We start from the raw sequence: 57,059 nt of genomic DNA on the forward strand, positions 1-57,059 counted from the left end.
AACACACAAACAAACACCACTTCAATAAATAAAACGGTGTCAACAAACTTGGCACACTATTGAGTTCTCAAACAACGAACACCCCACCAACTACCCCCAACCCAACGGCCAGGATCACTACAATGAGACCACCCAAACCCCCACAAAAACCGCGGAAATCCAGGAAAACTACGCCCCCCAACACCCTCTGAAACAACCAGAACTCGTTGCGGCGACAAGAGAAAACAATACACCCCACACCACCCCACACCAAATCGGGCACACCCACCACCCCAGCCGGCCGCGCAGCGTCTCGCTTCCGCGTGATCTCGCGGAATCTGCCCGCGTGACCACCCGCGTTCACCCAGCCAGGCTTGCGTTTGTGGTCCAAATGTGACGCGGGTTACTTTGCAGAAGTTATCCGGCCCGGCGCTGAGCCCCAGGCACACAGAAGGGCGGCCCGGAAACCCGGACCGCCCTTCTTGTGCGCTGAAGCCTCAGCACCAGTTTTCACACCAGCCAGGTCAGACCCCGGCGTCGGAGCGCTTCCGCGAGATCTCGTAGAGCGCGATGCCCACGGCCATGGACGCGTTCAGCGATTCCATGGCTGAGTCGATCGGGATGGAGACAATCTGATCGCAGTTCTCTGCCACCAGGCGGGAGAGGCCCTTGCCCTCGGCACCCACGACCACAATCAGCGGCTCGGAGGCCAGCTCCAGGCCGGGGAGGTCAACATCGCCGCCACCGTCAAGGCCCACCACGTAGTAGCCCATCTGCTTGGCGTGCTTGATCACGGAGGTCATGTTGCTTGCACGCGTCACGGGGATACGGGCTGCCGCGCCGGCGGAGGTCTTCCACGCGGTGGCGGTCACGCCGGCCGCGCGACGCTCGGGCACCATCAGCGCCTGCGAGCCAAAGGCGGAGGCCGAGCGGATGATCGCGCCCAGGTTGCGGGGATCGGTGATGCCATCCAGCGCAATGACCAGCGGCGGGTGGGCCACGTGGCCCTTCTTGTAATCCGTCACCAGGCTGGTGAGGGTCTCATCTGCATCCGGGTACTCATACGGCGGCACCTGCAGCACCACGCCCTGGTGCACGGACTCATCCGTCATGCGATCAAGCTCGGTGCGGGACTGCTCCATCAGCGGAATGCGGCGCTCCGCAGAGATCTTCAGGATGTCGCGGACGCGATCATCCGTCTCCAGGCGCAGGGCCAGGTGAAGTGCCTTGGCGGGGATGCCGGCGCGCAGCGCCTCTAGCACCGAGTTGCGTCCGGAGACGTACTCCTCAGCGCGACGGTTGCGACCGCTGGGGCGGCGCGACTGGGCGCCGGTGGCACCCGGACCGCCGGCACGCTTGGCCTCGGAGCGCTCCTTGAGCGTCTTGTTCTTGTGGGCCTTGTGATAGACGCGATCCTCCGCCTTGGGCGTGGGACCTCTGCCTTCCAGAGCTTTGCGGCCAAGCCCGCCCGAGCCCTTGAGGGGGCCCTTCTTGTTCCTGGGTGCCTTGTTGGGGGCGGACATGCCTGACCTCTCGTTGGTAAAACGCTGCGCCGGTGGACGCCACTTCATTCTACCGAGCCGAGGCAAACCGAGAGTAGGGCTTGTGAGCAGTCGCACGACAGGAAGCTGTCATAGTGCGTTCAGATGGCAAGATTCCTGCCCGACGGCGTGGGGTGCCCGGCCGCGCCGGGCGCGGGTCTGCGACGGTCTGGGCGGACCAGGGGCGGACCTGGGGCGGACCAAAGGAGCTCGCCGCTTCAGCACCGAGTTAATCGCGCTTGAGCGACCAACTCACGCCGTCCGCTCCGTCCGCCACATCGATGCCTGCCACAGCCAACTCATCGCGCAGGGCATCGGAGGCGGCCCAGTCCTTGGCGGCACGTGCGGCGGCCCGCGCCTCGAGTCGCCCGCGAACCAGCACGTCCAGCGCCGCATCAGCCGCGGAACCGGACGCCGCCGGCGCACCCGACCCGGCGTCGTCGAGCCCCAGAAGTGAGGTCATCAGCCGAACCTGCGCCAAAGCAGTGGCGCCCGCCTGCGCATCCCCCGCGTCCAGTGCCACGTTGCCCGCGCGCACCGTCTCATGCAACGAGGCCAAAGCCTGAGGCACGTTCAGGTCCTCATCCATCGCGGCGGCGAAGGCGCTGGGCACCTCAGCAGCGGGCACCTCAGCAGCCGGAACCTCAGCGGCGGGCACCTCTGCGGCGGGCTCGGCTCCACGTGCAGCGACTACCGCCGCGGCACGCTCCACAAAACGATCGATCCTCTCCACCGCCGCGCGAGCCTCCTCAAGGGAGGACGGCGAGTAGTCCAGCTGCGAGCGGTAGTGGGCCTGGCCCAGGTAGTAACGCACCACGCGCGCCGGCGCCATGGAGAGCATTTGCGCGGGAGAGATGGTGTTGCCGATGGACTTGGACATCTTGTCGCCCTCGTAGGTCACCATGCCGTTGTGCATCCACAGCGTCGCGAAGGCGTCCCCGGCTGCCGCAGACTGCGCCAGCTCGTTCTCGTGATGCGGGAAGCGCAGGTCAAGGCCGCCGCCATGGATATCAAACGCGGAGCCAAGGTACTTGCCAGCCATCGCGGAGCATTCCAGGTGCCAGCCGGGCCGGCCGCGGCCCCAGGGGCTGGGCCACGAAGCCGTCTCCGGCTCCCCCGCCTTGAACCCCTTCCACAGCGCGAAGTCGCGTGCATCTCGCTTGCCTCGCGGATCCGCATCCGTCGCGGCCTGCATGTCATCCACCCGCTGGTGCGTCAGGGCGCCATACTCCGGGAAGGAGCGCACATCGAAGTACACATCCCCTGAATCATCCGCGGACGGGTAGGCGTGGCCGGCATCAATCAGGCGCTGGATCAGCGCGTGCATCTCCGTGATGTGGCCGGTGGCGCGCGGCTCGTAGGTGGGAGTCAGCACGCCCAGCTGCGCATAAGCGTCTTGGAAGGCCCGCTCAAAGCGATAAGAGAGGGCAAACCACGGTTCGGCGGCGCGGTAATCCGGACCAAGCGAAGCGGGATTCGAATAAGACAGAGCCGATTTCTCAAGGATCTTGTCGTCAATGTCGGTGACGTTGCGCACCACCGTGACGTTGAGCCCACGGTGTTCCAACCAGCGGCGCACCAGGTCAAAGGCCACCGCCGAGCGGACGTGGCCCACGTGCGGCATGCCCTGCGTGGTGGCGCCGCAGTAGTACAGACTGGCCTGCCCTGGTACCAGCGGCTCAAAGTCGCGGACGGTCTGGGTACGGGTGTCATAGAAGCGCACGTTCACGCGCCCCAGGCTAGTGCACTGCGCCGCTGTGGCGCCCCATGCCGTGACGTCACCTTTCGGCCGGGACCAGGAGCGCGACGGCGCGCGCCGAGATTCCCTGCCCGGCCCCCTCGAACCCGAGGCCGTCGCTCGTGGTGGCAATGACGGAGACCGGGGCCCCCACCACGGCGCTGAGCACGCGGTCCGCCTCCTCGCGTCTCCCAGCGAACTTGGGCCTGTTTCCCACGAACTGGATGGAAATATTGCCGATCTCGAATCCGGCCTGCCGCACCACCTGGCAAGCTGCGCCCAGGAGTGTGGCCCCGGAGGCGCCCGCGTATTCCGGCCGGTCGGTGCCAAAGTGCGTTCCCAGGTCACCCACGCCGGCGGCGGAGAACAGGGCGTCGCAGGCTGCGTGCGCCACCGCGTCCCCATCGGAGTGCCCGGAGAGCCCCCGCTCCCCCGGGAAGTGAAGGCCCGCAAGCCACAGCTCCTGGGCGGGGTCATCCGAGAAGGCATGGACGTCGATGCCAAGACCCACCCGGGGCAGCACCGCCCGTGGAACGGGCACGGCTTGCTCCTGCAGCCAGCGCTCCGCCCAGGCAATGTCCGCGGGGTGGGTGATCTTCAGCGCCTGCTCCTCCCCCTCCACGACCTGGACTATGGAGCCGTTGCGCTCCATCAGCGCCGCGTCATCTGTGGCACCGGAGTCACCCGCTGCGGCGTGTGCACGGCGCAGCAGTGCGGCATCAAAACCCTGCGGGGTTTGCACGGCGCGCAACCGCGAGCGGTCCGGGGTGGAGGTGACGCGCTCCTGCCGATCCACCTGCTTCAGTGTGTCCACCACTGCCAGCCCTGGAACGGCGGCCACCGCGCCGTTGGACAACGCCGACTGGACCCGCTGGTACTGAGCCTTACTGGTCAGGGCCCGAGCGGCGTCGTGCACCAAAACCCTGCGCGCCTGTCCGATCTGTGCCAGGCCGGCCGCGACCGACTCCTGTCTTGTCTGCCCGCCCTCCACGGCGAGCACCTCCACGCCCTCGCGGCGGGCTGCCTCGATGCTCGCGTCCAGGCGCCCGTCCCCCGGCGGGGTCACCACCACCACTCGGGACGCAAGCTCGGGATCCACCGCGACCCGCAGCGCGTGCGCCAGGATGGATTCGCCGGCCACCTTGGCCAGCGCCTTGGGGACTCCGGCGCCCAAGCGGGTGCCGGATCCGGCGGCCACAACGATGATGGCGGTGCGTTCTGCGTGGTTCTGGGTCACGCGGTCAGCCTATCTGGCCGGCCCCGCCCACCACCCGGAACACAACGATGGCCCGCACCCCTCATCGGGATACGGGCCACCATCAGGACCGAGCCGCTCATGCGGCGGGCGGTGCCGGGACTACTTGGTCTCCAGGACCTCGTCCAGCACGGCCTCCGCCTCGGTCTCATCAAGCTTCTTGGCCAGGGCCAGCTCTGAGATGAGGATCTGGCGCGCCTTGGCCAGCATGCGCTTCTCTCCAGCGGAGAGCCCACGATCATGCTCGCGGCGCCACAGGTCACGAACAACCTCTGCCACCTTGTTCACATCACCCGAGGCCAACTTCTCCAAGTTTGCCTTGTAGCGACGCGACCAGTTGGTGGGCTCTTCAACGTGCTCGGCACGCAGGACCTCAAAAACGTGATCAAGGCCCTCCTGGCCCACCACGTCCCTGACGCCAACCAAATCAACGTTCTCTGCGGGAACCTCGATGGTCAGGTCGCCCTGAGCCACGCGCAGCTTCAGGTACATTTTTTCTTCGCCGCGGATGGTGCGCATCTTGATCTCTTCGATCATTGCTGCACCATGGTGGGGGTAGACCACCGTCTCGCCAACCTCAAAAACCATGTGGATAATCCCCTTTCCAGGGTTCCCAGTTTATCACGAATGGACGCACCAGACGAGGCCCACACCACAGCCCCACCGAACATCACGCTGTTAGCTCGGCATCGCGTGGATCAACAACCGGTCCTACTCACTCGATTGGGCGACTAGACTCGCCTTAATGGGGTCCACTCGCACCCGCGCGGACCCGCGTACCCCGTTGCCCACCCTCTCGAGGAGCGATCCAAGTGAAGAACCCCGCGAAGAACCGCATCCGCCTCGCGGCCTCCGCCGCTGCGTTGGCCGTGCTGGCTCTCGGCGCGACCGGCTGCGGTGCCATCAACGATCAGGCCACCACCATCCACTACGACGCCTCTGACGGCGTCTCCGTGTGGAGCGATGCCCTGCAGGGCCGCAACCTGCTGCTCGTCACCAACGGCGCCGACCAGCAGGCCCGATTCATCGGCCAGGTCTCCAACCCCACTACGAAGAAGGCGACCTTCACGATTGCCTTTAACGGCAAGAACATCTCCCTTCCCGTGGAGCCGCAGTCCTCCGTGAACCTGCAGGACGCCAAGTACGCCGAGCAGTTCACGGTGCCGGGCATGGACGAGGGCAAGAACAAGACCACGAATCCGGGCCTTGCCGTCACCACGAGCATGACCCCGGGTGATGACACGGCGCAGGACATCGATGTTCCCGTCGTGAACGGCACGCTCAAGGACTACGCCGCCTTTGTCCCGGGCGGCTCCGACAAGGACGCGCGCAAGCACCTGGAGCCGGCAACGGCAGAGGGCGCAGAGCACTGATCTGACCGCGAGCCTGTAGCTCACAGCAACGCCGCAGGGGCGGCACCATCGTGAAGATGGTGCCGCCCCTGCGGCGTTGCTGGCGGACCTTACCGTGAGGGCCAGGCCCTCACGGTCTCAGCCCTCAGCCCTCAGCCCTCAGCCCTCAGCCCTCAAACTTGTACCCGAGCCCGCGCACCGTCACCAGGTGCGTGGGGCGGGCGGGGTCCACCTCGATCTTGGAGCGCAGTCGCTTCACGTGCACATCCAGCGTCTTGGTGTCCCCGACATAGTCGGAGCCCCACACGCGATCAATCAGCTGGCCGCGGGTCATGACCCGGCCCGCGTTGCGCAGCAGCATCTCCAGCAGCTCAAATTCCTTGAGGGGAAGCGAGACTCGTTCCCCCGCCACGGTGACGACGTGGCGCTCCACGTCCATGCGCACCGGCCCTGCCTCCACGGTCGCGGACACCAGTTCCTCCGGTTCACCCTGCCTGCGCAGCACGGCACGGATGCGCGCCACCAGCTCGCGGGCCGAGTACGGCTTGGTCACGTAGTCATCCGCGCCAAGCTCCAGGCCCACGACCTTGTCGATCTCAGAGTCCTTGGCCGTCAGCATGATCACCGGGACGTTGGACCGCTGGCGCAGCTGCCGGCAGACCTCGGTGCCGGGAAGCCCCGGCAGCATCAGGTCCAACAGCACAAGGTCCGCCCCGTGCAGGTCAAACTCCCGCACCGCGTCCTCGCCGTCGTCCACGACCTGAACGTCGAAACCCTCGCGTTCCAGGAGGAACTGCAGGGGATCGCTCAACGATTCCTCGTCCTCCACCACCAGGATGCGTGTCAACGTTTCTCACTTTCCCCGACGGGCTCGCCGTCGGACCTTGCTTGGAGCGCATCGACGCGCTCACCCTGCTCCTCGCTTTCGGGGAGCCGGACAGTAAAGGTGGAACCCTGACCTGGCTGCGACCAGAGCGTGACTTCGCCTCCGTGATTGGAGACCACGTGCTTCACGATGCTCAGGCCAAGCCCGGTGCCGCCGGTGGACCGCGAACGCGCCGTGTCCACCCGGTAGAAGCGCTCAAAAACGCGCTCCTGCTCATCCACGGGGATGCCCGGGCCCTGATCGGTGACAGAGACGGACACAAGCCCGTCCCGTTCCCTGATCCCGACGCCCACCGTGGTGCCCTCTGGCGAATACCGCAGTGCGTTATCGATGAGGTTACGGAAGGCGGTCATCAGCAGGTCCGGATCGCCAAAAACAAAGGCATGCGTGTCTCCGCCCACCCCGATCTTGACGCCGCGTTCCTGCGCCAAGAGTGCGGTGCGGTCCACCGCCTCGCTCAGGATCTCGCGCAGGTCCACCACGGTGCCCTTGAGCACCACGTCGGTCCCCTGCAGGCGGGAGAGCTCAATGATGTCCTGGACCAGCTCAGCCAGGCGCCGAGCCTCCTTGTCCATGCGGCCGGCAAAACGCCGCACCGCGACCGGGTCATCCGCTGCGCTGTCGATGGCCTCTGCCAGGAGTGAGACGGCACCGACCGGCGTCTTGAGCTCATGGGACACGTTGGCAACGAAGTCGTTGCGCATTGCTGCCGTGCGGGTGAACTCGGTGCGGTCATCAGCGATGACCAGCGTGTGTTCTCCGCCCAGCGGCGCCACGCGCACGTGGACCACAATGGAACCCTGTCCAAGCGGGCCGCGAGGCAGGTCGAATTCGCCTTCCTCGATGACGCCCTCGGCGCGCACACGGCGCACCAGGTCCACCAGCTCCTGGTGAACCAGGGAGTGCCCACGCACCAGGCCGTAGGCGTAAGAGGAAGGGTTGGCGCGAACCACGCCGTCCACGTCATCCACCAAGACAAAGGCGCGCCCAATCACGGAGAGCACGTCCGCCGCGCCGGCCGGAAGCTCCGGCTCAACGTCAGGCAGGGCCATGACCCGCCCGCGGCGGGTCATGCGGTACGCAAGCAGACCGACCACGCCCAAGGCGAGGCCGACCAAACCAGCCAGCAAAGCGGTGATCATTTGGGGGTCCACCCTGCAAGACTAACCAGGCAATCAAGGGGGCATCCGCCCCTGAACCCTTCCCCGCGTCGTCGTTCACCTGATGTTCACCCGCCTCCTTCCTTTGCTTCACCTGCCCCTGTGAGAGTGGACGCACACGGGTTGTGCCCTGCTATCTTGGGCGCTACCAACACCGTCACGAAAGGACGCTTGCGTGCGCAAGGTATTTCAGGCCGAGCTGCAGTCCATCGGCGAGGAACTCGTCGAAATGACCCAGCTGGTCGGTATTGCGATGGAACAGGCCTGGGCCTCGTTCACCAACGTCGACACCGAGCTGGCGCAAGAGGTCATTGCGGCCGACGCCCGTATCGATTTCAAGCAGAACCAACTGGATGAGCGTGCCATCGACGTGCTGGCCCTTCAGGGTCCCGTCGCCTCGGACCTGCGCATGATCGTGGGATCACTGCGCATGTCCGCCTCGCTGGAACGCATGGGAGATCTGGCCCGCCACATCGCCCAGCTGACCCGCCTGCGCTACCCGGAGCCGGTGGTTCCGGAGGTCATCATGTCCACGTTCTCGGAGATGGCACGCCTGGACATCGCGATCGCCAAGGACCTGGGCGAGCTGCTGGAGACGCGCGATCCTGAGGTGGCTCGTCGCATCATCGAGTCCAACCGCCAGATCGACGACCTGCACGCGTCCGTGTTCCGCGTCGTCGCCAGCCCCGACTGGACCGGGTCCGCCCCGACCACGGCTGACACCACGCTCACGAGCCGCTACCTGGAGCGCTTTGGCGATCACGGCGTCTCCGTGGCCCGCAAGGTGACCTACCTCGTCACCGGCGAGTGGGAGCCGGGACTGGCCGGCGAAACGCCGGTCGTCTAACAGGCAAACGCCACGGCTCACGCAAGCGAGCCAACCAACGGCGAAGGCCCGCACCCTCCAGGGGTGCGGGCCTTCGCTGTGTTTCGGTGCAGCGACTAGTGGGACTTGCCCTGGTTCGCCACGGCGGCCGCATTGGCGGCGGCTGCCTCGGGATCAAGGTAGGTGCCACCCGGGTTGAGGGGCTTGAAGTTCTCATCCAGCTGGTAGACGAGCGGGATGCCCGTGGGGATGTTCAACGCCGCGATGTCGTCATCAGAGATGCCGTCCAGGTGCTTCACCAGCGCGCGCAGCGAGTTGCCGTGGGCGGCGACCAGGACGGTTTTGCCCTGGGTCAGGTCCTCCTTGATGGAGCCCTCCCAGTACGGAAGCATGCGCTCCAGCACGTCCTTGAGGCACTCGGTGCGCGGGGCGTCATCCCCCAGCGCCTCGTAGCGCTCGTCGCCCGCCTGGGAGAACTCGTTGTCATCCGCCAGGGGCGGCGGGGCGATGTCGTAGGAGCGGCGCCACGTCATGAACTGCTCTTCGCCGAACTCCTGGCGCACCTGCGCCTTGTCCTTGCCCTGCAGCGCGCCGTAGTGGCGCTCGTTCAGGCGCCAGCTGCGATCCACGGGGATCCAGGAGCGGCCGGCCTCCTCCAGCGCCAGGTTGGCGGTGAGGATGGCGCGGGAGAGCAGCGAGGTGTGCAGGACATCCGGCTTGAGCCCGGATTCCTTGAGCATGGCACCGCCGTTGCGGGCCTCCTCGCGGCCCTTCTCCGTGAGGGTCACGTCGACCCAGCCGGTGAACAGGTTCTTCTCGTTCCATTCGCTCTGGCCGTGGCGGAGCAAGATGAGGGTGTGCGTCATGCCTGCCATCCTATCCAGCGGGCCGCTCCGGGTGGCGGAGGTGACCTGCTGCCCGACGCTCGCGGCTGGGTACGGCGCGCCGCTTAGACTGGGTGCGTGGTCCAGAAGGCGCGCGATTTCGCATCTCATGGCGCGCACGGCCCGCAAGGGAACGTGACGCGTGGGACCACTCACACCCAAAGAATGCGCCGTGTTGATCGCTGGATGAGCGGGACGCGGGCCGGGCTTCTGCGCCACGGCGAGCCGCTCGTCGTGGACCTCGGCTTTGGCGCCTCTCCCTCCACCACGGTGGAGATGTTCACCAGGCTGCGCAGCCTCAACCCCGCGCTGCGGGTGCACGGGCTGGAGATTGAGCCAGAGCGCGTGGAGCGCGCGCGGGCGGCGCAGCGGGACGGGCTCAGCTTTGGCCTGGGCGGCTTTGAGCTGGACGTGTCTCCCGCGCCCACCGCGGTGCGCCTCTTCAATGTGCTGCGCCAGTACCGCGAGGAGGACGTGGAACAGATCTGGTCGTTGCTCACCTCGCGCCTGGCTCCCGGGGGGTTTGTGGTGGAGGGGACGTGTGATGAGCTGGGCCGCCGCGCCACGTGGGTCACGCTGGAGCGCGGGGGCCCTGTGGCCTTGACGCTCTCCACCCACCTGGCCACCCTCGGAGCGCCGTCGGACCTCGCGGAGCGCCTGCCCAAGGCGCTGATCCACCGCAATGTGCCGGGAGAGCGCATCCACGCCTTCTTCCAGGCCGCGGACGCCGCCTGGGCGCAGTCAACCGCCGTGGCGCCCTTCGGGCTGCGTCAACGATGGCGATTCATGGCGGCGCGGCTCAAGGAAGGCGGTTGGAACCTGCTCGACGACGCTCACCGCTGGCGACTGGGAGAGGTCACCGTCGCGTGGGGTGACGTGGCACCGGGACGCTAGGCAGCGTCGTCGGGCTGTTTCCAGCACGTCAACTCAGCGCGGACCGCTCCGCATATCCCCCTGCCTGATATAGTCCATTCGATGGATCAGATCAGCGGAACATCCGAATTACCCCCGTCAATTCACGGTAAGACTCGCGTCTCTCGAGGCGCCTTGTGGCGCACCTGGACGTGGGTCGCCTGGTTTCTCGCGCTCTTTATCCCGTTTCACTCTGTCTTTTTTGATGCAGGGTGGGAGTCACTGGTGCTCTGGGTATTCTCACCGATCCTGGTGCCGGGCTTCGCCCTGCTCAACTTGCTGCCGCGGTTCGTTCTGCGCCGTCGCGGTCACATGAACACTCCGCTGCCCATAGCGACGATCTTGCCGGTGCACTGGGCTCTGGTCTTCACTGCTGTGTTGAGCCTCGGCGGGACCACCGATGCCGGGGACCTGCCGTCAGGCCTTTCCTTGCTCGTCGGCCAGCCCCTGTGGCCTGACGTCGAGGAGAGCATCACCCTGGTGTGCGCAATCGGCGCCCTATCGATGTGGCTGGCCATGGTGATTCTGAGCTTCATCCTGAAACCGTCCACGCGATGGCGGGGCAGGGTCCTTGCCCCCGCCCTTGCTTGGAGCACGGCAGTCTCGCTCATCGTCGCCGCGCCGTTCGTCGCCGCCACTCTCACGTCCTACGTCCCTGACGGCTCGGGGATTCCACTTCGAGACGCCAAGGCGCGCTCTGCGTTGGAGGAGTCAGAGCTGGCTAGCAAGCGAGGGATCGACACCCACCAAGAGCTGGTTCGCGTGCGCCAAAAGCTCGCGCCCAACGAAAGCGACATGGACCCCCTGTACCCGGAAGGGACTTACGGGTCCGATTCCAACGATTCATACCGCATATCGCAGAGCTTTACCTCGCCCACCCCCCTCCATACCGACGAACCAGGCTTCGCAGCCATGCTCCACGAACTGGGGTACAGCCCGGAGGGCTACTACTGGCAAAACGCTAGTGGTCAGCGACTCCGCGCAACGAATGCCGACGATGGCCGCACGAACATCGAGATCATGTCCCCTTGGTGGTGGGGAGATTCGGAGATCGCTAGTGATGCCACACTGGCTCTCAGGAAATCGGGGCAAGTCGGCGCGACTGCGCCATAGTCCCTAGCGGGCCGGTGAGCTATGCGTCGCCGTGCGGCTCAGGACCAGCTGCTGCCCTTGCCGGAGACGGCCGGGCGTACGTCCGCCAGGTAGACGCCTGCGGCCACGGCCGCGGCCAGCGTGAAGATGCCCACGCCGGCGGAACCGCCAAAGGCCCACACGGCCTGGAAGGCGAACCAGAAGGAGAAGAAGGTCACCACGGCGGCAACGCCGGTGATGGCCACCCAGGCCTTCTTGGTGAGCTTGCCCATGGACTGGAAGTTCGCGGCCGGGCGGCGCACGCAATCCAGGAACGCCCAAATGCACAGCCCAGCGACGAAGAGCGTGACGGCAACAAAGATCCACGAACCGATGGCATAGGCAATGAGCATGAGATTCAGTGTACGGATCAGCCCTGTGAGGCGGCAGCGCCACGCAGGCCGCGCTGCAGATCAGCCCATAGGTCCTCCACGTGTTCAATCCCGATGCTCAGGCGCACCAGCTCCTGCGGCACCTGCGCCGGCTCGCCCGGATGGCGCTGGCGGCGCTCCGCGAGTGACTCCACCCCGCCCAGGCTGGTGGCCGCTGTGAAGAGCTCCAGCGAGTCCACAAAGGCCTGCGCCGCCCCCTGCCCACCGGCCAGTTCCACGGAGATGATGGCCCCAAAGCCGCTCATCTGCGCCGCGGCTCGGTCATGATGTGGGTCGCTGGGCAGCCCGGGATACCGCACCCTGCTCAGCGCCGGCTCCTCGCTGAGCCGCCGCGCCAACTCCCCAGCGCTGGCCTCCGCGCGGTCCAGGCGCAGCGCCATGGTGCGCAGCCCGCGCAAGGCCAGCCACGCGTCAAACGCTCCCGGCACCGAGCCGGCCAGCGTGCGTCGCCTCGCCAGGGCGTCGCGCAGTGCCTGGTTCTTGACCACCACCAGGCCCATCAGCACGTCCGAGTGGCCGGCGATGAACTTCGTAGCCGAGTGCACCACCACGTCAGCACCCACCTCCAGGGGGCGCTGACGCAGCGGGGTGCTAAACGTGTTGTCCACGACCACGGTGACACCGGCGGCCTGGGCCGCCGGACGGATGGCGGGCAGATCCGCCACATCCAAGAGCGGGTTACTGGGGGACTCCAGCCAGATCAGATCCGCCCCCTCCAGCGCGCCGATCACGGCAGCCGTGTCTGCGGAATCCACCTCCCGCAGGCTCAACGCCCCGTCCGCGGCCAGCTCGCGGGCCAGGCTCGCCGTGCCGTTGTAGGCGGTGCGGGGGATCACGGCCACGCCTCCGATGGGAACCAGCGAGAAGGCGGCGGACACCGCGGCCATGCCAGAGGCGTACGCCAGGCCGGGGACGGGGCTGGATTCCAGGGCTCCGATGGCCGCCTCCAGCGGCTCCCAGGTGGGGTTGGAGTAGCGCGCATACACGCGCTCACCCGGGGCAGGCTCCCCAGCGCCCACGAACGTAGAGGTGAGGACGACGGGCGGGTTCAGCGCCGCGCCCGTGGTCCGCTCCGGGCGGCCAAGCGCCACCACGGCGGTGCTGGGGTCTAACTGATCGGGGTGCGAAGAAGTCATGCCACCACCCTAGAACCGCCGTCTACCCACAGGCCCGAGCGTGACGTGGGTGCGGCCCGTTAGTCTTAAAGGGTGAGTTCCAGTCCCGCCTTCCTTCCGACCGCCCCCACCTCCGGCCGCGGGTTTTTTGTGACCTTTGAAGGCGGCGATGGCTCCGGCAAATCCACGCAAACCTCCCGCCTGACCTCCTCGCTGGTTTCCGCCGGACGCCGCGTGGTGCGCACCAGGGAACCGGGCGGCACCCCCATGGCAGAGACCCTGCGCGGCCTGGTCCTGGATCACGGGCACGGGCCGGTGGATGCCAGGACAGAGGCCCTGCTGTACTCCACCGCGCGCGCCTCACACGTGGCGCAGGTGATCCGCCCCGCCCTGCAGCGCGGCGACGTGGTGGTCTGCGACCGCTTTGTTGATTCCTCCCTGGCCTATCAGGGCGTGGGCCGCGGGCTTGGACTGGAGGCGGTTGCGGAGCTGAATCGCTTTGCCTCCGGCGGATTGGTCCCAGATCTGACCGTTCTTCTGGACGTGAGCGCGGAGGTGGGCCGCTCCCGCAGGCGCAACGGCCCTGGCCAAGAGGACCGGCTTGAATCCGAGCCAGATGATTTTCACGAGAGCATCCGCCAGGCCTTCCTGAGCCTGGCCGCCGCCTCCCCGGAGCGCTACGTGGTGCTGGACGCGGGGCGGCCGCAGGAGGATCTGGCCCAAGAAATCCTGGAGCTGGTTCTGCGCCGCAGCGGCGGCGACGCGTGAGCGTCTGGCAAGACCTGCCTGGGCAGGCGGAGGTGGTCGCCACCCTGTCCCGGACCGCGCAGGAGGGAAACCCGACCCACGCCTGGCTGTTCACCGGCCCGCCCGGCTCAGGCCGCTCCAACGCCGCCCGGGCCTTCGCCGCCGCCCTGCAGTGCCAGCGCCCGGAGCCAGAGCAGCGCGGATGCGGAGAGTGTGAAGCCTGCCGTTCCGTCCTAGCCGGCACCCATCCGGACGTGTCCATGGTGACCACGGAGGCCGTCACCTACGCCATCGCCGAGGTGCGCCAACTCATCGGCAAGGCCCAGGACCGCCCAGCCACGGGGCGCTGGCGCATCATCATCACCGAGGACGCGGACCGCATGACGGAGCGCACCACCAACGTGCTGCTCAAAGCCATCGAGGAACCCCCGCCCCACACAGTCTGGATCCTCAGCGCCCCGTCCCCCGCGGACGTGTTGGTCACGATCCGCTCGCGCTGCCGCGCGGTCTCTCTCAGAGTGCCCGACGTCGCTTCTGTCACCGAGCTGCTGGTGCGTCGCGACGGTCTGACGGAGGCTCAGGCGGCCTTCGCCGCCCGGGTGTCCCAGGGCCACATCGGCGTGGCACGGCGGCTGGCGCGCGACGAGGGCGCCAGGCGCCGACGCGAGGAGATTGTGTCCCTGCCGTTGCAGTTGCGCTCGCTCGCCGATGCCATGTCCGCCGCCACCCGCTTCATTGAGGTGACCACCAGCGAGGCGGAATCCAGCGCGGAGGAAAGGACCACGGCGGACGAGGCCAGGCTGCGCACCCAGTTGGGGCTGGGCCCGGAAGAGATCATTCCCCCACAGCTACGCAGCCACTTCAAGCAGCTGGCAGAGGACTCCAAGCGCCGCGCCCGCCGCGGGACCACTGACTCCCTTGACCGCGCCCTGATTGACCTGAGCACGTTCTTCCGCGACACCCTCACCCTGCAACTGGGAACGCAGCAGGAACTCGTGAACGCCCACCTTGGCCAGCCCCTGCACCGATACTCCGCGGGCACCGGCGCCACACATTCCCTGGCCTGCATCGACGCCATAGCCCTGGCGCGGCGCCGGCTCGCAGGCAACGTCTCCCCCGCCATGGCGGTGGAGGCACTCATGACCTCCCTCATCGCATCCCCGCCCGGCAGGAGCCAGCAGTGACCCCGCGCAGCACGTACCAGCCCACCCAACCCACGGCATCGCGCTCCCCGCGCCGCGGCCTGGCGTTGACCGCGCTAGTGGCCTCCGCCGCACTGGTGCTCAGCGCGTGCTCGCCGGGCTCTGAAGCCGCCCCCACCAGCGGCGGGCAGGGCTCAGCGTCAGCCAGCCCCGCGTCGTCGGCCCCCGCACCGGAGCACGCGGACCAAGGCAAGGTGCCCCCGGGACTGGAAAAGATCTACTCGCAGCAGCCCCGGTGGACCGCGTGCGAGGAGACGGAGTGCGCCACCATCAAGGTGCCCCTGGACTACTCCAAGCCCACCGGCGAGACCATTGACCTGGCGCTGGCACGCACCACGGGCGGGCAGAAGAAGGGCTCGCTAGTGCTCAACCCTGGCGGCCCCGGCGGCTCCGGCATCGACATGGTGCAGCGCAGCGCCTCCGTGCTCATCTCCGACTCCGTGCGGGATCAGTACCAGATTGTGGGCTTTGACCCCCGCGGTGTGGGCAAATCCTCCGCCGTGAAATGCCTCTCCGATGCGGAGATGGACAAGGAACGCGAGACCGCCGTGGTGCCCACCAACGATGCGGGCATTGAGCGCTCCGTGGCCCAGGCCCGCACGTACGGCACCGAGTGCCATAAGAACTCCCCCGCCGGGCTGTTGTCCCATGTGGATACCACCTCCTCCGCGCGGGACCTGGACGTGGTGCGCCAGATTCTGGGGCGCGACAAGCTTGATTACCTTGGCTTCTCCTACGGAACCAAGCTGGGGGCCACGTACATGAGCCTGTTCCCCCAGAACGCCGGGCGCATGGTGTTGGACGGCGCTGTTGATCCCTCGCTGGGCGGGGAGGAAGTGGCGCTCCAGCAGGCCAAGGCCTTTGAGAAGTCCCTGGATAAGTACCTCCAGAACTGCCTGGATTCCGACTCCTGTCCGTTCAAGGGGGACGCGGCCCAAGCCCGCACCGCCCTCACTGACTTTGTGGCCTCAGCAGATACCCGCCCGCTCAAGGCCGCTGACGGCCGCCGCGTCCCGGCCGCGGACATCGTCTCCGCGCTGATGATGCCCATGTATGAGCCACAGTTTGAGCCCATGCTCAACTCCGCCCTGGCTCAGGCCATGGGTGATGAGAACCCCACCGAGCTCTTGGCCATGGCGGATCTCTCCGCCGAGCGCGGCGCGGATGGCGCCTACGCCAACAACATGCAGGCCGCGTTCACCGCCATCAACTGTGCCGACTACTCCCGCGGCTCAGACCGGGTATCCAGCATCATGGCCTCCGCGAGGACCATGGAGAAGGCCGCCCCGTTCTTTGGCCGCTACATGGCCTACGACGATGGCTGCGCCACGTGGCCCGTTCCTCAGGTGAAGCAGGCGGACACCTTCCAGGTATCCCAGGACGTGGCACCCGCCCTGGTCGTGGGCACCACCGGGGATCCGGCCACGCCCTATGCCTGGGCCCAGTCGCTGAACAAGCAACTGCCCGGCTCCGTGTTGCTGACCTACAAGGGCTGGGGGCACACCGCCTACGGCCGCTCCAACGACTGCGTGGCCAACGCGGTGGATGACTACCTGCTCCAGGACAAGCTCCCGGCCTCTGGGGCCAGTTGCTAGGCGCCGGCACACCCACCCGGCTAGTGCGTGCGGGTGCCGGAGCCCTCGTTTTGACCTCCGCGCCCGCCAACACGTAAGATTTTCACTTGTTGGCCGCGAGGCCAATGCAGGTGCCCTTTGAGGGCGCCGGCCTCCTTAGCTCAGTCGGTAGAGCGTTTCACTCGTAATGAAAAGGTCGCCAGTTCGATTCTGGCAGGGGGCTCAACTAAAAAGGCCCGGAACCGCATGGTTCCGGGCCTTTTCTGTGCCTGGCGCAGGTACAGACCTGACGCCAAGCGCAGGTTTTCGCTTAGGCGAAGTCCGCGGTGGCCGGGTCAGCGGCGATGCGCCCCTCGGGGCCACGATCCAGCCCATCCACCAGCGCCATGTCCGCGTCGGAGAGCGTGACGCCAACGGACTCGAAGTTCTCCACGATGCGTGAGGAGGTCACGGACTTGGGGATCACGACGGACCCGCGCTGCAGGTGCCAGGCCAGCACCACCTGCGCCGGGGTGGCGTCCACGCGCTGGGCGATCTCTGCCAGCACCGGCTCGTCAAGCAGGCCCGTGCCGTTACCGAGCGGGGACCAGGACTGGTGCAGGATTCCCTTGTCAGCGCAGTAGGCGCGCAGCTCGTTCTGGGGGAAGTACGGGTGGGTCTCGATCTGCAGCATGGCCGGGACCACGCCCGTGGCCTCGATCAGCTCGTCCAGCGCCTCCGCGGTGAAGTTGCAAACGCCGATGGTGCGCACGCGGCCTCGCTTCTGCAGCTCAACCAGGGCCTTCCAGGTGTCCACGTAGGTGCCGCGCTGGGGCTGCAGCCAGTGAATCAGGTAGCAATCCAGGGTCTCCAGGCCCAGCTTGTCCATGGAGACCTCAAAGGCGGCCAGCGTCTTCTCAAAGCCCTGCTCGGAGTTCCACACCTTGGTGGTCACAAAAATCTCATCCAGCGGCACGTTCGTGGCGGCCAGGGCGCGGCCCACGCCCGCCTCGTTGCCGTAGATGGCAGCGGTGTCGATGTGGCGGTAGCCGGCGTTCAGGGCCTGGCCCACCACGTCCTCTGCCACGTCATCCTTGACCTGCCATACGCCGTAGCCCAGCTGCGGGATGGTGTGGCCATCGTTGAAAGTCAGTTCGGGGGATGTCAATGCACTCATTCCCCCATCCTTACACCGCGTGGCGGTTCAGCGCGACGCTTCAAGCGCTTCGCGAACACGCTGCTCCACGATGCCGATACGCCGGGTGACGGTAGCCACCACGGCGTCCTGCTCTGTGGAGTAGCGCGCCATCGCGGCGGCCTGCGCGGCGGTGGCCGCCTCGTTAGCCGCGCGAGAGAGCGCCCTGTGCGCCGGCTCCAAAGCCCCAGGGACGTCATCCCCCTCCACCGGCGCCAGGCGCTGGCAGGCGACGCAGGCCTCCCTGACGGAGGGAATCAAGGCTCCAAGCCGGTCCGCCTGCGGCAACAATTGTGCGTAGAGCGCATTCGATTCGGCGCCCTCGAGGACCTGATGGAAGCGATCCACTGCCCGGCGAAAGCGATCATGATCCGCCCGCCACAGGGCATGGCCAAGTTCGCGGTCGTCCGCCTTCCCGGCGCGCAACTGTGAAAACAGGCCCATGGGAACCAGCCTACCGGTGCACAACGGGATGCTGCGCGGCGGGGGCGGGCCCTAGCCTGGCCCCGCCCCCGGCCAACTCACGCCAGGCGGAAACGCAAGGTCCGCACACTAAACGGGGTCAGGCCAAGCCGCACCGCGCCGTCGGGCGCTGGCAGCTCTGGCCCCGCCGCGTCCTCCAACAGGCTGACCTCCACCGCGCTGGCGAAGGGCACGTCAAGGCGCACTTGAGCGGCCGCGTGATGCCCGCCGGCCTCGTGCACGCGCACAATCAGGTCTCCGGAGCGGTCCTCGGACGGCTTCACCGCGTCCAGGAGCACGCCCTCACCCTCCACGGTGACCAGCGGCTGCACGGCGCGCGCCCCGGTGAAGGAGCGCTGGCGCGCATTGAGGCTGTGGCCAAGCCGGGTGGCGGCCAGTTCGGTGGAGCCGAGCTGCAGCGCGTACTCATGCGTGTGCACGCCGTGATCCGTGTCCGGGTCGGGGTAGCGCGGCGCGCGCAGCACTGACAGGCGCAGCGTGGTGATCATGCCGGTCTCATCGGTGACGTCCCTGGTCACGTCAAAGCCGTGACTGGATTCGTTGGCAAGCGCCACCCCGCCGTCGCGATCCCCGATCAGCACCCACCGCTGGGTGGAGGTCTCAAACTTGGCATTCTCCCAGGAGGTATTGGTGTGGGTGACGCGGCGGTGGAAGCCAAATTGCGTCTCAGCTACGGCGTCCTGAGCCCACACTGAGAGCGGGAAGGCCAGCTTGAGGAACTGCTCCGTCTGCTTCCACTCCGTCTCCTGCGCCACCCGCAGGGTGCGCTCCCCCGGCGCCAGACTCAGCCGCTGGCTCAGCGTGGAATCGCCAAAGGTCCGCGTCAGGAACAGGGTTGCCACGCCATCACTCACCTCGTGGCGCAGTTCGGCGACCTCTGCCAGATCCTGGACGGAGTCGCGGTAGAAGCGATCCACGTCCCAGGCGTCCCACTGATTCGGGAAGTCCTCGTGCAGCTGGAAGAGGTTTCCTGGCCGGCCGGGAACGCTGTAGTCCCGGCCCGTGGACAGGTCCACGGCGTGCAGCAACAGGCCCTGCCGATCAAAGGTGAATTCGGCCTGGGCGTTGCTGAGCACGACGGCGTCCGCGGACTCCCGCACGGTGGCGTCAGCGGCGTCGTCGGGCGCTGTCTCACCGGTGCGCTGCGGCGCAACCGCGATGCCGCCCGGGAGCGCTCCGCGCTCCTCGAAGGAGGACGGGTTGGCGCTCAGCGCCAGCGAGCCCTCTCCGGCCAGGACCGCGAGGGACGCCTCGATGAGGCGCTCCAGACGCGAGATGACGTCCGCGTAGGTGCCGATGGCCTCGCGGTGCACCCAGGCGATGGACGTGCCCGGGAGGATGTCGTGGAACTGGTGCGTGAGCACAATGCGCCAGAGTTCCTGCAGCTCGTCATAGGGGTACTCAGCTCCCGTGCGCAGCCACGCGGCGGTGGCCCACCACTCGGCCTCCACCAGCAGGTGCTCCGAGCGCCGGTTGCCCTGCTTGGTCTTGTGCTGGCTGGTGGTGACGGCCCGGTGCAGCTCCAGGTACAGCTCCCCCACCCAGACCGGCGGGTGCGGCATCTCTGCCTTGGCGCGGTCAAAGAAGACGTCCGGGGACTCCCACTGAACGTGGGGGCTTCCGTCCAGATTGGACAGGCGGGCGGCGCGCGCGATCATCTCGCGGGTGGTCCCGCCGCCGCCATCTCCCCAACCCACCGGGGCAATGGAGCCACTGGCCTTGCGGTGCTCGCGGAACTGCCGGTCCGCCTTGTCCAGCTCGTCGCCGCTGAGCTCCGCGTTGTAGGTGTCCATGGGCGGGAAGTGCGTGAACACGCGGGAACCGTCAATCCCCTCCCAGTCAAAGCTGTGATGCGGGAAGGTGTTGACCTGATTCCAGGAGATTTTCTGGGTAAAGAACCACTCAAACCCGGCGCGACGAATCAGCTGAGGCAGGGCCGGTGAATAGCCAAAGGAATCCGGGAGCCACACCCCGCGAGAGCGCTTGCCAAACTCCTTCTCGAAGAAGAGCTGGCCCTGCAAGAACTGGCGCACCATGGACTCACCGGAGGGCATGACGGTGTCGGATTCCACCCACATGCCGCCCAACGGCTCAAAGCGGCCCTCTGCCACGGCGGCCTTGAGACGCTCCCACACCGCGGGGTAATTCTCCTTGACCCACGCGTACTGCTGGGCGCTAGACATGCCGTAGCGGAACTCGGGATAACGCTCAAGCAGGTCCGTCATGGAAGAGACCGTGCGCCCGGCCTTGCGCTTGGTCTCACGCAACGGCCAGAGCCAAGCCGAGTCGATGTGGGAGTGACCAATCGCGGAGATGCGGTGCGCAGAGTCCGGACCACGGGCGTCGAGCACCGGATGCAACACCGCGCGCGCCGCAGCCGCGGTACCGGGAATGTCCCGCAGATCCAGCGCCGTCATGGCGTCATCAAGGGCCTGCAACACCAGGCCCTTGCGCTGACCCTGGGGCAAATGCGGGAGCTGATGCATCAGCAGGTCCACATCCTGGGCCAGCTCCCACACCTCGCGGCGAATCACGCGCAATTCAAGGGCGTGCACGGTGTAGATGGGATTGCTATCCGCGGTTTCGCGGTCCCCCTGCTGGGTGGGAATGAACGGCTGGTCGCCCAGAATGACGGGGTTCGAGGCCGCCTCGAGGTAGAACTCGATCTCCTCGCCGCCCTGCGCGGATTCCGTGACCGGGACCCAGTGGTTGCGGGGATTCACGGCCTTGACCGGGGTCAGGTCCGGGCGCATGACCAGCGCCTCGCACTGGAAGCCCGGGCGGTTGCCCTCAAAGCCCAGGTCCATGAGGGCCTCCACCGGCTGGCCGGCCCAGTCCTGCGGGATGGTGGCGCGCACATGGAACCAGGTGGTGGCCCACGGCGGGCCCCACTGCGTGCCGGCCGTGAAGGGCTGATAGTCCAACCCGGGGCCCTCAGAGACGGGGACGGGTTCCCCGGGGAGCTCGTACGCCTCGATGCTGAAGTTGACGCGGGCCCCGTAGCACTCCGGCAGAATGCGCTCAAAGAAGACGCGGCGGGCCCGCCCCATGGTCAGCGATGTCTCGTCGTGCACGCGGCTCCCTCTCGTTGACAAGCAGTGGCGCCCAGTTTGCACCCCAATTAGTCAAATCTACAGGGTTGACGATCAAATCTCACGGCGTTTGGGCGGACCGGGCGTGGCCTCGCGGTGGCCTCGCGGTGGTCTCAGGCCGTCAAAACGATCTTGCCGCGGTGTTCCCCGGAATCAAAGTACTCATGCGCCTCACGCGCTCGCATCAAAGGGAAGGTGCGGTCCACCTCCACGGTGATACTGCCCGCCTCCACCAAGGGCCACAGACGCTGACCCACGGAGGCCACGATCGCCGCCTTCTGCTCCTCAGGGCGGGACCTGAGAGTGGTGGCATGCACGGAGGCACGCTTGGTCAGGAGGGCGCCCAAGTCCAGCTCCGCCCGGGCGCCTCCCACCAGGCCGATGATGACGAGCCGCCCGCCCGTAGCCAGGGAGCGCACATTGGCGTCCAAGTATTTTGCTCCCACCACGTCCAGGATCACATCTGCGCCGTGCCCCTCGGTCAGGGCGGCCACCCGTTCTGGGAAGTCCTCGCGGGTGTAATCCACGGTGTGGGTGGCTCCATGCGCCGTGGCCCACGCGAGCTTGGCCTCAGAGGAGCCGGTGGCGATGGTCCGTGCCCCCAGCTCTCGCAGGTACTGCAGGGCCAGGCTGCCGATCCCGCCCGAGCCCCCGTGGACCAAAACCCAATCCCCAGCGTGCACCTGCACGGTGTGGGACAGGTTCGCCACCACCGTGCACGCCGTCTCCATGAGCGCGCCTGCCTGGGCCATGTCCAGCCCGTCAGGGACATGCAACACCTGAGATACCGGCACCGCGACATACTCGGCGTAGCCGCCTCCCGTGAGCAGCGCGCACACGGCGGTTCCCTCCGGCCACGCGGCCTCACTCACCCCGCGACCGTAGCCAGCGATGGTGCCCGCCACCTCAAGCCCAGGGATCTCGCTGGCGCCGGGCGGCGGGGCGTAGTAGCCGCGGCGCTGCTGCACATCGGCGCGATTCAGGCCTGCGGCCTCCACCCGAATCAGGACCTGCCCCGGCCCCGGCTCCGGCAGCGGACGCCGCTCCACCTCGATGACTTCAGGGCCACCGGCGCCAACAAAGACGGCGGCGGCCATGGACTGGGGCAGGGTGGCGGCTGGAAGCAGTCTCATACCCTCACCGTGCCACCGCCGGGGGTGTCCGGGCCAGTGTTTGCGACAGTGCGTCGCCGCTGGTCTGCCGGGAGGGTCGGCGCTGTTCTGCCCGGGGCCACGCCGATGTTCCGTCACCACTCCAGCGCCCGACGACGTTCGGTTGCGACCGCGGTCGCGCCGGGTGGCCTGAGGCCCCGTGCGCATCCACTAGACTGTTCCGGCAGGGAAGGTTGTCCGAGCGGCCTAAGGAGCTGGTCTTGAAAACCAGTGTTGGGTAACCCCCAACCAAGGGTTCAAATCCCTTACCTTCCGCGTAGAACAAGGGAAGCGCCCGCCTCACGGCGGGCGCTTCTTGCGTTCACGAGGGCCTGAAAACCCGGATCACTGTCCATTCACTGTCCTCTTGCGCGGGAACGCTCCTTGCGCAGCACGTCCGCGCGGGCCTCCGCTGCGGCCTCCCCCACGCCGGGCAACAGGTGCGTGTATGTGTCCACCGTGAGCTTGATCGTGGAGTGGCGAAGCACCTTGGACACGATCGCTATATCGACGCCAGCGGCCAACATCATGGATGCCGCACCGTGGCGCAGGTCGTGCAGCTTCACCCGACGCACCGCCCTGCGCTCACCACCCGGGGTGTCGGGGTCTTTAGCCACAGTTACGCCGCCCTGCAGCTCGACGAAGCGGTGAGAGATCCACGTTGGCCGGTAGGGGTTGCCGTCCTCACGGGCGAACACAAGCCCGTGGTCAAGGTAGGCGTCTCCCCAGTCCGCGCGTTCCTCTCCCTGCGCCAGCTGTTGGGAGAGCAGCACCGCCACGGTGTCGGCATCCAGATGCACCACCCCGGCACTCTCTTTGGTCTTTGGGGTGTCGAAGCGCAGACCACCGTGTACGGCCCCGCAGTGCACGCACGGAGCTTCATCCGCACGACGGGCGGCGTGAACGATGCTCTGCCGAATGGTGATGGTCCTTCGTACCAGGTCCACGTCATCCCAGGACAGCCCCAGGGCCTCACCACGTCGCAACCCCAGGTAAGCCACCAGGTGGAAGTACGGCGCCAGGCGGTCCCCTGCCACAGAATCCAGAAACGCCACCGTCTCGCGCGGCTCCCACGGCGTGACCCTTGAGCGTTCCTCGCGGGGCATCTCCAAGTCTCGCGCCGGGTTCCAGGAGATCAGCCGCTCACGCACCGCAGACGCCAGCGCGCTACGCAGCGTGGCCCGCACCCGGTGCACGCTCGCCGCCGACCGGCCCTGAGCAACGACGTCCAGCATGGCGTAGATGTGTCCTGGCCTCAGCTCCTTGATACGGACGGCCCCGAGCTCGGGACGGATGAACTTTTCGACGTGGCCTCGGTAGGTGTCCAGCGTGGTGGTCTTGAGCCCGTCCGCGCGCCGGGCTAGCCACCGGTCAAGGTACTCTCCGACTGTCGTTCGCCTGTCATCCGTCCAGGTTCCTAGGCGGATCTGCTCGCGCACCTCTGAGAGCGCCGCTTCTGCCTCTGCACGGGTCTCGAAGCCGCCGCCTGAGGGGCGGCGACGCTTGCCCGTCTCAGGGTCCGTGCCAGCCTCGAGGCGGTAAAGCCACACGCCATGGCGCTTCCGGCACGTCGCCGCCCGGCCACCCTCCACCGCGCCCAGCAATCCGGCCCGGCTGCAAGGGCACTCTTTGTAGACGAAACCCTTCACGAATCCGAGCCACCCTCGCCAAGGTACTCACGCACTTCGCCCGTGAGTCGTCGGGTCGCCTGTCCTCGTGCCGCTCGCATCGACCCAGCATCAGCAAAATCGTGTTCGCTCACCCTGGCGTCACGTTCATCCTCAAGCGGCCGCGCCCAGAGACGGTGTGCCACCACGTGGAGCGCTTGGACGGTGATGCCGAGCTGCTTCGCGATTCGTCTTGCGGACTCACTTCGACCCCACCTCACTGCGGTCTTAAATTCCTTGGATGTGGTTCCGCTGGGTAGGCCCAAGTTTTCGATGGCGGTTCGAAGCCCGGGCTCCATAGCCCGCATTTGATTCGCTATGGCCCTGCCCAGTTCAGGCCTCAAATCCAGTTCAACTGGACCGCCATCAACAGCGCGCCGAATCCCCGCCTGACTGATCCGAACCGAATCGGAAATTTCCGCCCACCCGTCCCCAGCGAACAAGTCTGCTAGCCCAACAACCTCGCCACGGTCGGACAAAGCGAAAGCCACAGCTAAGAGCGCTTCAAAGGAAATGGGGCGCTTCCCGGTTTCGACCTCAGCAACTCGTGCACGCGACCATGAGAATCCGAACGCACCCATGTCGTCCGAGAGGTCTTGCTGCCTCAAACCGCGCTCTTCGCGTAACAACGCCAGATTTTTCCCGACGATCTCCCGGACCGTCTTCAAGTCTGTGGAATCCATGCGGTCAGCCTATCTCACGTGTCCCGAAGTCGGGACGCTTGACAAGAACTGAGACGGCGTGATTTGCTTCTCATGTGCCCCGAAATCGGGACGCATGAGTCGAGGAGGACCAGTGACTGAGATCAGTTTGAAAGCCCCGGAGGCGCGGACGACGAGTGTGCCGGCCGCTTGCGAAGGGATGGGCATTAGCCGAGCTACCGGGTACCGCCTGGTCCGGAGCGGCGATTTCCCGGTCCGGGTGCTAAAGATCGGCAAGCAGCTGCGAGTGAGCATCACGGACCTGAACCGCTACTTGGACGGCGGGGCCGGATGAGTACCGACTCGGGTCCGGAAGTTCTCTGCGGTAGCCGCAAGGACAGCTTGAACCGGCAAGCACACCGAGCCGCTCTCACAGGAGCCTTCGAAGCACTCGGTGACTGCAGTCGCAAGGAATCCGTGGACATGGTTTGGACACGGTTCTACGCCGATCAAACCCGCTCCTGGGTGAACCGCAATCTGGACAAGATTCGCGCGGAAGCCGCACTAGAAATTGTGCCGGATCAGTCCGTTCACATCACGTACCTAGACCCCACGGGGACCACGGCAGTCCACCGGGCCCAGAGCCCCGGCTGCACTTGTTCCCGCTGCACTACCCACACCAACAAGAAAAACGGCCCCGAGACCCATTCCGCCAAGAACCGTCTCGAAGCCGCCTGTGGATCCTAGGAAGGACCACCATGACTATGCAGACTATCAACACAGCTGTCCCGCTCTCTACCCCCGAGGCCGGTGACCTTGGCGTGTTCCTCCACCGGAGCACAGACCTTGACGGCGTTCTCCGCTTCGACCTGGAGACGCAGGAGGGGCCGATGGACGCCGAGGGCCTCGCAGCGCTGCGTGACCTGATCGCGCTGATCCTGGACAAGCCGCAGCGTCGGCAACTCACTATCGCCCCAGACCCCTCAGAGACCCCCGTGGTGGTGTCCTGCGTCAACGTGGCCGGGGTGCAGGTCGCCGAGTACCAGAGCGCTAAGGAGGGCGTCACCGTCGCTCTTGAGACCGATGAGGTGGTTCCGGTGCGCCGCATCCCCGAGCTGATCGCGTTCCTGCAATCAGTCGAGAAGGACCACCGCCTCGCGGCTGCGCGTGACTTCTTCGGGTCGGAGGATGCTCTTGACCTCAGCAAGCACACGATGCAGAGCCTCATGGAGTATGCGGAGACCCACGGCTATGACGTGCCCGCGTTCCTCACGGTGGCGTGCGAGGTGTTAGGCAAGTGAGCGACAACTACAACCAGGTGCCTCCCGAGGTCCGCCACCGATGGGGAACCCCCGCACCGCTCCCCCAGCAAGCCCACAGGGCCCGGTGATGGGAGATGACCACTCCCCCGAGCGCCACGCACTCGCAGAAGGTGAGGCATGGTGGCGCGGATACCAAGCAGGAGCCGCAACCCGAAGTGTGGGAGCTGCTGGACAGGGACGACGTGCAAACCTTCCTCGCGTTCGAGCGGCATTGCGCCTACTCAGACGGCAAACGTGACGGCGTGAACGAGGAATACCAGCGCTGGCAGCACATCCCGCTAGCCGCCTACTCCTACGCCCAAGGCTGGCACGCCTGCCGCGAACAATACGAACGCACCGGCAAACTGCCACACCACCTCAGGGCCGTGTCCTGAACCAAGCAACACCACCACTTGCTGTGCCCCGCCCTACCTCTCAAGGGCGGGGCGCAGCCCTTTCAACGACGAACGGAGTCGCCTTGAGCGAACCCACCAACTCACTCGTCCTCACCCCCGCATCCACCATCACCCCGCGCCGGCAACGATGGGTTTGGCAGAACCTAATGCCAGCTGGCACCGCCACAACATGCGCAGGCAAGGGCGGCGAAGGCAAGACAACACTCGTGATCTCCGTCGCGGCGAAACTCACCCGAGGCACCCTCGAAGGTGATTACTACGGCAAGCCGTCAGCGGTCATCATTGTTGGTCCCGAAGACGACTGGGGGCCAGTCATGGTTCCCCGGTTCATCGCCGCAGGCGCAGACCTCGACAAGGTATTCCAGGTTGCAATCCGCACCGTCTCCGAAAACTGGGAAGGCGAACGAGAACTGCGCTTCCCCGTGGACACTCTCATGATGGAACAGGCCATTCAGCAGACCGGCGCGAAGATGATCGTCCTCGACCCGGCCCCGGCACTCATGCAAGGAGACATGAACAAGGTCCAAGACGTACGCCAAGCAATGGGCCCGCTCATCGCCCTAGCGCAAAAGTACGACCTCGCCCTCGTACTCATCAATCACTTCGCCAAGGGACAAAGCTCCGTGTCCTCGAAGCTCTCAGGCTCGCACGCCTGGCGTGATGCCGTGCGTTCATTCTTGGCCTTCGCCAAGGACGAGGACAGCGGGGAGCGAGTCATGACCGTGGACAAGAACAACTACGCCACGGATCTGGGGTCCTACTCCTTCGAGATCGTCTCCGAGGACGTGGAAACACCCGACGGCACAGTCAGCGTCGGCCGAGCAATCTTCGGTGGCCCCACGGACACGACCGTGGGGCAGATCCTCGCCCGACAAGCAGTAGGAGGCGACGACGAGGGCGAACAGGAGGACCGCAACGCTGCCCAAGAGTTTGTCCTCGACTTCCTCAAAGGCCGCGACGATGGCGAAGCACCAGCCGGAGACGTCATCAAAGCCGGACGCGCAGCAGGGTTCAGTGACAACGATATGAAGAACGCTCGAAAGCGGTGTCGAGAACCGAAGATCGCTAGTCGCAAAGCTGCCTTTGGAGCCGGGTGGGTATGGGCAGTCGAAGACTCGCTCGAAGGAGTCACCGAACCTCCGAAGGTGTCGAAGGAGTCGAAGGAGTCACCTCCTACGGACATGACCCCTTCGCGACACCTTCGAACTGTCCCCACCCAAGGAGTCACTCAAGGTGTCATCCCCGCAAACCTGACACCTTCGACACCTTCGAGCGATCCCCTGACACCTTCGACGTGTCCACTGCACAAAGAAGAAGACGTTCACGGGTGCTACACCTGCAACCAAATCGCACAGCGCCCCGACCTCTTCACCGCCTGAACAAACCACGCCCCCAGGGCCAGCATCCATCACGGGTGCTGGCCCTGCCTCATCTCCAGGAGCACATCATGAACGACCCACGCCAGGGCTACCACCGCTCATCCATCACGCGCGTAGTCGAACAGAAATACCTCAACCCCGACGGCAGCAAAGTCCCCGGCATGACCATCCAACGCAACGGCCGCGGACTCGTCCACCTCACCCCCACCGAGGCCCGACGCATCGCCGCAGCCCTCAACCGCACCGCCAACGACATAGCCGCCAAGGAGGCCCAGCAGTGAGCACCCTTCCCACCGCCGAAGCCACCTCCTACCTGGACGTGCCAGGCCAACCCCGGCGCGTGCGCATCACCTGCCCACGCTGCCACTACCCACACACCTACGCCGCACCCCGATACCGCACCAGCCCCACCACCACGCAGCTCTGCGGACTCAGCGGCGCACTCATCCTCACCACCGGATTGGACCGCACCACATGAGCTACACAAGCCACGAAAGCCTCTACCGCCGCCGCTGGATCGAAGGTGAAACCCTCCGCGTGGACCACGCCAACATGCTCACCGGCGACCCCACCACACCAACAACACCAGGTATCGCGCTCATCGCCCGGGACCACCACATACTGCTCTGCATCACCACCGAACACGCCCTGCAACTCCACGAACAACTCACCGACGCTCTGGGAGAAAGCAATTGAGCGGCCCCCGCCACATCCCGACCCCGTTAATGGGCCGCGTATTCGCCCGCAACTGGATCCACGACGACGGCCAGCCCCGACCCAGCATCGTCCTCTACCGCACAGACAACAAAGTCGCCGTCGTCCTCTCCGCCGAAGAAGCGTTCACCCTCTCCAACACCCTCGTAGACGCCGCCGAAGGCCTCACCAAATAAGGACCACCATGAACCACCGACCCAGACCACCGCCGGTTGACACGGCACCGCGTTTTCCCGCCCAACCAGGGCACCAACCAGAAACCGGCCCACACAGGGCCACCCACAGACGTCCAAGGAGGACACATGAGTACCGCACTGCATACCTACTTCGCCCAAGCCGCCAACAGCTTCAAGGCGCCGCTGCCCACACCCAGCAACATGCCCCATCCCATGCCCGACTACTCCACCAGCGGCCTCACCGCCGCAGCACGCAGCGCCTACCGAGACGGGCGCGACCCCGCCACCGACCCCGAGGTCATCCGCCAAGCCATCGGCCACATCCTGGCCAACAACGGCGTATCCGGCGCGCTCTCCATGGACATTCGCGAGCTGGAAAACCAAGCCAAGCGAGAGGCCTACACCAAGGTGCTCCCCACCTGGCACAAGGAAGCGAGGGAAGCCGCCAAAACCGTCAACGATGCCGCCACGCAACTGCCCGCCGGCTCATCACTCAACGCGATCATGAACGGCACCGACGCATCCCTCATCGCTCTGGCTGCCCCGGCAGTCCAAGCCGCCTCCCTCCTCGAAGCGTGGGAGCGACTCATCAACGAACCCGCCGGAAACGCTGGCAACGCCGCCGGGCCAACCAATGCCCGACCGGCCCTATTCACACCGACCCTCAACCAGGTCCTCAACAACGACTCACGCCACGGTGTCCTAGACCTCGTCCAAGCCGGTTGGACGCTGGACCCCGCCAAGGACTGGCAAGAAGTCCAGGCCCGCTACACCGCACTGAACAACGTCGAAGAGAACATTCACCAGCGCATCGAGCAAGACACCAACGCCCGAGCAAACGGCACCAGCACAGCTACCCGCGGCGGTTACCAATGGCACGCAGCAGTTTGCCGCCACGCTGCCGCCCCCGCGTTCAACACCCTGCCCAGCTACAACTAACCCACACAAACCAGCCCCACGCCGCCCCGCCCCTCAACCAGTCGGGGCGGCGTTCCGCTGCTCATGCCACTCCACCCTCTGCACCCACAGACCCGAACTACTCAGAGAAGGATCAGCATTCCTATGAACACTCGTAAGCAACAAGCAAACGCATTCTTCGCCACCCTCAACCAAGCAACCCAAGCCGAAGAAACCTTCAACACCATCCGCGAACAGCGAGCCAACCAACCACCCGAACCCACCACCCACACCTACACCGAACAAGACCAAGCACAACACCACGAGGACATGCTCCAAGCCTCACTAAGCGTCTTCGACAACCTCGGGAAACGCGGGCCAAACGACCTCTGGCACTAACAGCGAGCACCCCACCGCGACGGTGAAACACGCTGACCTGACAGCGCCCCCGGACAGGCAGAACCCGGAGCCGACCAGGCGACTAGGGCCCCACCCCACCCCTCCGGGGGCCCTAGTTGCCCGCTACGCGTTTAGCCACCTCTCTCTCGGGGCTTTTCTCCGGCGTCGGACATTCCGCGGGGTCCCCGTGCTGGTCCCTGCATGACTACGAGCTAGATGGGCGGCCACTACACGCGATCACGGTTCATCCGAACGATCGGCATCCGCTTCACCACCCATCGACTGTGCAAAAATGGGCCATGCCTAAATACGAAGTGAATGAGATGTCAGGTACTTGCTCCAAGTGCAATAAGACCGGGGTCTTCACAGCTGTGACCGTGCATGAGAACCCCCCTCCAGCGGGCACCACCCGCGTTGGCGCGTGCCCCAACTGCGGGGACACCCAACTCTTCGCCGAGGCATAATCCGCGCCGAGACTCTGCAGTCAAGTGGCCTCAGCGTGGACATGCTTCGTAGAGATCCCACGTCAGATTGGCTAGCCTCGACAGCCAAATCGAGCGCATCCGAAACGACGTCAAGATCGTCCTCGAATCTGAGTCGATGCGGCTGGCCCGTGACGAGCGCCAAGACATGGTGCGGATGCTCGCCGATGAGGGCGTCAGCACCCGGGCCATCGCTCCGATTGTTGGCGTCCTCGGCTCAGGTGAAGCGCGACATTCGAGACTCCTCAACTGGCTCATTTGAGCCAGTTGAACCCTGCGCTGTCATCGGCAATGACGGCCGCACCCGCCCCAGGCAGCGCGCGCCGGGCCGCGTCTACCGCAAGCGCGTCGAAGACCCCGTGCTCGGCACCGTGCTGCTCTCGTGGAAAGGCAACGAGCCGGGCCGAGCCCGCTGGTCCAACAAGACCACAGGTGTCGACGGCATGTGCTCGCCCCACCGCGACCCCAAACGTTTCCACGCGACGTTGGGGCACCTGCTGTGACGCCTCCCAGCGTCCAGCGTCTCAGTATCTGAGACGATCGAAACGCCCTGGCTACTCTCATTTGCGAGGCGGCGCAATCGGCGCCGCCCCCACGAAAGGCATCATCATGGCTGCGAGAAACCCAAACCACTACCACCGCCACACCGCGCCTGAGCGCCCCGACGAACCAGTTCAAGATGGTGCACTTTTTCGGGTTATCGCCAGAGAGGCAGGCGGCACGCACGCGAAGGTAGATGTCCACTTGAAGAATCCGAGCTGCAAGGTGGACGCTGGAACCCCTGGTTGCAACTGCCCGGTAGTGAAAACCGTCGATGTGGCTACATGGAACGCAAACTGCGGCAAGCCGATGCCGAACGGCAAGAGCTCGCACGCGATCATGTACATCTAGGAGGACTTGGAGCTGGGCGGGGTAACTTCGGTTGCCCCGCCCTTTTCGTCGTTCCACCCCTACCCCGTGGGCCTGCCACCACCGGGGACAAGGGACGCGCCCGGGGAGGCGATTTTGTTCTGTATGGGTTAGGGGATCTCTGACGAGCGCCAGGACATGGTGCGGATGCTCGCCGATGAGGGCATGAGCACGCGGGCGATTGCACCGGTCGTTGGGGCTGGATTCAACACCGTGGCCCGCGACATCCGAGAAACGGCAACTGTATCAACTGGTACAGACGGGCCCAGCGAGCCCCGCACTGTTCTGGGCAATGAGGGTCGCACCTACACGCCCGCCTCCATCGAAGACGCCGAAGCCCATGCGATCACTGTCCATTCACTGTCCATCGGCGTGACAACCATTGGCTATCGGGTGCCACAGTTGCACACCGAGTTCCGTGTCATTCCGGGGATTCTGATACTGAGCGACACCAGACGATCCGCGTGATTACGGGCCCGGTCAAACTTGAAAACCAGTGTTGGGTAACCCCCAACCAAGGGTTCAAATCCCTTACCTTCCGCGTAGATACTGGGAAGCACGCACCTCACGGGGTGCGTGCTTCCTGGCGTTTCGGGGGGCGATTCGGGGCCGAAACGCCTCCCCCGAAGCGGGCCTATCGCCCCCAAGCGCCCCTCAGGCCCGCTCCTCGTCGATAAGCCCGCTTCCCCCGCGCCGACGGACCTCACGACGCCGACGACGCCGACGAGCCGAACACGCCGAGCGCGAGAGCCGGAGCCGGAACGTCTCCCCGAAGCAGGCCTATCGCTCCCAAGCACTCCTCAAGCCCGCTTCTCGTCGATAAGCCCGCTCGGCTCGCGCCGACGGACCTCACGACGCCCACGATGCCCGCGCCCGCGCCCGAAGCCGGCCACGGACGTCGAGCCCAGAGCCGGAACGTCTCCTCGAAGCGGGCCTATCGCTCCCAAGCACCCCTCAAGCCCGCTTCTCGTCGATAAGCCCGCTTGGCTCGCGCCGACGGACCTCACGACGCCCACGAGCCGAACACGCCGAACACGCCGAGCGCTCACCACCACCTACGGCAGGACCCACCCCAGGGCCACCTGACGCAGGGGAACACCCGCGCGCAGCAGGATCGTGGCGGCCACCGCGTCGGCGTCGCCCAGCGTGCGGGCACCATCGTCTGACCCGGCGCCTGCCTCGGCCGCGATGGCGGTGCCCCACTGAATCGAGGAGAGCTGGAGCCCCAGCACATGAACGTTGTCCGCTACATGCCCGTCTTCGCCCACCAAACGATGATCCGCCCCGACCACGTCCAGGCCAGAGCCCGGCACGGTCTCGCCGTCCTCATTGGTGCGGCGGCGCGGGCGGCCCAGCCCGGATTCAAGCACGTCCCGCAGCAGCGGCGAGGCCGTCACGGCCACGCGGTTGGCGGGCATCATGGCTTCCACCATCCACCGCGACGTCACGGGGGGCGCGCTCACCCAGGGTGAGGCCGCGCTGAAAAGCCCCTCCGCGTCGTCGAACGTGTAGGTGGGTTCCGGGCCCAAAATCCGCACCACCCCGGCGCGCACCAGCGCCGCCAGCTGCTCCGTGCGTTCCAGGGGCGGCCCCGAGGCCAGCCCCTCCACAAGCGGTTCGAACCAGCCGCGCACCTGCGTCGCGACGGAGAGCTCGTCGATGAGACCCTCCGCTGCCAGGCGCTTGGTCACCAGTCGCCCGGCGTGAAGGGCGCCGATGCCCTGATGCTCGGCCGAGCCTTCTCCCAGCGCGGCCCCGGCCGCATCCGCCTCCAGCCACTCAAGAATGGCCGCGGCGTGTCCCTCCGGCGTGGTGTGCCCCACCCCGGAAAAGGGCTTGGCCAGCGCACGAATGTTAAAGAAGGCGGCCTCCGGCGCGGCCGAGCGCAGCAGGTCCTTGGTGCGCACCGTCCAGACCTCATCGCCAATGTCATTGGGCGCGTCCAGGATCTGGGCCAGATCTTCTAGGAACGGCTCGGCGCCGCTCGGAAACAACTCCGGGGCCTGATCCGCGAGGGTGGCGTAATAGTGCTCCACCACGTCTCGTTGCAGCAGCGGCCACACGTGCCGTTCAAAGTCCACGGTGCCCGGCGTGCGCCCCGTGGCGCCCTGCCGTGCGGCGCGCGCCACGCGCTCGTAGACCAGGTGTCGCAGCGTCACTCCTCGCGGAACAAAGGAGTCGACGGCGCTTTTGGCCCGGTAGGGCGCGCCGCGGCGGGACCCGGCGATGACCAGCGGTTCGCGCCCGGAGGGCACGTATTCCAGGGCGCGACCGGCGGGTAATCCGGTGTCCCGGAATTCCCCACCGCGGCCTTCACTTAGCACAATCATGAGGTCAAAGAAGTTTAATCCGAGCCCGCGTACCAGCACGTTCTCCCCCGCGGGGAAAGCCTCATGATCCACATCCGCCGGCACATGCGGCGGGAGGTAACTGGCCTTGAACCCAGCGGCAGCACGCCCAGCGGCCTCCTGCGCAGGGGTCAGGCGCGCGGGGACGTGTCCCACCGCCAGCACCACATCGTGGGCGGCCAGGACCTCCCCGTCCGCTAGCACCACGCGGTAGCCGCCGGCCGGATCCGGGTCAATCGCCACGGCCGTGGCCCGCACATGATGCGGACCGTCGACGCCGGGTGTGGACTCGGCGAGCGCTGCGACTCGCGCCCACACATGGCGCAGATAGGCGCCGTAGAGCGCCCGCGGCGGGTACGAGGTGCGGCTCATGGCACCCAACTCGGCCCGTTCCGTCTCACTCAACACAGCGCCGTCGCCCATCAACCTCCGGAACTGCTCAAAACTGAGCCCCGGCGCGCCTGAGCCCGCCGGACGCTCCGGCGTCACGGTGGGATAGAAGCAGGGGGTATTCATGAGGAACAGGCGGTTTTGCTCCGTGTTCCAGACATGGCCCGGCCCTGGTTCGTGCGAATCCACGACCTCGATGCGCAGCCCGGAAGCAGGCACGCCGCCGGATGCTGCCGCCCTCGAAACCAGGCGTTCCACGGCGCTGGTGCCGCGCGGGCCCGCACCGATCACAACCACCCGGCGCACAGCGGACTCGGAGCCAGGGCCGGGGCCGCCCGCGCCCCGCCCCTCTGCCTGGTTACCCTGCTGCACCGACTGCTCGCTCACCGTCCACCCTTCTGAAGTCTTTGCCTCCATCCTCCCACCCAAGCCCCACGCGCACGTCGTAGGGTCGGAGCATGAGCGTCACAGAGCAGCCCACCCCCGCCCAGACCCCCGATCCTTCCGAACAGTTCCCGTGGCTGGGCCAGGAGTACGGCGAGCGCGCACTCGGCTGGGCCGCGGAGCAGTCCGCCGCCACGGATTCAGTGATTGATTCCGCCCAACACCGCGCCGTGGTGGAGTCCATCACCGCCTCCCTTGACGCGGAGGACCGGATCGCGGCCGTGGCAAAACACGGCTCCCGCTACGTGAATTTTTGGCAGGACGCCGCACATCCGCGAGGTCTGTGGCGCAGCACCAGCTGGGAGTCATACCGTTCCGGGAGCCCGGAGTGGGAGGTGCTGCTTGACCTGGACGAGCTGAGCGCGGCTGAGGGCGTGGAGTGGGTCTGGGCCGGGGCGTCGTGGTGCCCCATGCCGCAGGGCGGCGAGCCCACTCGGGTCCTGGTGAGCCTGTCCCCGGATGGCGGGGACGCCAAACGGGTGCGGGAGTTCGACGTCGAGCGGCGGGCTTGGGTGCCCGGCGGTTTTGATCTGCCCACGGCCAAGACGCACCTCTCCTGGTCCGGCCCCGATGAGCTGCTGGTCGGCACGGTCACCGGACCGGATGACACGACCTGTTCCTCATACGCGCGGTGCATTCGGCGACTGCGGCGCGGGGTCGCCTTGGATGAGGCGCCGGTGGTGTTTGAGGTAGACGCGGCGCACGTCAGTGCCTGGGCGACCAAGGATCACACGCCCGGTTTTGAGCGTGAGATCGCGGAGGACAGCATCGATTTTTACCACTCGCGCCATTTCCTGGACCGCGGGCGCGGGAGCGGCTGGGAGGACGTGACCGTCCCGTTCGACGCCCGGGTGCGCTACTTCCGCGAGTGGTTGATCGTCTGGACCATGAGTGACTGGGAGTTGGAGGGACACACTCACCCGGCCGGTTCGCTCGTGGTCGCCAAGGTGGATGACTGGCTGGACGGCCGCCGCGAAGTGCAACGCGTCTGGTCCCCTGGCGCGGGTGAGTCCCTGGAGTCGCTCGCCTTCACGCGCAGCCGCGCCATGATCGGCGTGCTCAAGGACGTGGTCTCCACCGTGTTGCTCCTGGACCCTGCGCAGGGGTGGGAGTCACAAACGGTCCCCGGTGTGCCGCCGCTCTCCAGCGTGAGCGTCTGGCCCGTGGATGACGAGGATCCGGCGTGCGCAGAGGACTACTGGATGAGCTCCTCCGGTTTCCTGGAGCCTGCCAGGCTCTGGCGCGGGGTCCTGGGGGCCCAGCCGGAGCTGATTGCGGCCGGGACTGAGCGCTTTGACGCGTCCCAGCACCAGGTCAGCCAGCACTTTGCCACGAGCCAGGACGGGACCCGGATCCCGTACTTCCTCATCGCGCCGATCGGCGTCCCGGCGGACGGGGCCACACCCGCCTTGATCCACGCCTACGGCGGCTTCCGCTCCTCGCTGACCCCGACCTACTCCGCCGCCGTGGGCTTGGCCTGGCTGCAGCGCCGCACGGCGGATGGGCGGGCGCCCGCCTACGTGGTGGCCAACCTTCGCGGCGGTGGGGAGTACGGCCCCGAATGGCATTCAAGCGTCCTGCGCCAGAATCGCGTCAAGTCCTTCCAGGACTTGGAGGCGGTGGCGCGGCACCTGCACCAGAGCGGGCTCAGCGCCCCCGCGCTCACCAGCGTGATTGGCCGCTCCAACGGCGGGCTACTGACCGGCAACGCCCTCACGCGCTTCCCGGAGCTGTTCGGCGCCATCAGTTGTGGGGTGCCCCTGCTGGACATGCTTCACTACACGCGCCTTTCCGCCGGGCACTCCTGGATTGCCGAGTATGGGGATCCGGATGTGGCCGGGGATGCCGAATTCCTACGCGAGATGTCCCCGCTGCACCGGCTGGTGGATCATCCCCGAGCGGACTACCCGCCCACCCTTATCTGGTCCACGACCAGCGATGACCGGGTGGGCCCGGTGCAGGCGCGCATGATGGCGGCCCACATGATGCACGACGGCGTGGACGACGTTTGGTACCACGAGGACAGTACCGGGGGGCACGCCGGCAGCATTGATCACGCCGATACGGCACGCATGCTGGCTCGCTCCTACAGCTTCCTGTGGGAGGCGGCTGTGGCTCCGGAGCGCCTGCACCGCGGCTGAGGCCGTGCCGGGCCCCGGTTTTGGTGTCCACGCCTAGGCTCCGCTACGCTGTTGACGTTGCCTCAGGGCAATGTGGAGACGTGCCAGAGCGGCCGAATGGACTTCACTGCTAATGAAGGGTCCGCTGAAAGGTGGACCGGGGGTTCAAATCCCCCCGTCTCCGCAGTGAAATGCCCCGGACTCATCAGAGTCCGGGGCATTTTTTTATGTCTGGAGGCCTCGTGGACTGGCCAGCTGGTCGCCGTGCTGCGAGGCGCGCGTCCGGCCCTAACCGCGACGGCGGAAGGCGTGGAGCAGGCTCAGCGCCTGTTCCTGGGAGATGCCCGTGTGCCGCGAGACCACCTGGGCCGCGCTGACCAAATCTCCGGACTTCAACGCCTCAACAAAGGCCTGGCGCTCGCCCTCTGGCAGCTCCTGGGTGGAGAACTCCACGGCCGTGCCGTCTCCGCGATCAAAGCGGACGGCAATCCCGTCCATCCGGTCGTTGCCAGACTCGTGGTTGGAGCGCAACGCCGTCTCCACCTCGTCCCGATCAAGCCCCACCCGATTTGCGATCAGGTCCGCCGCAGAGGCCATATCGCCATCTCGCAGCTGCGACATGAGTTGGTCCCGCTCCGAATCCGGCAGGTCCTGGGTGGAGAAGCGGTGCAGATCCTCGCCATCGTGGTGCGTGAACTCCATGTGCCGCTCGCCGCGCCCGGCGTCCCCGCCGTAGACCTCACCCCATGAATCCGGGATGGTCCATTCGGGATCGTTGCGCGCCCACGGCTCCGCGGGCGGGCCGTCAGGGGAAGGCTGCCCGTCGGCATCAGCGGCGCTGTGGTCCGAGTCGTGAGCGTAAGTGGCCTCGGAGTGAGCGTCGCTAGCGCGGGTTTCGGCGGGCGTCGAGGCCGACGCCACGGCGGGTGTGGAGGCGGATTGAGGCGAATTTTTGGGGCCCGGTGAGGGGTCGGCGCCAGTTCCCCGCGGTGTGCCCGACGCCGTGTGCTCGCCTTCCGGCTTGGGTGTCCGGGTTCCGGGGTCGGCGGTTTCCGCGCCGGAAGGCGTGGACTCGTCCTGCCCGGTCGCCCCGCGTCCGTCCGTGCCCTGCCCTTCCTTGCCCTGCCCTTCCGCGCCCTGCCCGTTCACTGGCGGCGCCACGTCTTCAAAGAGTCCCTCGGGCTTCCAGGGTTGCGGGTGCAGGCGCATGGCCTGGGCATCCAACAGGGCGCCGCGGGCGTTCTGGCCCGTGGCGTTGCGAATTTCTTGGGCGGCCGCGAGCAGGTTGCCCATGGCGAGGTAGCTGTTGACCAGGCGATGTTTTGGCTCGCTCAACCGGGCGGAGGCCTGGGCTGCACGCTCTGCCGTGGCCTCCTGAGAGAAAAGCTGGGCGTTGTTGGTGCGCACACGCCTCAGAACCGCGGAGGCACCCACCAACGCGATCACGAGTCCGCCAACCAACCACAGCCAGGTGTTATCCATGCCCTCTAGTCTAGGCAGATCACCTGCGCGCCCACCGAGTGATGACGCCAATTCGGCACAGAGCGAAGCACTCAGCCAACCTGTGCAAGAACCAAGGGCAACACTCCGGGCGCCCCGGCCTGGCGCAGCACCCGGCTGGCCTCCGTCAGAGTCCACCGCGAGTCCGCCAGGTCGTCAACGAGCAACAATGGCCCCGGTGCACTAGCGAGCGCCTCTTCCCACTGCGCCGGGACCGCAAGCGAGCCATAGGTGTCCGCAAAGCGATACACGGAATTACCACCCGGCCCAAGCCGTGGCCCCTCGCCGGAATACTCCAGCGAACCCAAGAAGCGCAGTTGCCCCAGCTCCGCCAACCCGGCCGCGAGGGAACCCACCAGGAGGGGGCGGCGCCGCGACGGCATCGCCACTACACCCACGGGCCGCTGAGCCCATCCCCACTCACCAAGCACCTTGGCGCAGGCCTGCAGCAGATCCGCTGGGACCGCCGCATCCGGGGCAGCAGATGCCTCGTCAAAGAGCGCCCTGAGCCGGCCACCCCACCCCAGGTCCGTGAGCCTGGCCAGGGCCCGGCCCTCCAGTGCTTGGACGGCGGGCGGGATCTTGCCCTTGACCGGCACCCCCAGCCGGTCCGCACCCGTGGGGTAGAGCTTGCGTGGCTCCACGCTCACACCCACCCGCTGCATGCCGGCACCGGCGCTGACCTGTGCTCCCTCTCCCACGGAGGTCGGGAACCACGCCCCGGCGCAGTTATCGCAGCGCCCGCAGGGGGACGCAGAGGCATCATCCAAGGCCCTGGCGAGGAACTCCATGCGGCAACCCGTGGTGCGTTCGTACTCCAACATGGAGTGCTGTTCATCAAGCCGGGCTTGGGCCACCCGGGCATAGCGCTGCTCGTCATATGCCCACGCAACGCCGGTGCTGCGCCACCCTCCGGCCACGCGTTCCACCGCTCCGTCCACCGCAAGCACCTTGAGCAACAGCTCAAGCGGGCTGCGCCGCAGATTCACACGAACCTCCAGCGCCGGAACGCTCAGTGCCCCTCCGGCCTCAGCCAGCGCCGTCAGCACGGACTGCGCCCGGTCCTTGTCTGGCATGGAGGCGGTGGCAAAGTAGCGCCAGATCTCGCGATCCTCTTGGCCCGGCAACAGCAGGACATCCGCGGTGTCCGTGGCACGGCCGGCACGGCCCACCTGTTGGTAATAGGACACGGGTGAGCCGGGAGCGCCAAGGTGGATCACGAATCCCAGATCCGGCTTATCGAATCCCATGCCAAGGGCGCTCGTGGCCACCAGGGCTTTGACCCTGTTCTCTTTCAGCGCCTGCTCCGCACGCTCGCGCTCATCCGTGTCCGTGCGGCCCGTGTACGCCTGCACGTCATAGCCCGCGCGGCGCAGGGTGTCCGTGACGTCCTCAGCCGCGGAGACCGTCAACGTGTAAATGATGCCGCTGCCTGGAAGCTGTCCCAGATGTTCCACAATCCACCCCAGCTGCGCGCGGGGCGAGGGCAGGCGCAAAACGCCCAAGCGCAGGGAGGTCCTGGCGAGCGGCCCGCGCAGCGTAAACACGTCCGTTCCGCCCACCGCCAGCTGCTCCTCGATGTCCTGAACCACGCGCGCGTTGGCGGTGGCGGTAGTGGCTAGCACGGGGACGTTGCCCGGCAGCTCCGCGATCAAGTCACGGATGCGCCGGTAGTCCGGGCGGAAGTCGTGGCCCCAGTCGGAGACACAGTGGGCCTCATCCACCACAAGCAGCCCCGTGCGTTCAATGAGCCGCGGAAGCTGGCTCTCCCGGAAGGACGGGTTGTTCAGCCGCTCCGGGGAAACCAGAAGCACGTCCACCTCGCCCGCTTCCAACTTGGCCTGCACCTCCCCCCACTCTGTGGCGTTGGCGGAATTAATGGCCTGCGCCCGCACGCCGGCTCGCGCCGCCGCGGACACCTGGTCACGCATCAGGGCAAGGAGCGGGGAAATGATGAGGGTGGGCCCGGCACCTCGAGCCCGCAGCAGCAGGGACGCCACAAAGTACACAGCAGACTTACCCCAACCGGTCCGCTGCACCACCAACGCCCGGCGATGCCCCTTGACCAGCGCCTCAATGGACTCGAACTGGCCCGGGTGGAAGTCAACATCAGGGCGCCCCACGAGGCGGCGCAACACCTCGGTTGCCTCCAGCCGCAACTGATCCGATGCCGTGCCTGCTTCTGCCTGTTCTGCGTTGCTCTGGCTCACCGCTTCAGTATTGCAGTGCACCCCGACGCGCCGCTTGGCGAGGCCGCGCACCTGTGGAAGAACACGCCGTCGGGCACTGATCTGTGCCGACTGTGAGGGAAGAAATCAGCCATGCCGGTGCGGATCAGCACGCTCTGACGCGCCCGCCGCGTACTCTGGGGACGTGAATACCATTGATCTTTCGGCCTCCTTTAAGGCCTATGACGTGCGCGGCATTGTTGGCGAGACCATCGACGAGAACGCCGTGCGAGCCATCGGAGCGGCCTTTGTGGACGTTCTGGGACTCGACGGCCAGCCGGTGTTGATCGGCGGCGACATGCGCCCCAGCTCCGTCCCGTTTGCCCAGGCCTTCGCGGACGGTGCCGCCTCACGCGGCGCCCGCCCGCAGATGCTTGGCCTCATCTCTACCGATGAGCTCTACTACGCCTGCGGCAGCAAGGGGGCGGCCGGCGTGACGTTTACGGCCAGCCACAACCCTGCCCAGTACAACGGCATCAAGATGGCCAAGGCCGGCGCCACCCCGGTGTCCTCTGACACCGGCCTCTTTGAGATCCGCGACGTAGCCCAGCGCTACCTGGAGCAGGGCATGCCAGCCTCCGTGGACTCCCCCGCAGCCCCCGAGTCACTGGACGTGCTCAGGGACTACTCCGAGTACCTGCGCTCGCTCGTGGACCTGAGCGGGATCCGCCCGCTCAAGGTCGTCGTGGATGCCGGCAACGGCATGGGCGGCATGACCACCCCCGCCGTCCTGGGGAATCAGCTGCTTCCGGGGCTGCCCCTGGACATTGTTCCGCTCTACTTTGAGCTGGACGGAAGCTTCCCCAACCACCCGGCCAACCCGCTGGAGCCCGCCAACCTGGTGGACCTGCAGCGCGCAGTCGTGGAGCACGGCGCTGACCTTGGCCTGGCCTTTGACGGCGACGCGGACCGCTGCTTTGTGGTGGATGAGCGCGGCGACGCCGTGACGCCCTCCGCCATCACCGCGCTGGTGGCCCGCCGCGAGATTGCCCGGGCCCAGGCTGGTGGCGAGGCGCACCCCGTCATCATCCACAACCTCATCACCTCCCGCGCCGTACCGGAGCTGGTGGAGCGAGAAGGCGGCCGTGCCATCCGCACGCGCGTGGGCCACTCCTTCATCAAGGCCGTCATGGCAGAGGAAGGTGGCGTCTTCGGTGGCGAGCACTCCGCTCACTACTACTTCCGCGATTTTTACAATGCCGACACCGGCATGCTTGCGGCCATGCACGTCCTCGCGGCGCTGGGCGGCCAGGACCTGGTGCTCTCCGAGCTGGCTGCGGAATACGAACCGTACTTCTCCAGCGGTGAGATCAATTCAGAGGTCACCGATAAGGAGGCGGCCGTGGAGCGCGTGGTCGCCGCCGTGACCGCCGCGGGCGGTGTCACCGTGGACAGCCTGGATGGCACCACCATCAGCGCGGACAACGGCGAGTGGTGGTTCAACCTTCGCCCGTCCAATACCGAACCCTTCCTTCGCTACAACAGCGAGGCCAAGGACCAAGACACCATGGAAGAACTGCGGGACACCGTCCTTGCGGTTGTGAGGGGGCAGGCATGAACCCGGATAACGAGGCCATGAGCGGCGCGCGCGAACTTGACGGAGTGCTGGGGACCGCGCTGGCCGTGGCCCAGGAACAGCTCACCGATCACGGGGGCCTGATGCCCTTCGCCGTGGTCCTGGAGAACCAGGCCGCCACGCAGCGCCGCATTGAAGCAGGCGACGACGCCCCGGAGGACGGCGAGCCGTCGCTGCGGCTCGTGGTCGTGGCCCCCGAGGGCGACGAGGAGGACGAGGTGGACGGCGAAGAGACCGTCGCCGCGTTGATCGAGGCCGTGCGCGCCCAACGCGATGACCTCACCGCCGTCGCCATTGTTTCCGACGTGGTCCTGACCGAGGTGGACACCGATGCGGTGCACGTCGAGGCGGAGCACCTGACCGGGGACGTGGCCGCGGTCCTGATGCCGTATCAGCTCGGCGAGCACGGCCCCAGCTGGGGCGATCTTGAGGGGGACGGTGGCGCCGAGCGCCGCGTCTGGACCGACTAGCAACACGTCTCCGGGCCACGCCCGGAACCTCGATGGAGGGAACACCGACGCCGGTGCTCCCTCCATCGTCACGTTCGGGTACAGTCGTTCTGGGGTTGGGACGGTCCAATTCCCATGGCACAGATATTGGGGATATCAGTGAGCCCAAAAAATGGGGGGCAATGGTGGCGTCGAGCCACCGGCGCAGCGGGAAACTCACCCGCAAAGACAGAGAAGCTGCCCGACGCCGCGGCGTCCGTTAGCGCTGTCGAGTCCCCTGCGCGTGAGGGCGCGCCGCCAGAGTTGGCTTCGTTTTTGAGCGAGCTGCGCAGCGATAACGCCGCTGCTCCGCAGCCGCCCGCTTCCGCTCCCGCCGCCGCCTCCGTGACCACCACGACTGTGGTTGAGTCCGGTTCAGAGTCTGCGGGCACCCCCGCGGACGACGCCGCTGCCGAGCCTGCTTCGCCCGCATCGCCCGCATCGCCCGCATCGCCGACACCGTCCGCGGCGTCGGCCGAGCCTGCCGATTCAGCCGGTTCAGCCGGTTCAGCAAGTTCAGCAAGTTCAGCAAGTTCAGCCGAGCCTGCCGACGCGACCGGCGCGCAGGTCCCTGCCTCCTCCTTGACTCGGCCCAAGCGGCCCCGCAAGCCTGCGCCCGCGCCACCGCGCCACCGCGATGGCGGCACACCGGAGCTTGGCTCCCCCACAGACCCCCTGGACGATGCGTCCGAGACCCCGGTCGCGCCTCTCCTCCCCCCTGCTTCCCCGACGAGCGGGCAGCTTTCCGAGACAGAACCACAGAATGGACAAGCTATGACTACCTTGAATGACGCCATCCAGAACCTGCTCAGCATCGAGGGTGCCACCGGCGCAGCCATCGTGGACATCAGCAGCGGCATGGCCCTGGCTCAGGGCGGCAACCCCGGCTTTGACTTGGGCGTTGCGGCTGCGGGTAACTCCAACGTGGTCTCCGCCAAGCTGCGCACCATGCGCGACCTTGGCCTGGGCACCGGCGACACCATCGATGACATCCTCATCACGCTGACCACGCAGTACCACCTGATCAACGTTCTCAGCACCCGCGAGACCGATGGCCTGTTTGTGTACCTGGTCCTGGATCGCAACTACGCGAACCTGGCCCTGGCGCGTCACAAGCTCAAGTCGATCTCCGCCACCGTCTCCGTCTGAGCCGGTTCGTCACTGGCTGACGAAACAAAAAACCGGGCCCGGCCAACACACGTGTTGGCCGGGCCCGGTTGTGTTTTGCCCCTTTAGCGGGCCCGGCGGGCGGTGCCGGAGTAAATCTCATGCCCCAGGATGTCTGCCACCAGCGAGTCCTCATCCACGTCCTGGTTGGCGGCGTTCAGGATGGCCTTGCCATCTCGCATGACCACGGCGCGGTCCGCCCAGTGCATGACCTCTGACATGTCCGCGGTCAGCACCACAACGCTGACCCCCGAATCCGCCAACCGGCGCAGGAGCTTGAACACCGCACGGCGGGAGACCACGTCGATGCCGCGTGTGGGGTGCGCCAGGGCCAACACCTCATGCCCCATTTCAAAGCGGCTCACGAGGGCCGTCTTTTGCTGGTCTCCGCCAGAGAGCGTGTCCACGTCAGCGTTGATGTCCGTGGTGCGGATGCGCAGCTCCTGGACCAGGCCGATCATGCGCCGTGCCCGGCGGATCTCGCCGCGCAGGTCCTTAGGCGCGCCCACGGCGTCCACGACCTTGTCTGAGGCGGTCTCGTTGGGCGCGCTATCTGGCAAGTATCCTATGCCAGCGGCCTCGGCGCCGGCCAGGCCAGCAAACTGCACTGGCTTGCCCTCGCGGAGCATGGAGCCACCGTCAAGCTTCCGGGCGCCGCCCAAGACCTGGAGCACCTCTCGCACGCCGGACTTGGGAGCACCAACAATGGCCACGATCTCGCCGCGACGGAAGGCCAGGTCAAGCCCCTCAAAGGCTCCACGCACCGTGGCACCGACCAGCTCGATGGCGGGCACTCCAGCCGGGACCGGACGCAGCGGATCCGGACGCACGCCGGGCTCCACCGGGCTCGCGGTGAGCCGAGCCGTGAGGTCCGCGGCGGAGGTGGAACGGGCGGCCATGGTCTGCATCACGCGGCCGTCCTTCAGGATCACCACGCGGTTGGCGATGGAGAGCAGCTCATCCATGCGGTGGGTGATGTAGAGGATGCCACGACCCTGCGCCGTGAGGCGGCGCATGACGTGGTGCAGCACGGCGATCTCGTGATCCGCGAGCGTCGCTGCCACCTCGTCCATGAGCACAAACTGCGCTTCTTCGGCGAGCATGCGGGTGACCTCTACCAGCGCCTGCTGGCCGCGGTCCAGGTCCGCCACGATGCCGTCTGCGTCCAGCTCAACGCCGGCCTCATCGAGGAGCTCTACGGCCCGCTCACGGAGCTGTTCGTGGCTCTCTTCGGCGCGGAAGGTGTTGCGGAACAGCGCCTTGGCCACGCTCACGGCGGGGTCCTGCGCAAAGTTCTGTTCAATGACGCCGACGCCGGCGGCTTGCGCGGCCTCGCGGCTCTCCGGGGCAAAACGCTCCCCCGCGAGCACCACGTGGCCAGTGTCCAGGTTCTTTGCCCCAGACAGCACGTCCACGAGGGTGGACTTTCCGGCGCCGTTGATGCCCACCAGGCCAACGATCTCGCCGCGGCCCACGGCCAAGTCGGCGCCGTTGAGCACACGTTTCTTGCCGTAGGAAACCACCAATTCGACGGCCTTCACCACAGTGTCCACGAATCCCCCATTTAAGTGATGTGTATCATCCCGTCCCCACGGGATCATGTGAAGGCTAGCACGGTACCCGACTGCCTCGGATGATAAGACAAAGACGACGCCGCCGCACGTCTTGTGCGGCGGCGTCGTGCAATGCAGTGAAGGTGAGGTCAGCGCGCCAGGCGCTGCGTCAATCCATCCAGCTCGGTGCGCAGGGAGGCCGGCAGCGAGTCGCCGAAGAGCTCGTACCACTCCTCGATGCCGGGCAGCTCTGCTCGCCACTCGTCGGCGTCAAAGCGCGTGGCCTCGTCCAACTCGTCCTCGCTCAGTTCCAGACCGGACAGGTCAAGCGAGCCGGTGGCCGGGATGAAGCCGATGGGGGTCTCCACCGCTTCCGCCTTGCCCTCGAGGCGCTCGATGGCCCACTTGAGCACACGCGAGTTCTCACCGAAGCCGGGCCAGGCAAAGCCGCCCTCAGCGGTGCGGCGGAACCAGTTCACCAGGAAGATCTGGGGCAGCTGCTCCGGATCCGCCTTGGCGCTGATGCGATCCCAGTGGTTCAGGTAGTCGCCAGCGTCGTAACCGATGAACGGCAGCATGGCCATGGGGTCGCGGCGCACCAAGCCCACCTGACCGGCGGCGGCGGCCGTGGTCTCTGAGGAGAGCGTGGAGCCCATGAAGACGCCGGAGGTCCAGGAGCGTGCCTGGGTCACCAGCGGGACGGTGGTCTTGCGACGCCCGCCAAAGAGGATGGCATCGATCTTGACGCCCTCGGGATCCGTGTAGTCATCAGAGAGCATGTCGATCTGGTCAATCGGCGTGCAGAAACGGGAGTTGGGGTGCGCCGCGGGGCGGTTGGCCTCCGGGGTCCAGTCCTGGCCCTTCCAATCGGTCAGGTGCTCCGGCGTCTCATCCGTCATGCCCTCCCACCACACGCCGCCGTCGTCCGTCATGGCGACATTGGTGAAGATGGAGTTGCCCTTGGCGATGGCACGCATCGCGTTGGGGTTGGTGGACCAACCGGTGCCCGGGGCCACGCCAAACAGGCCGGCTTCGGGGTTCACGGCGCGCAGCTCGCCCTGGGCGCCAAAGCGCATCCACGCGATGTCGTCACCGAGCGTCTCCACCTTCCAGTCCTTGATCGTGGGATCAAGGAGGGCCAGGTTGGTCTTGCCGCAAGCAGAGGGGAACGCAGCAGCCACGTGGTAGGGCTTGTTCTCCGGGGAGGTCAGCTTCAGGATGAGCATGTGCTCCGCGAGCCAGCCCTCATCGCGAGCCATCACGGAGGCGATGCGCAGTGCAAAGCACTTCTTGCCCAGCAGCGCGTTTCCGCCGTAGCCGGAACCAAAGGAGACAATGGAGCGCTCCTCGGGGAAGTGCACAATCCACTTGTCATCGTTGCAGGGCCAGGCCACATCCTTCTGACCCTGCGCCAGGGGGGCGCCGACGGAGTGCAGGGCCGGGACAAAGAAGGCCTCGGTCTCTTCCATCTTGCGCAGCACCTCGGTGCCGATCTTGGCCATGATGCGCATGGAGGCCACCACGTACTCGGAGTCGGTGATCTCCACGCCGAACTTGGGCTCGGCCGCGTCCAGTGACCCCATGACGAACGGGATCACGTACATGGTGCGCCCGCGCATGGCACCGTCAAAGAGGCCGTTGAGCTTGGCCTTCATCTTGACGGGATCCATCCAGTTATTGGTGAACCCGGCGTCGCGCTCCTCCACCGAGCAGATGAAGGTCTGCTCCTCCACGCGAGCCACGTCGCTGGGATCGGAGAAGGCCGCGAAGGAGTTCGGGAACGTCTCCTGGTTCAGGGGCGTCAGCGTGCCGGCGTCCACGAGCTCCTGCGTGAGACGTGCGTTCTCCTCGGCGGACCCGTCAACCCAGTAGACGCGGTCAGGCTTGGTCAGCGCGGACACTTCTTCTACCCACTGCGCCAGCTTGGCGTGTGAGGTGGGGTTGGGCTGCGCTGAGTCCTTGACCTGGCGGTCGACGGTGGTCGTCATTGAGGAATCCCTCCATTGGGTTCGTCGGTGTCTTGATCGTAGGGTCACAGGCGCCCTGGGCGCTTGCCGGCGCGTGCGAGCGGGATCACACACCCTGGGCATCACTGCCACCCACCCCGCGCACTTCCGCGCATTGGCGGGGATCCCCTGAGGGGCAAGGTGAGTAAGGTCACATAAACCGGTATATATGACCACCATACAACCGGGCCCACCGTCCCGGCCACACTTCCGCACCCCTTCCCTCGTTTTGCGTCCCGACAGGCGGGCCTGTAGGATCGTTCGAGTCGTCTCGGCACTGCCTGGATGACACGCCTAGCGCCCATAGCTCAGCTGGATAGAGCGCCTGTCTACGGAACAGGAGGTCGGGGGTTCGAATCCCTCTGGGCGCACGGTCAGTAAGGCTCGCTTCACCGAAGCGAGTCTTCTGTTTTGACTGGCGTCAGCCGTGAAAGTTTGACCAATTACATATGCGCCCATAGCTCAGCTGGATAGAGCGCCTGTCTACGGAACAGGAGGTCGGGGGTTCGAATCCCTCTGGGCGCACCATAGAGCTGGCCCGCTTCTCACGAAGCGGGCTTTTTTGCGCCCGCAGTGCCGGTCGGCCCACCAGCGCCCGCCAGCCCGCCCCGGCTCACTCAGTGCTTGGGCGGAACCACAAAGCGTTCCAGCGTGGCGTCTCGGCCGTCCAGGCTGGCCCAGTCCCCCGGAACGGTGAACACGCACAGCCCGGCGGTGGGATAGTCAGAGGCCATGTCCCACACGGCCATCTCATCCGAGTCCGCGGAGGCCAGTTGCGTGGCAGCCTCCTGGACGGCGGGCTGGTGCGCCACCAGAATCAGCGTGCGCACGGTCTCCGGCGTCTCGTTGATGACCGCGATGAGCCGGCGTGCGGGCGCGTCGTACAGGCGCTCATCCAGGTAGGCGCTCGGCGCATCCTCGCCAAGCACGGAGGCAATCCACGCATACGTGGCGCGCGTGCGCAGCGCGTCGGACACCGTCGCGCCGTCGGGCAAGAGACCCTCCCGCAGCAGGTACTCACCGATCCAGCGCGCCTGCTCGCCGCCGCGCTCCGTCAGTCCTCGATCGCGATCTGGCGCGCCCCAGGGCGTCTCCGCCTTGGCGTGCCGCAGGATCAGCAGGGTTTTGACGTCGGGGCGGTTCATGCCCCGAGTCTACGGATCCGGGCTCTGCGCGCGAGCACCCCGGCCCGCCCACAGACAGCGCGAGGCCCCGATCTCCGCTACTGCGGGGGATCGGGGCCTCGGTGGCCGGATGCGGGAAAACCCGGCGAAAAATCAGCGGGCCAGCATCAGATGGAGTATTCCGGAGCCGCCCAGACGGTGACCTCGGGGTGCTCGTAGAAGCGGTAGCCCTGGCCGCGCACGGTGCGCACGGTGTTGGAGAGGCGGCCCAGCTTGGCGCGCAGGCGGCGGATGTGAACGTCGATGGTGCGCTCGTTCGGGATCTCGTCCGCACCCTTCCAGAGGTTCTCCAGCAGCTCCTCGCGGCCCACGGTGCGCGTGCCGTTCTCTACCAGGTAGTTGAGCAGCTCAAATTCCTTGTAGGTCAGGTTCACGACCTCGCCGTCCAGCTGCACCTCGCGGCGGGAGAGATCAATCAAGACGCCCGACGCCGCGGGGGCGTGCTGGGAGGGGCGGGCGAAGGTGCGCGGGGCGGTGCGGACGGTGGGGTCACCCAGGGCCTGGCGCACCACCTCAAGATCGGTGCCCGTGGCGGACGTGGCCGCGAGGGCGACCGCCGCGTGCGTCTGCGCCTCAGGGGCGAGGGTCTGCAAGAAGCCGCGCACCTGCGTGGCCAGCTTGGTCAGGGAGGTCCCGGAGGCGGCCGCTGCTGCCTCGTCGAGGCCCACATAAAGGACAAAGCCGCGGGCGCTGGTCTCACCGACGCGCTCCGGGCCGGGCTGCGTCTGGCTCAAGACCGCGGTCGGTGCGGGCGCCGGCGCGGGGCGGGCTGCGGCCTCACCGGTGAAGGGAGTGACGCGGCGCTGGCCGCCGGAACTCTGCCACGCGGCCTGACGACGCGCGGCTGCGGCGCGGTTCTGGGCGTTGCGTACCGAGATGTGGACGTAACCGGTGTTCGTGGTCATGGTGCTACCTCTACATGGCTGAAGGGTGCCGACGTGCGGCGTCGAATGGAGTGGGTGTTAGCCGCGGACATCTCGCGGCGTGAGCATTCGACGGCAACAGCCATTCACTGCGGAGCCCCTGGGGGCCCCACCGATCGATGGCATGGTGCTCTGCTTCACACCCACCATCATGCGCGTAACATTGCGTCTTCGCAAGGGGGGATTATGCGGCCGTCTCACGATTTGAGACGATTGCGTCGAATTGTGACCGGCGTCACTCGCTGGCAAATTGTGAAAGATCGGCTTGATATTCCCGGCCTACGACGCGCCAGTAGGCTCCTGGTTTTGAAGCGGCGTTCCAGCCGCACCATTCGGCGCTCTCGGCGCACTCTCAGCTTGCTTCGCATATTCATGCATGCGCCCGCATACTGAACTAGTCACCTCTTGACTTAGGACGCGAAAACGAGGTAAAGCCAGCAACACAGCTGGTTCACAGCTAAGGGACAGTTTCGGCCTACGTCGCCCAGGGAAGGTTCAACCATGAGCACCTCACGTTTCTCTCCCCAGCAGCTTCCCCGTCTTGAACACCCCGACGGCTCCCCCATCCGCGCGCTAGTGGTGGACGACGAGCCCTCGCTGGCGGAGCTTGTCAGCATGGGCACCCGGATGCTGGGCTGGGACGTCACCGTCTCTCACGAGGGGCAGGACGCTGTGAAGCAGGCGCGGGCCACAAACCCGGACGTGCTGATCCTGGATTGGATGCTCCCCGGCATCGAGGGGCCAGAGGTGTTGCGCCGCGTCCGGGCCTTCCTCCCGGACGTGCCTGCGCTCTTCCTCACCGCCAAGGACACCGTGGATGATCGGATCGAGGGCCTCTCCTCCGGCGGCGATGACTACGTCACCAAGCCCTTCAGCCTGGAGGAGGTGCTGCTGCGCCTACACCGCTTGGTGCAGCGCTCAGGTGCCGCCACGGCGGACGAGGCGGAGCTGGTGGTCGGGGACCTCACCCTGAACACCGACAGCCGCGAGGTGACCCGCTCCGGGGACGAGATCCAGCTGACGGCCACGGAGTTTGATCTGCTGCGCTACCTCATGGAGAACGCCCGCCGGGTGGTGTCCAAGCCGCAGATCCTGGACGCCGTGTGGAACTACGACTTTGGCGGGCAGGCCAACATCGTTGAGCTGTACGTCTCCTATCTGCGCAAGAAGATCGATGTGGGTCACGAACCCATGATTCACACGGTCCGCGGGGCCGGGTACGTGCTCAAGCCCGCGGCATGAGTCAGGAACGTCCCCCGGCACCGAACAACGAAGCACCGCTGCGCGTTCCGTTGATCAGCAGGAGCGAGGCCGGCCGCAAGCTGGTCGGCAAGCGACTGGTGGGCCAAACCCTGCGCCGGCACTGGCCGCTGAGCCTGCGCACCCGCCTGGTGGGGGTGTTGCTGATCCTCCTGGCCCTTGGCTCGCTCGCGATTGGCGGGGTGACTCACGCATCCCTATCCGCCCGGCTGGACGCGCAGCTCAAGGACGACCTGAACAACGCCAGCCAACGCTTCTTTGCGCAGCTCTCTAGCCGCGGCCCGGACCAGGCCTCCGCCAATGGCATGCCCAACGGCTCCCTCACCGGGGTCCTGGTGGATGGTTCCTTTGCCGTGGAGCCCACGTACCAGAACCAGTCCGCCCAGGCGGTGGACCCGGTGCCCATCCCCACGGCGGATGCCACCCGGCTCCGCAAGCTCGCGGACACGACCGATGCCTCTGAGCAGGGCCTTGTCCTGGAGACGGACCTGAGCCTTGGCCGGTACCGGGTCCAGTTCCGCACTGTGGCGGTGACCTACAAGGCCACCGGCCAGACGGTTGACGCGACCGTTGTGGTGGGCATCCCCACCACCGAGGCCAACCGGACGTTGGCGACCCTGGACATCTCCATGGTCCTGGTCTCCCTGGGTGGCGTGCTGCTGATCGGCACCCTGGGCTCGGTTCTCATTTCCCGCGCGTTGCGGCCCCTGGCCCGCGTCTCCGCCGTGGCCTCCTCCGTGGCGGAGCAGCCACTGGAGCGCGGCGAGGTGGACGTGGACCTGCGCGTGGCCCCAGAGGACTCCGTGCCGGGCACCGAGGTGGGCAACGTGGGCTTGGCCCTGAACAATCTGCTGGACAACGTGGACGCCGCCTTGGACGTCCGCGCCCATTCCGAGGCCCGCATGCGGCGCTTTGCCGCGGATGCCAGTCACGAGCTGCGCACGCCCTTGGCGGCCATTCAGGGCTACTCCGAGCTGCTGGGCGCCACCGAGGCGCTGTCCGACGATGGCGAGCGTTCGCTTGACCGGGTGCGGGAGCAAACCCGGCGCATGACCGAGCTCGTGGAGAACCTGCTGCTCCTGGCCCGCCTGGACGAGTCCAAGCCAGCCGTGTCCACGTGCGTGGACCTGAGCAGGCTCGCGGCAGAGCTGACAAGGGACTTCTCCGTGGCCGCCCCGGATCACGTCTGGCGCTTTGAACCCGTGGGCAAACAGCCCATCACGGTGCTGGGGGACGAGGCCCAACTCAACCGCGTGGTCCAGAATCTGATGTCCAACGCCCGCAAGCACACCTCCAGCGGAACCGAGGTGACCGTGCAGGTGGGGACCACACCGGATGGCAGCCAGGCGCTGCTCATCGTCAAGGACACAGGTGAGGGCATCTCCCCCGAGTTCCAGGACAAGGTCTTTGACCGTTTTGCGCGGGCCGACGCCGCTCGGTCGGGTTCCGCGCCGACCACCGGTTTGGGACTCTCCATCGTCAAGGCAATCGTGGAGGCGCATGGCGGAACCATCTCCGTGACCTCAACCCCCGGAGACACCCAGTTCGCTGTGCGCATCCCCGCGGTGCCAGCGGCAGAAGCGGTGCTGCAGCCGGTTCAGCCAATCCAGCCGGTCCAGCCCACGCGGCCGGAACCCGGCGACGGGACGGCCCAGGACCAGGGCCCGCGGGCCTAACGCGGCGCGGGGGTTCTCTCTCTTCCCCCCGGTCGCCGCTCCCACCCAGGTACTAGCTCAAGGCGCCCGCGCTTCCCGGATCATCCGGGGGACGCGGGCGCCTGGTGTTCTGCCCGCACCGCACGCCGGATCGCAGTTCACAGCCAACGTCCAGCAGCACTAACCCACTCTCTTCCCCGGAACGGCGGGGTTTTTGGCGTCCAGCATCCTCCCAGGTTCACAGGAAACGCCTCAAGGTCACTTTAAACTCAGCGTCCCCTCAGCCACACCTCCCGGGCACCTAGCTTGGGCCCCGCCCCGCCACAGCAGCGCCGCCGACGCTCTTGTTATGACTCCCACAAACACCGCCCCGGCCCCCGCTCATCCCCGGCTCTCGTCGCGATCCAGGCGCGGCCCCGTCCTGACGATACCCGGCCAACTCCAGCTGGACGTCGTCGTTCCCGTCTTCAATGAGCAGACCGAGCTGGAGGCAAACGTGCTCCGGCTGGAGGCTTTCCTGGCCACGCTGTATCCGCCGGGCGGCGCCGCCTACCGGGTGAGCATCGCGGATAACGCCAGCACGGATTCCACCCCCCGCATCGCGGCCAAGCTCGCCGCCGCCAACCCCCGCATCCGCCACATTCGGCTGGAAGAAAAGGGTCGCGGACGCGCTCTGCGGCAGGTGTGGTTGGAGTCTGAGGCACCGGTGCTGGCGTACATGGACGTAGATCTCTCCACCGGCCTGGACGCGCTGCCCGCACTCCTTGCGCCGCTGCTCTCTGGGCACTCCGACGTGGCGATCGGCTCCCGACTGGCCGCTGGCGCCCGCACGGTGCGCGGCCCCCAGCGCGAAATCATCTCGCGCTGCTACAACCTGATCCTTCGTGGCTCGCTCGGTGCCGGATTTTCTGACGCTCAGTGCGGCTTTAAGGCCATCCGCGCGGACGTGGCACAACAGCTGCTCCCGCTGGTGAAGGACAATGCCTGGTTCTTCGACACCGAGTTGTTGGTCCTGGCGGAACAGGCCGGGCTGCGCGTCTTTGAGGTGGCGGTGGATTGGGTGGATGACCCCCGCTCCAGCGTGCACGTGGCGAGCACTGCGGCGGAGGATCTGCGCGGCGTCTGGCGCCTGGCCACCGGCCTGCTTTCCGGCCGTATCCCCCTGACCAGTGTGCGCCAAGAGCTGGGCCGGGATCTGCCACCAGACCAGCCGCGCGGGCTCTGGACTCACCTGATCCGCTTCGGCCTGATCGGCGCGGCCTCCACCCTGGCCTACCTACCCCTCTTCCTGCTGCTGCGCCCCCTGGGCGGCGCTCAACTGGCCAACCTGGCCGCGCTCCTGCTCACCGCCGTGGCCAACACGGCCGCCAACCGCTGCTTCACCTTCGGGGTGCGCGGCCGGGCCGGCATCGTGACGCATCACCTCCAGGGCCTGGCCGTGTTCTTCCTTGGCTGGAGCCTCACCGCCGCCGCCATTGGACTCACTCACGCGGCCGGGCTCAACGGCGGGGCGGAAATCATCGCCGTCGTCAGCGCCAACCTCCTCACCACGCTGCTCAAGTTTGTGCTTTTTCGCCACTGGGTCTTCCGCGAACGCCGCGGCAACCCGAGCCCCCTCACAGAACAGGAGGCCACGTCATGAGCTTCACGACGGGTTCCCCAGACAGAAATTCCCTGCCCGACGGCGCCGGCTCGGCTCCCGCGCCCGCCTCACCTTCCGCCGCTGGCGGCGGACCCGGGGGCCCGGCCACGCGGCGTCGGGCATCACGTCCCGACCGGCTCCCGACCGCTTCGCTGGCTCAACGGATCAGCCTGATCGCGCTGCTGCTGGGCACCTCGGTGCTGTACCTGTGGAATCTTGGCGCCAACGGCTGGGGCAACGCCTTCTACTCCGCGGCCATCCAGGCCGGATCGCAGGACTGGACAGCCTTCATCTTTGGTTCCTCCGACTCCGGCAACTCCATCACCGTGGACAAGCCGCCCGCGTCGCTCTGGATCCCCGCGCTCTCCGTGCGGATCTTTGGGCTGAACTCGTGGTCCATCCTGGTGCCAGAGGCGCTGATGGGGGTGGCCTCGGTATGGCTGCTCTATAGCGCGGTGTCCCGGGTGTCCGGGCGCTGGGTGGGCCTGGTGGCCGGGCTGGCGCTGGCCACCACGCCGGTGGCGCTACTGATGTTCCGCTTCAACAACCCGGAGGCCCTGCTGATTCTGCTCTCCGTCGCGGCAGTCTACGGCGTGATTCGCGCGGTGCATGCCTCCTCGCTCACCGCCTCCGGCACGGCCCTCAAGCGGGGGCGCGGGGCCTTGGCATGGATGCTGATGGTGGGCGCCATGATTGGGATGGGCTTCCTGACCAAGCAACTGCAGGCCGTGGTCATTGTGCCGACGCTGGCGTTGGCCTACTTGGTTGCCGCCCGCGGACCGTGGCTCAAGCGCGTGCTCCACCTGCTGGCCGCGGCGGCCGCGATGGTGGTTTCCGCCGGCTGGTGGGTGGCGCTGGTGCAGCTCTGGCCCGCCTCCTCCCGCCCATACATTGGCGGATCGCAAAGCAATTCCTTCCTGGAATTGACCTTTGGCTACAACGGCCTTAGCCGACTCAACGGCGACGAGGAGGGCTCGGTGGGTAGCCGATGGGGCACCCCGTCACTGCTGCGCCTGGTGAGTGGCAACTACGTCTCCCAGATCTCCTGGCTCATCCCCGCGGCGCTGATAGCGCTACTGGCCTGCCTGGTGCTGATCCTGCGCACCCGTGCCTGGCGCACCGACGGTGGCCGGCTGCGGATCGCCGCCGTGATCGCCCTCGGCGGCTGGTTTGTGGTGGAGGGGCTGACCATCTCGCTGATGCAGGGCATCACGCACGAGTACTACACCGCGATCCTGGCCGCGCCCCTGGCCGCGATCGTGGCCATCGGGGCCGGCTGGCTCTGGGAGCGCTCCACCTCCTGGGCTGCGTCCCTCACGCTGGCGCTTCTGGTGGCCGTCACCTCCATGACGGCGTTCATCGTGCTGGTGCAGGCAGACTGGGGCAGCGTCTGGGCCAGCATCGGGGTGGTCGTGGCGCTGATCGGTGCCTTTGGCCTGGCGCTGCGGCCGGTGTGGCCGGGGCGGGTTCGCGGTGGTGATGTTGGTGTCGGGGCTGGCCTGGGTGCCGGGGCGTCTGCTCCGGCGGCCGACGGCGCGCCCGTCGGCCACCGACCCAGCAGGCTGCGCCGCGGCCTCACCATCGCCGCCGTGAGCACGGTCCTGGTGGGAGGGTTGGGAGCGCAAAGCGCGTTCGCCGCCTCCACCACGACCGTGGCCAAGACCGGCTCCATCATTTACGCCGGCACCAGTAACGGCATGGGTGGCCCAGGAGGCGCAGGCGGAATGGGCGGTGGCCCCGGCGGAAACGGCGGGGGTCAGCGCGACGGACAACGAGACGGCCAACGTGACGGCCAGGCTGGTCAGGGGGGTACGGACGGTACGGGCGGGACGCCTCCAGGCGGAACCGGCCGCGGCGGCATGGGCGGCGCGGGCGGCGGCGAAGGCGGCGAAGGCGGCGGCGCGGGCGGTCTGCTCAACGCGGGCACCCCGGGCGCCGAACTGGTGGCCCTGCTCCAAGCGGACTCCGCCAACTACCGCTGGACGGCGGCCACCACCGGGGCACAGAGCGCCGCGGGCTACCAGCTGGGATCCAACACCTCGGTGATGCCGATCGGCGGCTTCAACGGCACCGACCCCTCCCCCACCTTGGATCAATTCAAGGAGTGGGCCACCACCGGCCAGGTCCACTACTACATCGCCTCCAGCTCCGGCGGCGGAATGGGCGGCGGAATGGGTGGGGGCTCCAGTGACTCCACGGCGGCTGCCATCAGCACCTGGGTCAGCGAGAACTACACCGCCACCACCGTGGACGGGGTGACGCTCTACGACCTGACTCAGCCCACCTCCTAAGCGGCGGCCCGCGCAGGCTACTGCGCGCGGGCTGTCCCAGCGGGACCCGAAGGAGAGGCAAACAACACGGCGGCCCGGCGCTGCGCGCTGAACTCAAGCGCGCGGCGTCGGGCCGTGGGTGTTGCTTAAACCGTGGGGTGCTGCTGAAGCCGCGTGACTACTCGGCGAGGCCGTAGAGGCGATCGCCGGCGTCGCCGAGGCCGGGGACGATGTAGGAGAGCTCATTGAGGCCCTCGTCCAAGGCGGCGACCACGAGGTGCACGCGGTCGTCGTCGCCGTGGAACTCCTGCAGGCGCGCCACGCCCTCCGGGGCCGCGATGAGGCAGATGCAGGTGACCGAGTCGGCGCCGCGGTCAAGGATGTACTTGATGGACTCCACGAGGGTGCCGCCGGTGGCGAGCATCGGGTCGATCACGAAGACCTGGCGGCCGGTGAGGTCATCCGGCAGGCGCTCGGCGTAGGTGATGATGTCCAGCGTTTCCTCGTTGCGGGCCATGCCGAGGAAGCCGACCTCCGCGGTGGGAACCAGGCGGGTCATGCCCTCCAGCATGCCGAGACCGGCGCGCAGGATCGGGACCACGAGCGGGGTGGGCTTGGCGAAGGCGGTACCGGTGGTGATCGCCACGGGCGTCTCCACCTGGATGGGGACCGTGCGCACCTCCCGCGTGGCCTCATAAGCCAGCAGCGTCACCAATTCATCGGTGAGCTG

Annotated in this window: 50 protein-coding genes and 5 tRNA genes (1 of these 55 running past the window's edge); 32 read left to right on the plus strand and 23 right to left on the minus strand. The window is 66.9% G+C overall.

Annotated elements, in window-relative coordinates; all coding sequences use genetic code 11:
- Positions 1 to 503: 503 nt before the first annotated feature.
- From rlmB to DWQ67_RS10025, 4 genes are all read right to left on the minus strand, one after another.
- Positions 504 to 1,502 (minus strand): 23S rRNA (guanosine(2251)-2'-O)-methyltransferase RlmB, encoded by a 999-nt coding sequence (gene rlmB, locus DWQ67_RS10010; RefSeq protein ID WP_121485480.1) that lies wholly within the window; start codon positions 1,500 to 1,502, stop codon positions 504 to 506.
- 247 nt (positions 1,503 to 1,749) lie between these two features.
- Positions 1,750 to 3,249: a cysteine--tRNA ligase gene (gene cysS, locus DWQ67_RS10015; RefSeq protein WP_121485481.1), complete on the minus strand. Its 1,500-nt coding sequence runs from the start codon at positions 3,247 to 3,249 to the stop codon at positions 1,750 to 1,752.
- Between the two features lie 49 nt (positions 3,250 to 3,298).
- Positions 3,299 to 4,495: a 2-C-methyl-D-erythritol 4-phosphate cytidylyltransferase gene (gene ispD, locus DWQ67_RS10020; protein ID WP_121485482.1), complete on the minus strand. Its 1,197-nt coding sequence runs from the start codon at positions 4,493 to 4,495 to the stop codon at positions 3,299 to 3,301.
- A 120-nt stretch (positions 4,496 to 4,615) separates the two neighbouring features.
- A complete protein-coding gene (locus DWQ67_RS10025; RefSeq protein ID WP_121485483.1) occupies positions 4,616 to 5,101 on the minus strand; it encodes a CarD family transcriptional regulator in 486 nt (161 codons plus the stop codon).
- A gap of 224 nt (positions 5,102 to 5,325) precedes the next feature.
- On the opposite strand from DWQ67_RS10025, the gene DWQ67_RS10030 reads away from it, so the two are divergent.
- Positions 5,326 to 5,886 (plus strand): hypothetical protein, encoded by a 561-nt coding sequence (locus tag DWQ67_RS10030; protein WP_121485484.1) that lies wholly within the window; start codon positions 5,326 to 5,328, stop codon positions 5,884 to 5,886.
- A 145-nt stretch (positions 5,887 to 6,031) separates the two neighbouring features.
- Here the strand turns inward: DWQ67_RS10030 and DWQ67_RS10035 are convergent, their stop codons facing one another.
- Positions 6,032 to 6,712, minus strand: coding sequence for a response regulator transcription factor (locus tag DWQ67_RS10035; protein WP_121485485.1), 681 nt, complete (start codon positions 6,710 to 6,712; stop codon positions 6,032 to 6,034).
- Complete coding sequence (locus tag DWQ67_RS10040; RefSeq protein ID WP_121485486.1) at positions 6,709 to 7,893, minus strand: sensor histidine kinase; 1,185 nt, start codon at positions 7,891 to 7,893, stop codon at positions 6,709 to 6,711. The genes DWQ67_RS10035 and DWQ67_RS10040 overlap by 4 nt, the downstream gene beginning before the upstream one ends.
- Positions 7,894 to 8,086: 193 nt before the next feature.
- On the opposite strand from DWQ67_RS10040, the gene phoU reads away from it, so the two are divergent.
- On the plus strand, positions 8,087 to 8,758 hold the full coding sequence (phoU, locus tag DWQ67_RS10045; protein WP_121485487.1) for a phosphate signaling complex protein PhoU: 672 nt from the start codon (positions 8,087 to 8,089) through the stop codon (positions 8,756 to 8,758).
- Between the two features lie 95 nt (positions 8,759 to 8,853).
- On the opposite strand, the gene DWQ67_RS10050 is transcribed toward phoU, so the two are convergent.
- On the minus strand, positions 8,854 to 9,612 hold the full coding sequence (locus DWQ67_RS10050; protein WP_121485488.1) for a phosphoglyceromutase: 759 nt from the start codon (positions 9,610 to 9,612) through the stop codon (positions 8,854 to 8,856).
- Positions 9,613 to 9,786: 174 nt separating this feature from the next.
- Here DWQ67_RS10050 and DWQ67_RS10055 point away from each other — a divergent pair, with 174 nt between their 5' ends.
- Positions 9,787 to 10,515, plus strand: coding sequence for a class I SAM-dependent methyltransferase (locus DWQ67_RS10055; RefSeq protein WP_233556048.1), 729 nt, complete (start codon positions 9,787 to 9,789; stop codon positions 10,513 to 10,515).
- Positions 10,516 to 10,596: 81 nt separating this feature from the next.
- On the plus strand, positions 10,597 to 11,646 hold the full coding sequence (locus DWQ67_RS10060; RefSeq protein WP_147433664.1) for a hypothetical protein: 1,050 nt from the start codon (positions 10,597 to 10,599) through the stop codon (positions 11,644 to 11,646).
- 38 nt (positions 11,647 to 11,684) lie between these two features.
- Here the strand turns inward: DWQ67_RS10060 and DWQ67_RS10065 are convergent, their stop codons facing one another.
- Complete coding sequence (locus tag DWQ67_RS10065; protein WP_121485491.1) at positions 11,685 to 12,017, minus strand: DUF2516 family protein; 333 nt, start codon at positions 12,015 to 12,017, stop codon at positions 11,685 to 11,687.
- A gap of 17 nt (positions 12,018 to 12,034) precedes the next feature.
- Entirely contained in the window at positions 12,035 to 13,192 is a 1,158-nt protein-coding gene (locus DWQ67_RS10070; RefSeq protein WP_121485492.1) for a trans-sulfuration enzyme family protein, read from the minus strand.
- 72 nt (positions 13,193 to 13,264) lie between these two features.
- On the opposite strand from DWQ67_RS10070, the gene tmk reads away from it, so the two are divergent.
- The 4 genes from tmk (at position 13,265) to DWQ67_RS10090 (ending at position 16,917) form a co-directional block, all read left to right on the plus strand.
- Positions 13,265 to 13,939: a dTMP kinase gene (gene tmk / locus DWQ67_RS10075; RefSeq protein ID WP_121485493.1), complete on the plus strand. Its 675-nt coding sequence runs from the start codon at positions 13,265 to 13,267 to the stop codon at positions 13,937 to 13,939.
- Positions 13,936 to 15,102 (plus strand): DNA polymerase III subunit delta', encoded by a 1,167-nt coding sequence (locus tag DWQ67_RS10080; protein WP_121485494.1) that lies wholly within the window; start codon positions 13,936 to 13,938, stop codon positions 15,100 to 15,102. Before tmk ends, DWQ67_RS10080 begins: the two co-directional genes overlap by 4 nt.
- Positions 15,099 to 16,715, plus strand: coding sequence for an alpha/beta hydrolase (locus tag DWQ67_RS10085; protein WP_158595427.1), 1,617 nt, complete (start codon positions 15,099 to 15,101; stop codon positions 16,713 to 16,715). The genes DWQ67_RS10080 and DWQ67_RS10085 overlap by 4 nt, the downstream gene beginning before the upstream one ends.
- Positions 16,716 to 16,844: 129 nt before the next feature.
- Positions 16,845 to 16,917, plus strand: a tRNA-Thr gene (locus DWQ67_RS10090).
- 87 nt (positions 16,918 to 17,004) lie between these two features.
- Here DWQ67_RS10090 and DWQ67_RS10095 read toward each other — a convergent pair.
- From DWQ67_RS10095 to DWQ67_RS10110, 4 genes are all read right to left on the minus strand, one after another.
- Positions 17,005 to 17,850, minus strand: a complete 846-nt coding sequence (locus DWQ67_RS10095; protein WP_121485496.1) for an aldo/keto reductase — start codon at positions 17,848 to 17,850, stop codon at positions 17,005 to 17,007.
- A 27-nt stretch (positions 17,851 to 17,877) separates the two neighbouring features.
- The gene (locus DWQ67_RS10100; RefSeq protein WP_121485497.1) at positions 17,878 to 18,312 is read right to left on the minus strand and encodes a hypothetical protein; all 435 of its coding nucleotides are present in this window, start codon (positions 18,310 to 18,312) and stop codon (positions 17,878 to 17,880) included.
- Between the two features lie 77 nt (positions 18,313 to 18,389).
- Complete coding sequence (locus DWQ67_RS10105; protein ID WP_121485498.1) at positions 18,390 to 21,425, minus strand: alpha-mannosidase; 3,036 nt, start codon at positions 21,423 to 21,425, stop codon at positions 18,390 to 18,392.
- 131 nt (positions 21,426 to 21,556) lie between these two features.
- Entirely contained in the window at positions 21,557 to 22,540 is a 984-nt protein-coding gene (locus DWQ67_RS10110) for an NAD(P)H-quinone oxidoreductase (protein WP_121485688.1), read from the minus strand.
- Between the two features lie 242 nt (positions 22,541 to 22,782).
- On the opposite strand from DWQ67_RS10110, the gene DWQ67_RS10115 reads away from it, so the two are divergent.
- A tRNA-Ser gene (locus DWQ67_RS10115) sits at positions 22,783 to 22,870 on the plus strand.
- Between the two features lie 80 nt (positions 22,871 to 22,950).
- On the opposite strand, the gene DWQ67_RS10120 is transcribed toward DWQ67_RS10115, so the two are convergent.
- Positions 22,951 to 24,144: a site-specific integrase gene (locus tag DWQ67_RS10120; protein ID WP_158595428.1), complete on the minus strand. Its 1,194-nt coding sequence runs from the start codon at positions 24,142 to 24,144 to the stop codon at positions 22,951 to 22,953.
- Positions 24,145 to 24,239: 95 nt separating this feature from the next.
- Positions 24,240 to 24,944, minus strand: coding sequence for a helix-turn-helix domain-containing protein (locus DWQ67_RS10125; RefSeq protein WP_121485500.1), 705 nt, complete (start codon positions 24,942 to 24,944; stop codon positions 24,240 to 24,242).
- A gap of 112 nt (positions 24,945 to 25,056) precedes the next feature.
- On the opposite strand from DWQ67_RS10125, the gene DWQ67_RS10130 reads away from it, so the two are divergent.
- The 12 genes from DWQ67_RS10130 (at position 25,057) to DWQ67_RS10185 (ending at position 32,043) form a co-directional block, all read left to right on the plus strand.
- A complete protein-coding gene (locus DWQ67_RS10130) occupies positions 25,057 to 25,257 on the plus strand; it encodes a helix-turn-helix domain-containing protein (RefSeq protein WP_199712684.1) in 201 nt (66 codons plus the stop codon).
- 403 nt (positions 25,258 to 25,660) lie between these two features.
- On the plus strand, positions 25,661 to 26,203 hold the full coding sequence (locus DWQ67_RS10135) for a hypothetical protein (RefSeq protein WP_121485502.1): 543 nt from the start codon (positions 25,661 to 25,663) through the stop codon (positions 26,201 to 26,203).
- A 95-nt stretch (positions 26,204 to 26,298) separates the two neighbouring features.
- Positions 26,299 to 26,598: a hypothetical protein gene (locus tag DWQ67_RS10140; RefSeq protein WP_121485503.1), complete on the plus strand. Its 300-nt coding sequence runs from the start codon at positions 26,299 to 26,301 to the stop codon at positions 26,596 to 26,598.
- Between the two features lie 83 nt (positions 26,599 to 26,681).
- Positions 26,682 to 27,998: an AAA family ATPase gene (locus tag DWQ67_RS10145; protein WP_147433665.1), complete on the plus strand. Its 1,317-nt coding sequence runs from the start codon at positions 26,682 to 26,684 to the stop codon at positions 27,996 to 27,998.
- Between the two features lie 68 nt (positions 27,999 to 28,066).
- Complete coding sequence (locus DWQ67_RS10150; protein WP_121485505.1) at positions 28,067 to 28,279, plus strand: hypothetical protein; 213 nt, start codon at positions 28,067 to 28,069, stop codon at positions 28,277 to 28,279.
- Positions 28,276 to 28,476 (plus strand): hypothetical protein, encoded by a 201-nt coding sequence (locus DWQ67_RS10155; protein ID WP_121485506.1) that lies wholly within the window; start codon positions 28,276 to 28,278, stop codon positions 28,474 to 28,476. The genes DWQ67_RS10150 and DWQ67_RS10155 overlap by 4 nt, the downstream gene beginning before the upstream one ends.
- A complete protein-coding gene (locus tag DWQ67_RS10160) occupies positions 28,473 to 28,694 on the plus strand; it encodes a hypothetical protein (RefSeq protein ID WP_121485507.1) in 222 nt (73 codons plus the stop codon). Before DWQ67_RS10155 ends, DWQ67_RS10160 begins: the two co-directional genes overlap by 4 nt.
- Positions 28,691 to 28,888, plus strand: coding sequence for a hypothetical protein (locus DWQ67_RS10165; RefSeq protein ID WP_121485508.1), 198 nt, complete (start codon positions 28,691 to 28,693; stop codon positions 28,886 to 28,888). Before DWQ67_RS10160 ends, DWQ67_RS10165 begins: the two co-directional genes overlap by 4 nt.
- 126 nt (positions 28,889 to 29,014) lie before the next feature.
- On the plus strand, positions 29,015 to 29,827 hold the full coding sequence (locus DWQ67_RS10170) for a hypothetical protein (RefSeq protein WP_121485509.1): 813 nt from the start codon (positions 29,015 to 29,017) through the stop codon (positions 29,825 to 29,827).
- 123 nt (positions 29,828 to 29,950) lie between these two features.
- On the plus strand, positions 29,951 to 30,184 hold the full coding sequence (locus DWQ67_RS10175) for a hypothetical protein (RefSeq protein WP_121485510.1): 234 nt from the start codon (positions 29,951 to 29,953) through the stop codon (positions 30,182 to 30,184).
- A 703-nt stretch (positions 30,185 to 30,887) separates the two neighbouring features.
- On the plus strand, positions 30,888 to 31,169 hold the full coding sequence (locus DWQ67_RS13630; RefSeq protein ID WP_147433666.1) for a hypothetical protein: 282 nt from the start codon (positions 30,888 to 30,890) through the stop codon (positions 31,167 to 31,169).
- Between the two features lie 544 nt (positions 31,170 to 31,713).
- Positions 31,714 to 32,043, plus strand: a complete 330-nt coding sequence (locus DWQ67_RS10185) for a hypothetical protein (protein ID WP_147433667.1) — start codon at positions 31,714 to 31,716, stop codon at positions 32,041 to 32,043.
- Positions 32,044 to 32,630: 587 nt separating this feature from the next.
- Here the strand turns inward: DWQ67_RS10185 and DWQ67_RS10190 are convergent.
- A complete protein-coding gene (locus DWQ67_RS10190; RefSeq protein WP_158595429.1) occupies positions 32,631 to 34,700 on the minus strand; it encodes an FAD/NAD(P)-binding protein in 2,070 nt (689 codons plus the stop codon).
- A 71-nt stretch (positions 34,701 to 34,771) separates the two neighbouring features.
- Between DWQ67_RS10190 and DWQ67_RS10195 the strand changes: the two genes are divergently transcribed.
- Positions 34,772 to 36,898: a prolyl oligopeptidase family serine peptidase gene (locus tag DWQ67_RS10195; protein ID WP_121485514.1), complete on the plus strand. Its 2,127-nt coding sequence runs from the start codon at positions 34,772 to 34,774 to the stop codon at positions 36,896 to 36,898.
- Positions 36,899 to 36,972: 74 nt separating this feature from the next.
- Positions 36,973 to 37,061: transfer RNA gene (locus DWQ67_RS10200), tRNA-Ser, on the plus strand.
- A 104-nt stretch (positions 37,062 to 37,165) separates the two neighbouring features.
- Here the strand turns inward: DWQ67_RS10200 and DWQ67_RS10205 are convergent.
- Positions 37,166 to 38,359 (minus strand): hypothetical protein, encoded by a 1,194-nt coding sequence (locus DWQ67_RS10205; protein ID WP_121485515.1) that lies wholly within the window; start codon positions 38,357 to 38,359, stop codon positions 37,166 to 37,168.
- A 71-nt stretch (positions 38,360 to 38,430) separates the two neighbouring features.
- Positions 38,431 to 40,587: a RecQ family ATP-dependent DNA helicase gene (locus DWQ67_RS10210; protein WP_199712685.1), complete on the minus strand. Its 2,157-nt coding sequence runs from the start codon at positions 40,585 to 40,587 to the stop codon at positions 38,431 to 38,433.
- Positions 40,588 to 40,750: 163 nt separating this feature from the next.
- On the opposite strand from DWQ67_RS10210, the gene DWQ67_RS10215 reads away from it, so the two are divergent.
- The 3 genes from DWQ67_RS10215 (at position 40,751) to DWQ67_RS10225 (ending at position 43,818) form a co-directional block, all read left to right on the plus strand.
- Positions 40,751 to 42,163: a phosphomannomutase/phosphoglucomutase gene (locus DWQ67_RS10215; RefSeq protein ID WP_121485516.1), complete on the plus strand. Its 1,413-nt coding sequence runs from the start codon at positions 40,751 to 40,753 to the stop codon at positions 42,161 to 42,163.
- Positions 42,160 to 42,651: a hypothetical protein gene (locus DWQ67_RS10220; protein ID WP_121485517.1), complete on the plus strand. Its 492-nt coding sequence runs from the start codon at positions 42,160 to 42,162 to the stop codon at positions 42,649 to 42,651. The genes DWQ67_RS10215 and DWQ67_RS10220 overlap by 4 nt, the downstream gene beginning before the upstream one ends.
- 792 nt (positions 42,652 to 43,443) lie before the next feature.
- The gene (locus tag DWQ67_RS10225; protein WP_121485518.1) at positions 43,444 to 43,818 is read left to right on the plus strand and encodes a hypothetical protein; all 375 of its coding nucleotides are present in this window, start codon (positions 43,444 to 43,446) and stop codon (positions 43,816 to 43,818) included.
- 83 nt (positions 43,819 to 43,901) lie between these two features.
- Here DWQ67_RS10225 and DWQ67_RS10230 read toward each other — a convergent pair whose 3' ends face one another.
- Positions 43,902 to 45,389 carry an ATP-binding cassette domain-containing protein gene (locus tag DWQ67_RS10230; RefSeq protein WP_158595430.1) on the minus strand — a complete coding sequence of 496 codons (1,488 nt, stop codon included), beginning with the start codon at positions 45,387 to 45,389 and terminating at the stop codon, positions 43,902 to 43,904.
- Between the two features lie 149 nt (positions 45,390 to 45,538).
- Entirely contained in the window at positions 45,539 to 47,377 is a 1,839-nt protein-coding gene (locus DWQ67_RS10235; RefSeq protein WP_121485520.1) for a phosphoenolpyruvate carboxykinase (GTP), read from the minus strand.
- Between the two features lie 315 nt (positions 47,378 to 47,692).
- Here DWQ67_RS10235 and DWQ67_RS10240 point away from each other — a divergent pair.
- Positions 47,693 to 47,766: transfer RNA gene (locus tag DWQ67_RS10240), tRNA-Arg, on the plus strand.
- 80 nt (positions 47,767 to 47,846) lie between these two features.
- A tRNA-Arg gene (locus tag DWQ67_RS10245) sits at positions 47,847 to 47,923 on the plus strand.
- A gap of 89 nt (positions 47,924 to 48,012) precedes the next feature.
- Here DWQ67_RS10245 and DWQ67_RS10250 read toward each other — a convergent pair.
- The gene (locus tag DWQ67_RS10250) at positions 48,013 to 48,540 is read right to left on the minus strand and encodes a SixA phosphatase family protein (protein WP_121485521.1); all 528 of its coding nucleotides are present in this window, start codon (positions 48,538 to 48,540) and stop codon (positions 48,013 to 48,015) included.
- A gap of 146 nt (positions 48,541 to 48,686) precedes the next feature.
- Positions 48,687 to 49,484 carry a winged helix-turn-helix domain-containing protein gene (locus tag DWQ67_RS10255; protein ID WP_121485522.1) on the minus strand — a complete coding sequence of 266 codons (798 nt, stop codon included), beginning with the start codon at positions 49,482 to 49,484 and terminating at the stop codon, positions 48,687 to 48,689.
- A 519-nt stretch (positions 49,485 to 50,003) separates the two neighbouring features.
- On the opposite strand from DWQ67_RS10255, the gene DWQ67_RS10260 reads away from it, so the two are divergent.
- The 4 genes from DWQ67_RS10260 (at position 50,004) to DWQ67_RS10275 (ending at position 56,350) form a co-directional block, all read left to right on the plus strand.
- Positions 50,004 to 50,744: a response regulator transcription factor gene (locus tag DWQ67_RS10260; protein WP_121485523.1), complete on the plus strand. Its 741-nt coding sequence runs from the start codon at positions 50,004 to 50,006 to the stop codon at positions 50,742 to 50,744.
- Positions 50,741 to 52,438, plus strand: a complete 1,698-nt coding sequence (locus tag DWQ67_RS10265; RefSeq protein WP_121485524.1) for a sensor histidine kinase — start codon at positions 50,741 to 50,743, stop codon at positions 52,436 to 52,438. The genes DWQ67_RS10260 and DWQ67_RS10265 overlap by 4 nt, the downstream gene beginning before the upstream one ends.
- A 328-nt stretch (positions 52,439 to 52,766) precedes the next feature.
- The gene (locus tag DWQ67_RS10270; RefSeq protein ID WP_121485525.1) at positions 52,767 to 54,059 is read left to right on the plus strand and encodes a glycosyltransferase; all 1,293 of its coding nucleotides are present in this window, start codon (positions 52,767 to 52,769) and stop codon (positions 54,057 to 54,059) included.
- A complete protein-coding gene (locus DWQ67_RS10275) occupies positions 54,056 to 56,350 on the plus strand; it encodes an ArnT family glycosyltransferase (protein WP_121485526.1) in 2,295 nt (764 codons plus the stop codon). Before DWQ67_RS10270 ends, DWQ67_RS10275 begins: the two co-directional genes overlap by 4 nt.
- Before the next feature lie 157 nt (positions 56,351 to 56,507).
- Here DWQ67_RS10275 and upp read toward each other — a convergent pair whose 3' ends face one another.
- Positions 56,508 to 57,059, minus strand: partial view of a uracil phosphoribosyltransferase gene (upp, locus tag DWQ67_RS10280; RefSeq protein WP_121485690.1) — the 3' portion only. Its footprint extends 87 nt past the window's final position; the window shows 552 of its 639 coding nt (coding positions 88-639); the start codon falls outside the window, past its right edge; its stop codon occupies positions 56,508 to 56,510.

The organism is Galactobacter caseinivorans (assembly GCF_003640665.1).
Classification (GTDB): domain Bacteria; phylum Actinomycetota; class Actinomycetes; order Actinomycetales; family Micrococcaceae; genus Galactobacter; species Galactobacter caseinivorans.

Excerpts from the sequence above, each read along its gene's own strand:
- DWQ67_RS10260 (WP_121485523.1), top strand. The coding sequence starts at position 50,004 with ATGAGCACCTCACGTTTCTCTCCCCAGCAGCTTCCCCGTCTTGAACAC.
- DWQ67_RS10235 (WP_121485520.1), bottom strand. The coding sequence starts at position 47,377 with ATGACGACCACCGTCGACCGCCAGGTCAAGGACTCAGCGCAGCCCAAC.
- DWQ67_RS10185 (WP_147433667.1), top strand. The coding sequence starts at position 31,714 with ATGGTGCGGATGCTCGCCGATGAGGGCATGAGCACGCGGGCGATTGCA.
- rlmB (WP_121485480.1), bottom strand. The coding sequence starts at position 1,502 with ATGTCCGCCCCCAACAAGGCACCCAGGAACAAGAAGGGCCCCCTCAAG.
- DWQ67_RS10070 (WP_121485492.1), bottom strand. The coding sequence starts at position 13,192 with ATGACTTCTTCGCACCCCGATCAGTTAGACCCCAGCACCGCCGTGGTG.
- DWQ67_RS10140 (WP_121485503.1), top strand. The coding sequence starts at position 26,299 with ATGACCACTCCCCCGAGCGCCACGCACTCGCAGAAGGTGAGGCATGGT.
- DWQ67_RS10025 (WP_121485483.1), bottom strand. The coding sequence starts at position 5,101 with ATGGTTTTTGAGGTTGGCGAGACGGTGGTCTACCCCCACCATGGTGCA.
- DWQ67_RS10175 (WP_121485510.1), top strand. The coding sequence starts at position 29,951 with ATGAACACTCGTAAGCAACAAGCAAACGCATTCTTCGCCACCCTCAAC.
- DWQ67_RS10255 (WP_121485522.1), bottom strand. The coding sequence starts at position 49,484 with ATGACCACGAACACCGGTTACGTCCACATCTCGGTACGCAACGCCCAG.
- DWQ67_RS10205 (WP_121485515.1), bottom strand. The coding sequence starts at position 38,359 with ATGGATAACACCTGGCTGTGGTTGGTTGGCGGACTCGTGATCGCGTTG.
- DWQ67_RS10065 (WP_121485491.1), bottom strand. The coding sequence starts at position 12,017 with ATGCTCATTGCCTATGCCATCGGTTCGTGGATCTTTGTTGCCGTCACG.
- DWQ67_RS10195 (WP_121485514.1), top strand. The coding sequence starts at position 34,772 with ATGAGCGTCACAGAGCAGCCCACCCCCGCCCAGACCCCCGATCCTTCC.
- DWQ67_RS10040 (WP_121485486.1), bottom strand. The coding sequence starts at position 7,893 with ATGATCACCGCTTTGCTGGCTGGTTTGGTCGGCCTCGCCTTGGGCGTG.
- DWQ67_RS10220 (WP_121485517.1), top strand. The coding sequence starts at position 42,160 with ATGAACCCGGATAACGAGGCCATGAGCGGCGCGCGCGAACTTGACGGA.
- DWQ67_RS10170 (WP_121485509.1), top strand. The coding sequence starts at position 29,015 with ATGAGTACCGCACTGCATACCTACTTCGCCCAAGCCGCCAACAGCTTC.
- DWQ67_RS10250 (WP_121485521.1), bottom strand. The coding sequence starts at position 48,540 with ATGAACCGCCCCGACGTCAAAACCCTGCTGATCCTGCGGCACGCCAAG.
- DWQ67_RS10110 (WP_121485688.1), bottom strand. The coding sequence starts at position 22,540 with ATGGCCGCCGCCGTCTTTGTTGGCGCCGGTGGCCCTGAAGTCATCGAG.
- DWQ67_RS10055 (WP_233556048.1), top strand. The coding sequence starts at position 9,787 with ATGCGCCGTGTTGATCGCTGGATGAGCGGGACGCGGGCCGGGCTTCTG.
- DWQ67_RS10135 (WP_121485502.1), top strand. The coding sequence starts at position 25,661 with ATGACTATGCAGACTATCAACACAGCTGTCCCGCTCTCTACCCCCGAG.
- DWQ67_RS10095 (WP_121485496.1), bottom strand. The coding sequence starts at position 17,850 with ATGAGTGCATTGACATCCCCCGAACTGACTTTCAACGATGGCCACACC.
- DWQ67_RS10150 (WP_121485505.1), top strand. The coding sequence starts at position 28,067 with ATGAACGACCCACGCCAGGGCTACCACCGCTCATCCATCACGCGCGTA.
- DWQ67_RS10100 (WP_121485497.1), bottom strand. The coding sequence starts at position 18,312 with ATGGGCCTGTTTTCACAGTTGCGCGCCGGGAAGGCGGACGACCGCGAA.
- DWQ67_RS10050 (WP_121485488.1), bottom strand. The coding sequence starts at position 9,612 with ATGGCAGGCATGACGCACACCCTCATCTTGCTCCGCCACGGCCAGAGC.
- DWQ67_RS10125 (WP_121485500.1), bottom strand. The coding sequence starts at position 24,944 with ATGGATTCCACAGACTTGAAGACGGTCCGGGAGATCGTCGGGAAAAAT.
- DWQ67_RS10060 (WP_147433664.1), top strand. The coding sequence starts at position 10,597 with ATGGATCAGATCAGCGGAACATCCGAATTACCCCCGTCAATTCACGGT.
- DWQ67_RS10270 (WP_121485525.1), top strand. The coding sequence starts at position 52,767 with ATGACTCCCACAAACACCGCCCCGGCCCCCGCTCATCCCCGGCTCTCG.
- DWQ67_RS10160 (WP_121485507.1), top strand. The coding sequence starts at position 28,473 with ATGAGCTACACAAGCCACGAAAGCCTCTACCGCCGCCGCTGGATCGAA.
- DWQ67_RS10265 (WP_121485524.1), top strand. The coding sequence starts at position 50,741 with ATGAGTCAGGAACGTCCCCCGGCACCGAACAACGAAGCACCGCTGCGC.
- DWQ67_RS10275 (WP_121485526.1), top strand. The coding sequence starts at position 54,056 with ATGAGCTTCACGACGGGTTCCCCAGACAGAAATTCCCTGCCCGACGGC.
- DWQ67_RS10225 (WP_121485518.1), top strand. The coding sequence starts at position 43,444 with ATGACTACCTTGAATGACGCCATCCAGAACCTGCTCAGCATCGAGGGT.